Raw genomic sequence first — 56,156 nt, 5'->3', positions numbered from 1 at the left:
GGTCAGGGTGAGCACCCCATCCGACAGGCCGTCGCCGTTCGCATCGACGTAGAGGGAGGTCGTTCCTAGAAACTGGACCGCCCACATCTGCGCATGGCCGGTGTTGGACGCCACGTAGGAGTTCGTGAAGGTGCCGAGGAAGGTGGCGCCGAGAGCCGACAGGTCGATGCGGTCGGTGTGGTTCAGGTCGAAGATGGTATCGCCGGCAAGGTCGGTCACGCTTCCGAAGACGAAGCTGTCCGATCCGTTTCCGCCGAACAGGCTGTCGTTGCCAGCCCCACCAATCAGCGTGTCGTCGCCCAGATCACCGAACAGCGTGTCGTTGCCGGTCCCGCCGATCAGGCTGTCGTTGCCGTTGCCGCCGAGCAGGCTGTCGTTGCCGGCCCCACCGTCGAGCGTATCGTCGCCATCCAGGCCGTAGATCGTGTCGACGGCAACGTTGCCGACGAGGCTGTCGGCTCCCGACGTCCCCGTTTGGCTGCGGTCCAGGGCAATGAGCACGCCGGAACCGGCCGATTCCTCGACCAGGGACGTGATGTTGCCGTATAGCGTCAGGCTCGCGTCGGCCGTGCCGTCCCCGTTCACATCGACGCTGACCGTCGTCGTCCAATTGTAGTTGGACGCGGGCGTGTAACGGATCTGGGCCGTTCCGCCGGCAGTGAAGCTGCCCGTCCCGATGAATTGGGCGTTCAGGGCCGACAGGTCGAGACGGTCCCCGTAGCTGAAATCGCCGATGCGATCGCCCGTGACGTCGCCCGCGCCGCTGTAACGGAAAGTGTCGTTGCCGCTGCCGCCGTTGAGGTAATCGTTGCCGGCCCCGCCGTCGAGCGTATCGTCACCGTTGCCGCCGGACAGGCTGTCCATCCCGGCGCCGCCGATCAGCAGGTCGGCGCCCAGTCCACCGTTGATGTAATCGTTGCCGAGCCCGCCGACCAGCGTGTCGTTCCCGTCTCCACCGTCGATGGAATCGTTGCCGACGTAGCCGGTCAGGCTGTCGTCCCCCGAGGTCCCGTTGATCTGGCGGTTCGGCGTCAGCAGTACGCCGTTCCCGGTCACCTCCTCCGTCAGGGCGTGGTCTCCGGAGATGGTCAGCGACGCGTCCGCGACGCCATCGCCGTTGGAGTCGACCAAGACCGTCGTGACGTATCCACCGCCCACGTACCGGATCTCCGCCGAACCCGTGCCGGAAAAATTGCCGGTCCCGATGAAGCGGGCACCCAGTCCCGACAGGTCGAGGCGATCGCCGTGGGTCAGGTCCGCGATCGAATCGCCGGCAATGTCGGTGGCCGCGCTGTAACGGAAGGTGTCGTCGCCGCTGCCGCCGTTGAGGTAATCCTTGCCGGCGCCGCCATCGAGCGTGTCGTTGCCGTTGCCGCCGGACAGGCTGTCCATCCCGGCACCGCCGATCAGCAGATCGGCGCCCAGCCCGCCGTTGAGGTAATCGTTGCCGAGCCCGCCGACCAGCGTGTCGTTCCCGTCTTCACCGTTGAGATAATCGCTGCCGACATCGCCGGTCAGGCTGTCGTCGCCGTTGCCGCCAGTCAGTGAGAGGGACTGGGTGATGAAGATTCCCGAACCGGTCGTCTCCTCCACAAGGCCCGGCTGGTTGCTCAGGGAGAGCGTGGCGTCGATCCAACCATCGCCGTTGGCGTCGACGGCAAGGACCGTAAGGTTACCCGCCGTGTAGGTTCGGATCTGCGCCTGCCCGTTCGCCACCGTTGCGCTGTTGCCGACGTAGGTCGCATGCAGGGCCGACAGGTCGAGACGGTCGCCCACCGTGAAATCGGTGATCAAGTCGCCGGCAATGTCCCCGACGCTCGTGTAGAGGAAGGTGTCGTTGCCGAGGCCACCGCTCAGGCTGTCCATCCCGGCGCCGCCGATCAGCAGGTCGGCGCCCAGCCCGCCCTGAAGAACATCGGGTGCCCAGCCGCCTACAAGCGTGTCATCGCCGGCACCACCGTCGAGCGTGTCGGTCGCGTAGCCGCCGAGCAGCCGATCGTTACCGTCCGTACCGGCCAAGCGCTGGCTCCGCGTCAGGAAGATGCCCGAATGCGGCGCTTCCTCCACCAGCGCATGCTGGCCGACGATCATCGCGGTCGCGTCGACCATCCCGTCGCCGTTGCCGTCGACGTACAGATAGGTGTTCCCACCACTGGTGATCGAAGCAACCTGCGCTTCGCCGCCGCCGGAAAAAAACAAGGTATTGCCGATGTAGCGGGCATGAAGCGCCGACAGGTCCAGACGATCGCCAGACGCGAAGTCGAAGATCACGTCGCCGGAGAGATCGCTCGCGTTGGCGTATTGGAAGGTATCGTTGCCGGCGCCGCCGGTCAGGCTGTCCGCGCCCGCGCCGCCGATCAGCAGGTCGGCCCCCAGATCGCCGACCAGCAGGTCCATTCCACCGCCCCCCATCAGCGTGTCGCCGCTGGCACCCGCTTGCAGAGTATCCGACCCTTCGGTTCCCAGAACGACGGCCATCACACCCTCTTCAACATCATCGATTGCGAATGAGTTCCTACATCTGCAATCTTGAGAAGTCAATTTCTCGAAGTGCCTCCGATCGTCCGGTTCCTGATGAGAATTCACAACCGATCGGTTGGGCACGAGCTGATCCCGCGCGGCTTTGGCCGAGGCCGCCACACACTCGGGGAGTTCTCATGTCGATGGGAAGTGTTGCAGCGAGGGGAGACGGGCGTGTCGGGTGGCACCCTGCGCGTCGTCACTTGGCAGGAACTGATGGCTACATGGCCACCGTGTCGGAGCACGGAGTCCGGCATCTGCGTGCCACGACAACGGCAAGGGCTCCGACGAATTGCCGAAATCCTTAAAAGCTTGGTGGGCCTGGCCGGATTCGAACCGACGACAACACCGTTATGAGCGGCGCGTTCTAACCGCTGAACTACAGGCCCCCACCAAGGGATGCCGAATGTGCCCAGAAGAGGGAACTTATGCAACCCCGTTCGATGCGGGACGGAGCCCGAAATGAAAACAGGGGACCCGAAGGTCCCCCGCTTTTCATACAGCCGCAATCCGTGCGGAGCGTTCGTTCCCGGAAACCTCAGGTGTCCAGGAAGCTGCGCAGCTTGCGCGACCGCGACGGGTGCTTCAGCTTGCGCAGGGCCTTCGCCTCGATCTGGCGAATGCGCTCGCGCGTCACGTTGAACTGCTGGCCGACCTCTTCCAGCGTATGGTCGGTGTTCATGCCGATGCCGAAGCGCATGCGCAGGACACGCTCCTCGCGCGGGGTCAGCGAGGCCAGGACACGGGTCGTCGTCTCGCGCAGGTTCGCCTGGATGGCGGCGTCGAGCGGCAGCACCGCGTTCTTGTCCTCGATGAAGTCGCCGAGATGCGAATCCTCCTCGTCGCCGATCGGCGTTTCGAGGGAGATCGGCTCCTTGGCGATCTTCAGGACCTTGCGGACCTTCTCCAGCGGCATCATCAGGCGTTCCGCCAGCTCCTCCGGGGTCGGCTCGCGGCCGATCTCGTGCAGCATCTGGCGGCTGGTGCGGACCAGCTTGTTGATCGTCTCGATCATGTGGACCGGGATGCGGATGGTCCGCGCCTGGTCGGCGATCGAGCGGGTGATCGCCTGACGGATCCACCACGTCGCGTAGGTCGAGAACTTGTAGCCGCGCCGGTACTCGAACTTGTCCACCGCCTTCATCAGGCCGATGTTGCCCTCCTGGATCAGGTCCAGGAACTGCAGGCCGCGGTTCGTGTACTTCTTCGCAATGGAGATCACGAGGCGCAGGTTGGCCTCGACCATCTCCTTCTTCGCGCGGCTCGCTTCCTTCTCGCCCTTCTGGACGGTGGAGACGATGCGGCGGAACTCGCTGATCGGCAGCTTGGCCTCATCCGAGATGCTCGACACGCCGTCGCGCGTCTTGCGGATGTCGGCCTCGTACTTGTCGTAGAACTTGCCCCAGGTCTTGGGGTTCAGGCCACGGATGCGCTCCAGCCAGTTCGGGTCGAGTTCGTGCCCGAAATAGTGGTTGAGGAAGTCTTCGCGCTTCACGCGGCAGTCGGTCGCCATGCGCAGCAGCTTGCCTTCGAAGCCGGTCAGCTTGCGGTTCAGGGCGTAGAGCTGCTCGACAAGCTGCTCGATGCGCTGGTTGTTCAGGCGCACCGTGTTCATCAGCTCGACCATCTCGGTCTTGAGCTTGTCGTACTTCTTGTCCGACTGCTTGGCCACGTCCTCGCCGCGCTGGATGGCCGCGATGCGGCCCTCGTGCAGCTTGTGCAGCTTGTCGTAGGTGGTCTTGATCTTCTCGAAGGTCTCGATGACCTGCGGCTTCAGCGCGGCTTCCATGGCCGACAGGGACAGGCTGTTGTCGCCGTCCTCGTCGCCCTCTTCCTCGCTTTCGCCCTCGGGACGCGGCGGTCGCTCCTCCTCGGTCTCCTCCGGGGCGGCTTCCACCGGCTCGGCCAGACCTTCGGGGATCTCCTCACCGTCCGGGCCGCCGCCATAGGTGGCGTCCAGGTCGATGATGTCGCGCAGCAGCATCTTCCCTTCCATAAGGGCGTCGTGCCACTCGAGGATGGCGCGGATGGTCAGCGGCGATTCGCAGATCGCCCCGATCATCATCTCGCGCCCGGCCTCGATGCGCTTCGCGATGGCGATTTCGCCCTCGCGCGACAGCAGTTCGACCGAGCCCATCTCGCGCAGATACATGCGCACGGGGTCGTCGGTGCGGCCGATGTCGTCATCGTCCAGATTGCCGGCGGACCGGCCTTCGCCCTCGCCGTCGGCGTTGGCGTTGCCTTCCGAATCCTGCTCTTCCGATTCGACGATGTTGATGCCCATCTCGGAGAGCATCGCCATCGTGTCTTCGATCTGCTCGGAAGACGACGTGTCCTGCGGCAGGGCAGCGTTCAGCTCGTCATAGGTGACGTAGCCACGCTCCTTGCCGCGGGCGATCATCTTCTTGACGGCAAGACCCATGCCGTCCATGAGCGGGCCGTCGCCGGCCTCGTCCCGGGCTTCGGAAACTTCAACGCTGTTCGCAGCTTTCGTGGCCATGCGATCGATGCCCCCGCATTACCCCATTATAAAAACCCATAGCGCGCATCGCAGCGGCCCCCCGCTGTCGATCCGCACCTGCTTAAACCGGTTGTGAACCGTTCCGGACCGTGTCCGGCCAGACCCCTCCGGGTCTCATTCCCTCCGGCCCTTCCCTTCCGCACCATGCCCGGCGGCGCTGGCCGCTACGCATCGTCGAGATCCTCGTCATCCGTCATACCCATTCCGGACCTGATGACCTCCTGTTGAAGGGCCACGACCCGCGCGAAGTTCGCCTCGCTGTTGTCACGGGCCAAAGCCGCCTCCGCTTCTCTCAAATCGGCCATCACCTGCCTGTGATGCAGATGATGCCATGTCGGCCACCACCCCCGTTTCGCGTCCAAGGAGGACGCGTCCGGGCGTGCAAAGCCGGCATGGACATAGGTCGACTCGCTGAGCAGAGAGCGGACAATGGTATCATAGCCGGCGGAAGACAAGTGGCGACAAAGCGATGCGGCGTCAAGTCCCGAGTCGTTTTCCCGGCGTTCGGCAAGCAATCCAATGACCGCTTGGCGCAATTCCTCCAATTCCCGGTCGGGAAACGGCAGCATGCCCAGCGATTCGCCCAACTCATCAAACAACTCGGGATGATTGATGATCACGGCGAGCAGAACGCGCTCCCGCGCGGCGGCGAGGTTGCCGGGGTTGCGGCGGCGGTGGCCGGGCGGCGGCGCGGTGCGCAGGCCCGGCAGGCCCGGCGTGTGACGGCGCGTTTGCTGGCCGAAGCGCCCCCCGCCCTGCCCCCCGCCTTGCCAGGAACCGCCCGGAACCCAGGGACCGCGCTCGTAGCGCTGGCGCGGCGGCGGGGCGAAGGCCTCGTCAACGCGGCGGCGCATCTCGGTGCGGTAGAAGACCTGCACGTCGCGGTCGGCGATCTGCCCGACCCGCGCGTCCAGGGCGGCCTTCACCGCCGCCTTCGATTCGGGCGTGTCGGTGGGCTTGCCCTCGGTCTCCATGCGCCAGACTGCCTCGGACAGCGGGATTGCCTCGCCCAGCAGCTCCTGCATGGCGCGGGGGCCGTGCAGGCGGATCAGGCTGTCGGGGTCCTCGCCCTCCGGCAGGAAGGCGACGCGGGCGGAGTGGCCGGGGGCGAGGTGGGGCAGGATGCGCTCCACCGCCCGCCACGCCGCGCGCCGCCCGGCGTTGTCGCCGTCGAAGCAGAGGAAGGGCACCTTCTCCGCGTCGGGGATCAGCTTCCACAGCTCCTGGACCTGCGTCTCGGTCAGGGCGGTGCCGAGCGGCGCCACCGCGCCCTCGAAGCCGGCGCGGACCAGCGCGATGACGTCCATGTAGCCTTCGGCGACGATCACCGGCTTGCCGTCCGCCGCCGCCTGCCGCGCCCGCGACAGGCCGTACAACAGCGTGCCCTTGTGGAACAGCGGGGTGTCGGCGGTGTTGACGTATTTCGGACCGTCGCCCTCCAGGATGCGCCCGCCGAAGGCGACCACCCGGCCGCGCCGGTCGGTCACCGGGAAGATCACCCGGTTGCGGAAGAAGCTGTAGGGCGTGCGCCCGTCGTCCGGCCGCTTCAGCAGGCCGGCGGTCACCATGTCCTCTTCCGAGAAGCCCTGCTTCAGAAGCTGGCCGCGCAGCGCGCCGGAATCGCCGGGGGCGAAGCCCAGGCGGAAGCGCGCCATGCCCTCGGTGTCCAGCCCACGGCGCTGGAAATACTCCAGCCCGGCGCGCCCAACGGGGGCGTAAAGCTGCTGCTCGAACCAGCGGGCGGCCTGCTCCACCAGATCGTGCAGCGTCTTGCGCCGCTCGTAGCGCTGCTTGTCCTCCTCGGTGGCGCGGGGGACCGGCAGCCCCGCCTCGCCGGCCAGCGCCTCCACCGCCTCCGGGAAGGCGAGGTTGTCGTGGCGCATGACGAAGCCGATGATGTCGCCGTGCGCCCCGCAGCCGAAGCAGTGGAAGAAGCCCTTCTGGTCATTGACGTAGAAGGAGGGCGACTTCTCGTTGTGGAAGGGGCACGGCGCCTTGTACTCGCGGCCGGCGCGGATCAGGCGCAGGCGCTTGCCCACCACGTCCGACAAGGCGAGACGGGTGCGCAGCTCTTCCAGGAATTGCGGCGGGAAGGCCATGGGCGGGAGGCCCCCGTTCTAGATCGGAAACCGCACGCTCAGCAGGCCGAGAGCTGCTGCTTCACGGTGCCGCTGACCTTGGCGAAGTCCATCTGGCCGGCGTAGCGGGTCTTCAGCTCCGCCATCACCTTGCCCATGTCCTTGATGCAGGTGGCACCGATCTCGTCCACCACCGTCTTGACGGCGGCGGCCACCTCGGCCTCCGACATCTGCTTGGGCAGGAAGCCCTCGATGATGGTGATCTCCTCGCGCTCCTGCTCGGCCAGTTCCAGGCGGCCGCCCTGCTCGTACAGCTTGATCGACTCGCCGCGCTGCTTGATCATCGTCTGCAGCATGGACAGGATCTCCGCCTCGTCGATGCCGTCGGTGACACCGCGCGAGCGCGCCGCGATGTCCCGGTCCTTCAGCGCGGCCAGGATCAGGCGCACGGTCGAGACGGCGCGCTGGTTCTTGGCGAGCATCGCCTGCTTCAAGGCCTCGTTCAGGCGCGTGCGCAGCATTGCGTGTGTCCTTCGTGTTCGTCAGGTGTGTTCGTCAAACGGTCGTCCGGGGCGTTCGTCGTGTCGAAGCGATCGACGGCCGTCCGGCGGCATCCGCGCCCCCGGTCCTCCGCGGCATGGCGCGGGGGACTCGGCGCGAACCGGTAATATTCCTAAATTTGCTCCGGATTGCCACGTCAATTCCGAAGGCCCGCCCCGCACCCCCCGACAGCCCGTCGGAAGGCCCCTCCAACGGTCAAGCCCCACCGGTGAAGCACGGCGATTATGCAAACGCGCCGCTGGAAATCGGGGTACCAATCGTCATATACGGTTGACCGGCTCACCCGTCCCGACTAATCGATCCAGGCTCAGACACCCGAACCGCAAGGAGCCGGGATGGCGGGGCACGGACCGACGACGACGCGTGCGCCCAGCGGGGCGGGACGCGGCGCCGACGTTCCGCGATGCAGGAATTTGTGGCCCGCGGCGGCTCTTGATAAGGTCTGAAGGATGGCTCAATCGACTCTCCCGGCGGGCGATGCCGGCGCTTACACCGGTGTCCTGGTTCTGGCCGACGGCACCGTCTTCAAGGGCCGAGGCATCGGTGCGGTGGGGGATTCGGTGGGCGAGGTGTGCTTCAACACCTCGATGACCGGCTATCAGGAAATCCTGACCGACCCCAGCTACGCCGGCCAGATCATCACCTTCACCTTCCCCCACATCGGCAACACCGGCGCCAACCCGGAAGACATCGAGACGGTGACCCCCGCCGCGCGCGGCCTGATCCTGCGCGCCGACGTCACCGACCCGTCGAACTGGCGCGCCACCCGCCATCTCGACGACTGGCTGAAGAGCTACGGTCTGGTCGGTCTGGCCGGGGTGGACACCCGCCGCCTGACCCGGCGCATCCGCGACCTGGGCGCCCCGAACGGCGTCGTCGCCCACGCGCCGGACGGCAAGTTCGACCTCGACGCGCTGGTCGCCAAGGCCAAGGGCTGGCCGGGGCTGGAGGGCATGGACCTCGCCAAGGACGTCTCCTGCCGCCAGACCTACGGCTGGGATGAGGGCGCCTGGACGCTCGGCGCCGGCTACGCCACGCAGGAGAGCCCGCGCTTCCACGTCGTGGCGATCGATTTCGGCGCCAAGCGCAACATCCTGCGCTGCCTCGCCGCGGCCGGCTGCAAGGTGACCGTGGTTCCGGGCACCGCCACCGTCGAGGACGTGATGCGCCACAAGCCGGACGGCGTCTTCCTGTCCAACGGCCCCGGCGACCCCGCGGCCACCGGCGAGTACGCCGTGCCGACGATCAAGGGCCTGCTGGACACCGGCCTGCCGATGTTCGGCATCTGCCTGGGCCACCAGATGCTGTCGCTGGCGCTGGGCGCCAAGACGAAGAAGATGCCGCTGGGCCACCGCGGCGCCAACCATCCGGTCAAGGACCTGGCCTCGGGCCGGGTGGAGATCACCAGCCAGAACCATGGCTTCGTGGTGATGGAGGAGACCCTGCCCGCCGACGCCGAGGTGACCCACGTCAGCCTGTTCGACGGCACCAACGAGGGCATCCGGCTGAAGAACAAGCCGGTCTTCTCGGTGCAGTACCATCCGGAGGCCTCGCCCGGCCCGCAGGACAGCCATTATCTGTTCGACCGCTTCGTGGCGCTGATGGACGGCAAGCAGCCGGCCTGACGTCCCGCGGCCACACCGGCCGACGCGAAGACCGATGCGAGGAAGGGAGCCGGTTGCGGCTCCCTTTTTTCTTGTCCGGACGTGCGAAGCGTCGCACACCCGCGCCTTTTCCCCGCCGGGACCGCTCCCGGCAACGGCATCGCCCGAATGGGTGATCCGGCCGAAATTTCCACCCCCTTCGATAAAAACCCTGCTCCGTCAAAGGTGTGTCCTTTGCCGCCGGACTCTGCGATGGTTACGGACGCGTCCCCCACCATTCATACCGGAGCATGACAACTCGTGCCTGTGCACGCTCAGGATGACGACGCCACCGCCGCCAACGACGGCGTGGCGGGCGACGACCAAGCCTGGATCGGCGGCCTGTCGCTGCGCACCGGGCTGGTGCTGCTGGTCATGGCGGCGCTTCTGCCGATGCTGGGCTTCGCCGGCTGGACGGTCTTCCGCATGGCCGAGACGCAGAGCGCGGCGATCGAGCGGTCCGGCCAGGATCTGGCGCGTACCCTGGCCGTCGCGGTGGACCGCGAACTCATGGCGATGGAGACGGCGCTCCAGGTCCTGACCACCTCCCCCCATCTGGAGCGGGGCGATCTCGCCGCCTTCCACCGGCAGGCGACCGAAGTGCTCCAGCACAAGGGCGCCCGGCGCGAGGGCGTCCACATCGTCCTGAGCAACGCCCAGGGCCAGCAGTTGATCAACACGCGCCGCCCGTTCGGCGAGCCGCTTCCCCGCGCCGCGGTGACCGGTCTGGTCCGGCGGACGGCGGACAGCGGACAGACCCAGATCTCCGAAATCTTCATGGGCTCGGTCGCCCAACGCCCCCTGGTCGCCGTCGCGCTGCCGATCACCCGGAACGGACCGTCGGAGCGCGTGCTGGCCATGAGCATCCCGACCGAGATGTTCATCGAGGTGCTGCGCCAGCAGGGGCTCCCGGACGGCTGGGTCGCCGCGCTGTGGGACCGCCAGGGCGTCGTCATCACCCGCACCGCCTCGCAGGAGACCTTCACCGGCACGCCGGTTTCCGCGGAGGTGTTCCGCCGGACCGCCTCGGCCAGTTCCGGCTCCTTCGGCATCGTGGCGCGGGATGGCACGCCGCTGTTCAACGCCTTCGCGCGGTCGGAGATGTCGGGCTGGACCGTCGCCGTCGGCGTCCCGCAGGAGCTGATCACCGAGCCCATGCGCCGCTCGGTCACGCTGGTCTTATGCGGCGGCGGCATCCTGCTGCTCGTCAGTCTCGCGATGGCTTTGGTGGTCGGGCGGCGCATCGCCGATCCGGTGGCCGCGCTGGCCGGTTCCGCCCTGGCGCTGGGGCGCGACGGTCCGCACGCCGCGCTGATGATGACCGCCCCCGCGCCGATCCGCGAGGTCAACGCGGTGGCCGGCGCGCTGAACCGGGCGGCCCGCCGCCTGCGCGACAGCGAGGCCCAGCAGCGGCTGGTCATGGAGGTGGTCGGGCTGGGAGTCTGGCGCTTCGACACGCGCAGCCGCCGCTTCCACGGCTCGGACCACACCGCGGCCCTGCTGGGCGTCCCGGTGCTCGACGGGGCCTCGGTCGAATCCTGGATCCGCAACGTCGCGGCCGACCACCGCAACGCCGTCCGCGCCGCCCTCTTCCGCGACGACCCGTCGAAGGGCGAGCTGGAGGCGGAGTTCCCCGTGGGCTCGCCTGACGGACAGGTGCGTTGGCTGGCCATGCGCGGCTCCTGCCTGACCGACCCGGACGGCACCACCCGCGCCGTCGGCATCCTGGAGGACGTGACGGAGCGGCGGCGCGCCCATGAGATGCAGCTGGGCGAGCTGGTGGACCGCCACGCCTCCGACCGCCGCCTGTTCGCCGCGATCATCGAAAGCTCCACCGACCTGATCGTCGCGGTGGACCAGGAGCTTCGCTACATCCTGTTCAACGGTGCCTACCAGCGGGAGGTCGAGGCACTGTACGGCCACCGCCCGGCCATCGGCCAGCGCCTGCCCGAGATGATGGAGCATCTGCCCACCGCGCAGATCACCATGGAGTCGCTGTGGAGCCGCGCGCTCGGCGGGGAGCGTTTCACCATCGTGGAGGAGCTGGGCGACCCCACGTTGCAGCGCAAGCGCTACGAGCTGGCCTTCGGCACCATCCTGGATTCCAGCGGGCGGCGCATCGGCGCCTACCACGTCGCCCGCGACGTCGAGGAGCGGGAGCGCACCGGCCAGGCCCTGCGCGAGATCGAGGAGACGCTCCACCAGGCCCGCAAGATGGAGGCCATCGGTCAGCTCACCGGCGGCATCGCCCACGACTTCAACAACCTGCTCCAGGCCATCGGGACCTCGCTCTACCTGCTGCGCGCCGCCGGGGAAAGCGGAGGGTCCACCCACCCCCAGGCCCTCGACATGGCGGAGAAGGCGGTGGAGCGCGGCGCCACCCTGACCCAGCATCTGCTGGCCTTTTCCCGCCGGCAGCGGCTGGAGCCGAAGACGGTCGACGTCGGCGCCCTGGTCACCGGCATGGGCGGGCTGCTGGAGCGCACGCTGGGCGGCACCACGCGCATCGTGACGGAGACGGACCCCAGCCTGTGGCCGGCGCGGGTCGACCCGAACCAGCTCGAAATGGCCATCCTCAACCTCGCCATCAACGCGCGGGACGCCATGACGGCGGGCGGCACCCTGACCATCCGCACCGGCAATTGCCCGGACGACATGGAGGGACGGCCGCTCGACCTCGCGGCCGGGGACTGCGTGTCCATCGCCGTCACCGACACCGGCAGCGGCATGAGCGAGGAGACGGCGGCCCGCGCCTTCGAACCCTTCTTCACGACGAAGGGCGTCGGGCACGGCACCGGCCTGGGCCTGTCGATGGTGCACGGCTTGGCCGCGCAGTCCGGCGGGACGGTGGTCCTGACGACCCGGCTGGGCACCGGAACGACGGTCACACTCTATCTGCCGCGGGCCGACACGGAGGAGGAGGCGGGCCACGATGCCGAACCGCCCGCCGCCGTCCAGTCCCCGCCCCGCCCCGCCACCATCCTGCTGGTGGAGGACGAGGCGCTGGTCCGCATGGCGACCGCAACGGTTCTGGAGCATGCCGGTTTCCGCATCATGGAGGCGTCCAGCGGCCCCGATGCGCTGGACGCCTTCGCCCGCGACCCGGAGGTGGACCTCGTGCTGACCGATTACGCGATGCCCGGCATGACGGGGCTGGAGCTTGTGCGGGAGTTGCGGGTCCGGCGCCCCGGCCTGCCGGTCCTGATGGTCACCGGCTATGCGGAGATCCAGCGGGCCTCGGCGCTGGACGGGCTGCCCATCCTCCAGAAGCCCTATCAGGCCGACGAGCTGGTCGCGCGCATCCGCGCCGCCCTGCCCCCGGCGCCTCCGACCTGACGGCCGCCGCCCGACCAGACTCCCAACCGGACGCCCGATGCCGCCGCCCGCCCCGTTCCATCCGCCTTGCCCGCTCTGCGGGCGTCCGATGGTGCCCGGCCCCAGCCTGAACGAGCATCACCTGATCCCCCGCACCTACGGCGGACGGGACACCGTGACCATGCACCGCATCTGCCACGCCAAGATCCACACGGTGCTGAGCGAGGCGGAGTTGCGCGACCACTACCACACCATCGCCAGCCTGCGCGCCCACCCGGACATCGCCGCCTTTCTGCGCTGGGTGTCGCGCAAGCCGCCGGAATTCATCGACCGCCACGCCTCCGGACGCGGCCGCCGGCGGTGACAAAATCCCTCTCCCACCTCGGGAGAGGGTGGCCCAAAGGGCCGGGTGAGGGTCGTCCAAGGATCAGAGCGCGGATTCTTGGCAGTACCCTCACCCTCCCACCGATTCGCGGCGGGCCCCTCCCTCTCCCGGGACGGGAGAGGGGAGTCTTTACACGCGCCCGAGGTAGCGGTTGATCTCGCCGTTGCAGGACTGGCCGATGCGCTCGTACTCGGCCGGGGTGTCGATGCGGGCCTGACGCGCGTTCCGCTCGCGCCCGAACTCCTCCATCAGCTGGCGCATCGCCGCCTTGATCGGCTGCTCGATCGCCGCCATGACCTGCCGCTCGGAGCGCCCTTGGGCCGGGCCGGCGCGGCCGACCACCTCCTCCAGCCGGCGCTTCAGGACCGGCACATACTCGCGCAGAAGCTGCTCGTCCACCGTGACGTGGCGCATCTCGTGGGCCAGGACCTCGCCGTGGATGCAACTGCCCTGCGGCAGCTCGCGGGCGACATAGACGGTCCGCTCGTCATAACCGAAGGTGACGGTCAGTGTCTGCGCCGCGCCGCAGTAGCGGCCCTGCCCCAGCGACGCCGTCATGACTCCGGCCTGCCATTGCTGATTGTACTGGATGGCCGCCAACCCCAGCGTGTGGGAATTGGCGGTCCGCCCCGCGACCGGGCGCCGCCCCGGCTTCTGGGCAAGCTGCCGGATCGACTGGCTGTAGTCGGTGCGCAGCGGTGCGATCTGCAGATCAAGGACCACGCGGGCCGGCGCGAAGTCCGGACAGGCGGCGACCCCGCCTTGGGCGACCGCGGTTTGCGCGGCCGCAGGCACCGCGAAGCAAAGCCCTCCCCCACCCAGGCACAGGAGCGTCAGGAGGCCGGCGCGCAGACGCGGTCGATACAGGCGGAGGGTCATTCCGCCTATGTCGGTGCGGCCCCCGCCGAGAGCAAGGGCCGCAACGTCTCAGCGCTTGCCCGGATAGAGGTAGCGGGCCTTCAGCGTGCCTTCGATGGCGCGCAGGTCGCTCGCCACCTCGCTCTCATCCACGTCGCCGTCGACATCCACCACGACGTAGCCCAGCTCCGGGTCGGTCTGGAGATACTGCGCGGCGATGTTCAGGTTGCGGCCCGAGAAGACCTCGTTGATCTTGCGCAGCACGCCCGGACGGTTCTCGTGGACGTGCAGGAAGCGGGTGCTGCCGGCGTGGACGACCGGCAGGCCGACCTGCGGGAAGTTCACGGCGCCCATGGTCGAACCGTTGTCCGAATACTCGATCAGCTTCTGCGACACCTCGGTGCCGATGTTGGCCTGGGCTTCCATCGTCGAGCCGCCGATGTGCGGGGTCAGGATGACGTTGTCGAGCCCGCGCAGCGCGCTCTCGAACACCTCCTTGTCGCCGCCCGGCTCCTTCGGGAACACGTCGATGGCGGCACCCAGCAGATGCTTGTCCTTCAGGGCGGCGGCCAGCGCCTCGATCACCACGACCTTGCCGCGGGCGGCGTTGATCAGGTGGGCGCCCTTCTTCATGGCGCGGATCTGCGCCTCGCCGATCATGTCGCGGGTCTGCGCGGTGTCGGGGACGTGCAGGGTCACCACGTCGGACACCGCCAGCAGCTCCTCCAGCGAGTGGCAGGGCTGCGCGTTGCCGAGCGCCAGCTTGTTCACGACGTCGTAGTAGCGGACCTTCATGCCCATCGATTCGGCCATGATCGACACCTGGGTGCCGATGTGGCCGTAGCCGACGATGCCCAGCGTCTTGCCGCGGATCTCGTACGAGTCCTTGGCCGACTTCATCCAGCCGCCGCCGTGCACGAGGTTCGACTTCGAGAAGATGCCGCGCATCAGCATGATGACCTCGCCGATCACCAGCTCCGCCACCGACCGGGTGTTCGAATAGGGCGCGTTGAAGACCGGGATGCCGAGTCGGCGCGCGGCCTTCAAATCGACCTGATTCGTGCCGATGCAGAAGCAGCCGACGCTGAACAGGCGGGTCGCGGCCTCAAGAACCTTGGCGGTCAGATGGGTGCGCGAGCGGATGCCCAGCATGTGGACGGACCCGATGCGCTCCAGCAGCTCCGATTCGTCCAGCGCGTGCGGCAGGCGCTCCACGGTGGCGTAACCGCCATGCGCCAGCTCGTTGATGGCGTTGTCGTGAACGCCTTCGAGCAGCAGGATGTTGATCTTGTCCTTGGAGAGCGAGAGCTTCGTCACGGCCGGCATCCGTCGAAATGAATGGCCCCGCACGCGGCGGGCCGCCAATAATGCGAGCGCGCAAGGTAATGCCAAGCGCCGGCCTTGTCACGCGAGGGATGTTGCGTTGCCGCCGCCATTCCGCATGGCGGGTTGGCGCCGCACGCGGGGCGGGTGTATTCCTGGCGAAGGCAATCACTGGGCCGGCAAGAGCGAGGGAAAAACCAGGATGAGCGACATCACCATCTACCACAACCCGCGCTGCACCAAGTCGCGCCAGACGCTGGAGCTTCTGAGGTCCCGGGGCGTCGAGCCCACCGTCGTTGAGTATCTGAAGACCCCGCCCACCCCCGCCGAGCTGAAGGCCATCCTGGGCAAGCTGGGCAAGGGCCCGCGCGACATCCTGCGCGCCAAGGAGGCGGCGGAGGCCGGGATCGCCAAGGATCTCGACGGCGACGCCCTGATCGACGCATTGTCCGCCAACCCGGCCGCCATCGAGCGGCCCATCGTCGTCACGGGCGACAAGGCCCGCGTGGGCCGTCCGCCGGAAAGCGTTCTGGAGATCCTGTAAGTGACCAAGCCCTCCCTGGACCTCACCCCCGCCGACGCGGCGACCGAGCTGCGCACCGTCCGCGACCTGATCCGCTACGGCGTCAGCCGCTTCACCGAGGCCGATCTGGACTACGGCCACGGCACCACCAACGCCCATGACGAGGCGGTGTTCATGGTGCTGGAAGGGCTGAGCCTGCCCATCGACCAGCTCGACCCCTATGTGGACGCCCGGCTGACCCTGGCGGAGCGCCGCAAGGTCGCCGACCTGCTGCACGCCCGCGTGGAGACGCGCAAGCCGGCCTCCTACCTGCTGAACAAGGCCTACATCCAGGGCATCCCCTTCTATGTGGACGAGCGGGTGATCGTCCCGCGCTCCTACATCGGGGAAATCCTGTTCTCCGACCTGATCGGCGGCGACGACTTCACGCTGGTGGAGGACCCGACGGAGGTGGAGCGGGTGCTTGACCTGTGCACCGGCTCCGGCTGCCTCGCCATCCTGGCCGCGCAGATCTTCCCGGAGGCCCAGGTGGACGCGGTGGACCTGTCCGCCGACGCGCTGGAGGTGGCCAAGCGCAACGTCGCCGACAGCGGGTTCGAGGACCGCATCGCCCTGCACCACGGCGACCTGTTCGCGCCGCTGAAGAACCGCAAGTACGATGTCATCATCACCAACCCGCCCTATGTGGACGCCGAGGCGATGGCCAACCTGCCGCCGGAGTTCCGCCACGAGCCGCAGATGGCCCTGGCGTCGGGCGACGACGGGCTGGACATCGTGCGCCGCATCCTCAAGGAGGCGCCCAAGCACCTGACTCCGGAGGGCGGTCTGCTCTGCGAGTTCGGCACGGGCCGCGAGATCCTGGAAGCCGAGTATCCGGACCTCGATTTCTTCTGGGTGGAGACCGCGAACAGCTTCGGCGAGGTCTTCTGGCTGACCCGCGACCAGCTGAAGCCGGGCAAGTAACCGGACCGCCGATCAGGCCGGGCTCAGACCGGACGCCGGAGCAGCACGCTTCCCCCCTGGTGCGGCAACCGCTCGTGCCAGGGGATCTCGGCGCGGCCGATCTCGGCGAAGCCTTCCTTGGCGTAGAGTTGGCGGGCGTCGGCGTTGTCGGCCCAGACATGCAGGGTCACCCGGTCGAACCGGCCGCGGCGCGCCCGCTCGTAGACCCAGGCAAGGAGTTGGGAGGCGATGCCGCGGCGGCGCCATGCCGGGTCGACGGCCAGCGCCGACAGGAAATAGCTGCCCCAGTCGTGCACCCGGTTGAAGTCCTCCATGTGGGCCAGCCGGTCGACGGGCAGCCCGCTGTAATCCTGGGTCTTGATCCAATCCACCGGGTAGGCGTGGGCGACCCCGACAATCCGCCCCGCCACCTCCGCGACGCCCGAATGGCGGTGGGAAAAGGATCCCGATGTGCCCGCCAGACCCGGCACCAGCATTTCCGCCGCCGTCTGGCCGGGCACCAGCCCGTCGAGCAGGAACTCGTAGACGCCGCCGCCGGCCATGTCGATGAGCCGCGCCAAGTCCGGCGCGTCGTCCGGCTCGGCCGGACGGATGTGGATGCCGTTGTCGTTCATGGCTTCGCGTGTCCTGTCGGATGGAATTTATTGGTTGCCGCCGCCTATGTCCCCTCTCCCCGGAGGGGAGAGGGTTAATGAGCTTCACTCCCCGACTCCATTGACCATGGCCGCCCATCGCCCTATCCTGGTGGTCATGATGGATCACCACCTTACCCTGGGTCTGCGAATTAGCAGCCCGGTTCTCGTGTGAGAGCCGGGGTTTTCGCGCGTCTGCAGGTCTGACCCTGCACTCATCGATTAAAGACCAAGGTAAGAGCGACCCATGCCCACCGTCACATTGTCCGCCGTCACGCTGGCGGCGCCCGCCGCCGAATCCCGTCCGACCGATCCGAACCGTCTCGTCCGCTTCGCCGTGCAGGCCGACGCCGATCCCGGCACCCTGCCCCGCGTGCTGGAGCTGTTCGCCAAGCGCGGCCTCGTTCCGCTGTCGCTGAACAGCCGCCTGCTGGGCGACGAGCTGACGGTGGAGGTCGAGATGACCGGCATGGTGGCCGCGGAGTCGAACCATGTCGGCAACTGCCTGCGCCAGATCCCGATGGTGCTCGCGGTCGCGGTGACCGAACGGACCCTGCCGCTGGACCTGCCCGCCGCCGCCGAATGACGGCGAGGGCGGGCGTCCGGCGTCAGTCGGACGAGGGCGTCCTGGTCTTTTCAGACACCACCTCAGGCGACGAAGGCGGCGTTTCCGGGGCGGCGGCCACCGCCTCCTCCGCCGGGGCCTCCTCCGTCTCCTTCATCAGTTGGGCGGCCTGCTGCAGCTTGCGGAACTGCGCCACCGAAAAGGGCAGGCTCGCCAGATAGGCCAGCCCGAGGAAGGCCAGCGTCCACCAGGGCTGGCTGACCAGCGAGGCGGCGAGCAGGCCGACGCCGACCAGACCCGGCACCACATACTGGGTCGGCACCCGCATCCCCTTGAAGGAGAAGGTGGGCAGCGTGCTGACCATCAGCCCGCCCATCGCCAGCGTCCAGGGCACGACGACGGCCGGGTGGCCGGCGATGTCCGGCCCGGCCTCGAAGCCGATGACCATGGGAAGAACGGCCAGACCGGCACCCGCCGGCGCGGGAACGCCGGTGAAGTAGTTGAAGGCCCAGGGCGGCAGGTCGACGTCCAGGCGCGAGTTGAAGCGGGCCAACCGCAGCGCCGCGCAGACCGCGTAGGCCATGGCGGCGATCCAGCCCAGACTGCCGGCGCCGTTCAGCGCCCACAGATACATCAGGAAAGCGGGGGCCACGCCGAAGCTGATGACGTCGGACAGGCTGTCCAGCTCCGCGCCGAACTTGCTCTGCCCGTTCAGCAGGCGGGCGATCCGCCCGTCCAGCGCGTCGAGGATCGCGGCGATGACGATGCAGACGACCGCCTGCTCCCAGCGCTCGTGCATGGCGAAGCGGATGGCCGTCAGGCCGGAGCACAGCGCCAGCACCGTCAGCACGTTGGGCAGAAGATGGTTGATCGACAACCCCTTCAGCCGCGGATGCGGGCGGCGCGCCCGGCGCTTGCGGAACACTGCCGGCTTGAAGACCGGTCGCTTCATCGGCGGACATCCCCCTGCCGTTGCGGTTCGGTGGCGGTCAGGTCGGCCAGCACGGTCTCGCCGCCGATCGCCGTCTGCCCGACGCAGACCAGCGGGACGACGCCGTCCGGCAGATAGACGTCGGTGCGGCTGCCGAATCGGATCAGGCCGAACCGCTCGCCCGCCTTGACCTCCTGGCCGGCCTTCACCCAGTAGAGGATGCGGCGGGCGACGAGGCCGGCGATCTGCACATAGGCAATCTCACGCCCGTCGGGAAGACGGTGGCGGAAGGCGGCGCGCTCGTTCTCCTCGCTGGCCTTGTCCAGCGCGGCGTTCACGAAGGTGCCCTTGTGATACTCCGCCGCGACCACCGTGCCGTCCGCCGGCACGCGGTTGACGTGCACGTTGAAGACGTTGAGGAAGATGCTCACGCGGGTCAGCGGCGTGTCGCCCATGCCCAGTTCCGGCGGCGGAACCGCGGGAACGATCATGGTCACGCGCCCATCGGCGGGGCTGACCAGCAGGCCGGGCCGCGTCGGCGTCACGCGATCGGGATCACGGAAGAAATACACGCACCACAGGGTGAGGACGAGACCCAGCCAGCCCAGCGGTTTCGCCACGGCAAGCCCGAGGATCAGGGAGACCACGGCGAAGGCGGCGATGAACGGCCAGCCGGCGCGGTGGATCGGAACGACTACGGTGTTGAGGGCGGACATCGCCGGTTACTTCAGCCTCGGATCGTTGGAGCGGCGCATTCTAGACAGCATCCCCCGCCCTTTACAGAATTTTAGCAGGGAAGGAGCAGAGTGACGCCACCGACACCACAGGAATGAGCGAGCCCCCGTGTCCGTTCCCGCCGCCCGCCTTCAGGCCATGCCGTCGCTCGCGCAGGTCTCGCAGACCGCCCTGCCCTTCAGCCCCGACACCTTCGTGATGACTCCCGAGGGCGTGCTGGGCATCGCCCAGCCGCCGCGCCCGGCGCGGCTGCACTTCATGGCCGACGGGCTGCCCTTCAGCATCGCTGTCGGCTTCGACGGGGAAACGTCGCGGTCGCAGGTGTGGGCGGAGATCGGCCACATCCCTTACACCGCCCAGTCGCCGGAGCGGCGGCGCCAGCTCCTGGCGATCCTGCGCGGCATCCAGGACCGTCGGGGCACCCGCTTCCTCATCCAGGAAGGCCAAAAGATCCTGCTGTTCTCCGAAGCCGAGTTCGAGGGGCAGGCAACGCCGGAGGATCTCATCCACCAGACGGTGGTCGCGCTCCAGCAGGCGCGCCCCTTCCTGCGCCTGCTTGCTCCCTATCTGTAAGCCCGGATCGAAAACGCTCAGTTCGAGACCGGCAGCGCGAAGATCTGGCCGGGGTAGATCAGGTCCGGGTCGCGGATCTGGCCGCGGTTGGCCTCGTAGATCATCGTGTACTGCACGCCGCGCCCGTAGGTGGAGCGGGCGATCCGCCACAGGCTGTTGCCGGGCTGGACGACCATCGACCGGCCGTCCGGCAGGTTGGCCGGAACCTCCGACACCTGCACCGGCAGCTCGACGCGGGCGGTGACCTTGCCCGAGTCGGTGACCTGATCGGCGCGCAGCGTGTAGACGCCCGGCGCCACGGCACGCTCCGGGCGCAGCCGCCATTGACCGTTCGGGTCGGTGTGGGCGCTCCCGACCAGCAGATTGTCGAGATAGAGCTGCACGGCGCTGCCCGGCTGCGCCCGGCCGCCCATGGCGACCTGCCCGGCGGCGTCGTAATCCATGCTTTCCAGAGACACGCCCCCCGGCGGCGGCGGGGCCGCCACGCCGCGGGTCGCCGGCGCGGCCGGCCCCTTGGGCGCCTGGAGGACGGTGCTGCCCCCCTGCCCGTCGCCCAGCCCGCCGCGCGGCATGGCGACGGCCAGCGGACCGGTTGGCGCGTCCGAAGAGGCCCCGCCGGTGGCGGGCGGCGGGTCGGGCACCACGACGACCACGACGCGCTCCGACGGGGTCGGTTCGGCGGCGGGCGTCGCCTTTTCCGACAGGCTCAGTTCGCGGGCTCCGGGAGCCAGGGGCTGGTCGGGAAGAAGGACCCATTCGCCGCGCGCGTCGGCGTTGACGGAGCCCAGCGCGCGCTCCCCGTCATGGACGGTCACCGACGAGCCCGGCGTGGCGCGCCCGGCCATCACGGTGGCGCCGTCCGGGGCGACGCGCACGATGTCGAAGCGCGGACCGGCGGGCTCCTCCGCGGCTTTCGCCGGGGCGGGCGCGCTGGCCGGCGGCTTGGCCGGGGTCACGCTGCCCAGCGCGACGGTTGTTCCGGACCCGGCCGTGCCGGCGCGGGTGCCCGGCGCGGACGCCGGATCGAAGGCCAGATACGCGACAACGGCGGCCGCAGCGACCGTCGCCGCACCGCCGAACAGGAGAGCTTGCTTCACCGGAGCACCGCCGCATCATTGCCGGCGGACACGCCGGCTTGCGACAGGATAGCAGATTGCGGCGGCGGAACTGAACACCGCCGATGGAGCAGACGCATAGCCGCATCGGGACCGGCCCACCGCCTTCGCGCCGCCGGGCGGCACGGTCCCACCGCCCGCGTCGGCGGGCTCACTTGTCCAGCTTGGCGACCGTCTCGGAATGGCGGCCGGAGGACAGGTCGCCCGAGGACAGATCGGCCGCGGAGACGCTGGTCTCCGTGGCGCGAGCCGCCGTGGCGCCGCCAGCGTTCGCCTTGCCCCCGCCGGTCAGAAAGCCGATCCCGCCGCCGAAGCCCCCGCCAAAGCCGAGGAACAGGAACGTGGCCACCGAAATGGCGGCCAGGGCATTGACGACGCGCGAATCCATAATATTCCCTCCCGATGGGCTGAAGTCCGATGTCCGGGTAGACGCCGCCCCGGCTTTGCTATTCCCTTGCTTTAGGTGACCCCGCCGGGCGCGCCGGAACAGTCACCGGAACGTGTACCCATTCGGCGAGAAAGGGTGAGCGATGAAAGCCCCGAATTCCGTCTGCGTCTATTGCGGCTCATCCAGCCGCGTCGCCGCTGTCCACAAGGAGGCCGCCCATATGTTGGGCGACGGACTCGCCCGGCGGGGCATCCAGCTCATCTACGGCGGCGGGCGCGTCGGGCTTATGGGAATCGCCGCCGACGCGGCGCTGGCCGCCGGGGGGCAGGTCATCGGCATCATACCGGAGCACATCCAGTCCGCCGAGATCGAGCACACCGGCCTGACCGAACTGCACGTCGTCGACAGCATGCACACCCGCAAGCGGATGATGGTGGACCGCGCCGACGCCTTCGTGGTGCTGCCGGGTGGTCTCGGCACGCTCGACGAGGCGTTCGAGATTCTGACCTGGAAGCAGCTGGGTCTGCATGACAAGCCGGTGGTGATCGCCGATGTGGACGGCTACTGGCGCCCCTTGCTCGGCCTGATCGACCATACGGTGGCGCAGGGTTTCACCCAGCCGGCGCACCGCGCGCTGTACACCGTCGTCGATGACGTGGACGACGTGTTTTCCGCGCTGGCCTATGAACCGGAGCCCGCGCTGAAGATTCCCACACAAAAGCTCTGAAAAGACCAAGTGGTAGGACCAGATCGCGCAAATCGCGCCGTTTTCAGCGCGATATCGTCTGTTTTGGTGCCCCGCGGTCCTTTCTTTCGGCGGTGCCCCGGTGCTATATAACCGCCATCCGTTTCCGTCCGGGGAACCGGGGCCCGTCTTCGGATGGAGGTCCCGGCCCGTGCCCTCGCACAGCGCGCCCGGCGTCCAAGCATAAGACAACCCCTACCCGTTCGGGGAGAACTCGCACCCATGACGAAGATCAAGGTAGCCAATCCGGTCGTCGAACTCGACGGCGACGAGATGACGCGCATCATCTGGCAGTTCATCAAGGACAAGCTGATCCTGCCGTACCTCGACATCGACCTGAAATACTACGATCTCAGCGTCGAGAACCGCGACAAGACGGACGACCGGGTGACGGTCGAATCGGCCAACGCGATCAAGCAGTACGGCGTCGGCGTCAAGTGCGCGACCATCACCCCGGACGAGGCGCGGGTGACGGAGTTCAATCTCAAGAAGATGTGGAAGTCGCCGAACGGCACGATCCGCAACATCCTGGGCGGCACCGTCTTCCGCGAGCCGATCGTCTGCTCCAACGTTCCGCGCTACGTTCCGGGCTGGACCAAGCCGATCATCATCGGCCGCCACGCCTTCGGCGACCAGTACAAGGCCACCGACTTCGTCGTCCCCGGCAAGGGCAAGCTGAGCATCCGGTGGGTGCCGGAAGGCGGCGGCGAGCCGATCGAGCACGAGGTGTACGACTTCCCCGCCTCCGGCGTCGCCATGGGCATGTACAACCTGGACGAGTCGATCGAGGGCTTCGCCCACTCCAGCTTCATGTACGGCCTGGAGCGCGGCTACCCGGTCTACCTGTCGACCAAGAACACGATCCTCAAGGCCTATGACGGGCGCTTCAAGGACATCTTCCAGAAGGTGTTCGACGAGCATTACGCCGCCCAGTTCAAGGCCAAGGGCCTCGTCTACGAGCACCGCCTGATTGACGACATGGTCGCCTCGGCCCTGAAGTGGGAAGGCGGCTTCGTGTGGGCCTGCAAGAACTACGACGGCGACGTGCAGTCGGACATCGTGGCGCAGGGCTTCGGCTCGCTGGGCCTGATGACCTCGGTGCTGATCACGCCGGACGGCAAGACCGTCGAGGCGGAGGCCGCCCACGGCACGGTGACCCGCCACTACCGCGAGCACCAGAAGGGCAAGGAGACCTCCACCAACCCGATCGCCTCGATCTACGCCTGGACGCAGGGCCTCGCCTACCGCGGCAAGTTCGACAACACGCCGGACGTGGTGAAGTTCGCCGAGACGCTGGAGCGCGTCTGCGTCGAGACCGTCGAGTCGGGCTTCATGACCAAGGATCTCGCGATCCTCATCGGTCCGGATCAGCCCTGGCTGACCACCAAGCAGTTCCTCGACAAGCTCGACGAGAACCTGCAGAAGAAGATGGCCGCCTCGGCGTAACGCGCATTCCGCGTCAGGTGCGACGACGCGTCCCGGTCAAACGGGACGCCGGGTCGAGGTAAGGTTGTGGCGGGGAGTTTCGGCTCCCCGCTTTTTTCTTGCCCGCGCGGCACGATGCCGGCGCGGACCTGACGAACCGGAATTCGAGACTTTCCCATGGCCAAGGACATCTTCCGCATCGCCGTGATCGGCGCCGGCGAAACCGGAACGCCGCTGCTGACGCGGCTTCTGGACGCTCCCTTCGTCGAGATTCTCGGCGTCGCCGACCTCGACGCCGAGGCGCCCGGCATGCGGCTCGCACGCGACCGCGGCGTCGCCACCACGACCGATTTCATGGACCTCGCCCGGCTCGGCGCGGCGGTGGACGTGCTGATCGACGTGACCGGCGTTCCGGCGGTGCGCGAGGCGCTGCGCCAGCACATGCAGGACAGCGGCAACACGCACACGCTGATCGTGCACGAGATGGTGGTGCAGCTCATGCTGTCGCTGCTGAGCGGCCGCCTCGTGCAGTTGAAGCACGAGGTCGAGGAGTACTGACTCCCGCCCGTGCCCTGCGCCCCCCCTTTCCGGTGAGCCGCCGCGCCACCACATCCACGCGGCAACCATGGAACAGGGATTTGGAACAGGACATGGACATGAAGGACCCGGCTCGGGCGTCCGCGCTGCTCAAACGGCTGCACGGGCGCATGACCGGCGACAAGCCATCATTGGGCGAGGTGCTGGGCCATCTCGGCGATCGTGCGCCGGGCTTCCTGCTGCTGGCGCTGGCGATCCCCGCCGTGGTTCCAACGCCGGGGCTGCCGGCGGGACTGATTTTCGGCACGGTGCTGGCGCTGGTGGCGGTCCAGATGATCGTCGGCCGCGACCGGCTGGAGGTGCCGGGCTGGCTTGGTCGCCGCCGCGTCGCGCGCGGCACGCTTGAAAAGATCGTGGAGAAGGGAACGCCGCTGATCGAGCGGTTGGAGGCCCGGCTGCGCACGCGCTGGCCATCGCTGACCCATCAGGGGGTGCAGCGTCCCTTGGGCCTCTTCGTGCTGGTGATGGGAATTCTGATCGCCCTGCCCATCCCGTTCGGCAACACCCTGCCCGGTCTGGCGGTGCTGGTGATCGCGCTGGGGCTGATTGTGAAGGACGGTCTGGCGGTCGCCGCCGGTCTCGGTCTGGGCGTGGCCGCGGCAGGCGTGTCGGCAATGCTGATCGCCGGAAGCTGGTGGGCGATCACTTCGGCGCCGATCTGACCGGCGCTCCTCTTACGGCTGCCGATCCGGTCACCGCGTCGGGCGGGCGCCCGCGTGAAGAGCGCCCGAAATCCGGAAATCCGGCGGAGGGATCCGGCGGAGAAATCCGACAGAGTCTAAGCGGCGCCGACGGTGCGGTCGCCGGTGTTGCGGTCCTCGTCGCGCTTCTTGCCGGAGGACGCCGGCTGGTAGGCCACCGCCGCGTGCTCGGCGCAGTACGGCAGTCCGGGCAGCGAGGGCTTGCCGCAGAAATGGAAGTCCTGGTGCTTCGGATCGCCGACCGGCCATTTGCACATGCGCTCGGTCAAGGCGAGGATCGTCGCCCCGCGGGTCGGCTTCTTCTTGATCGGCGACGGGCGTCCCGACAAGCCGAGGCGGTGCGCCTTCCCGATCACCGCGTTGCGGGTGATGTCGCCCAGGATGTCCGCGATTTCACTCGCGCTCAGCCCCTGGGCCCAGAGGTCCTTAAGCTGCTGAACCCGTTCGTCCGTCCAACTCATCCCCTGTCTCCCGTGGTCCGGTAACCGGTGACTTGGTTAACCACTATACCTTCCGACCAGACGGCCGTTTTCCATAAGGCGCAATATTTTGTGCCCAACGCCGGCCAAGCTACCAGATGGCCGGATAGAGGGATAGGGGGCTTGAGCAACATTCCTGTGCATAAGTCTGTGGGTGTTATGAGTTCAACGCGCCGTACACCTCCTCGGCTATGGCCGAAAGGGTCACTCGGTCGAGGTCACCCGTTACCGCCCACGCCAAACCGTTGTCCCGCCAGTAGAAAGCCTGAACGCTGCCGTCCTGGGCAAAACGGAAGGACGTGTCCGGCGCGCCGGAGGCCGGACGGATGTACAGGGTGATGCGGCGACCGGCCGCATCCTGGTACATGAGTTGGGCCGCCGGCCCCCGCGCGTCGGAGAGCAGCCGCCCACCCACCAGATCATAGCCCTTCGCGGCCAGCCGCGGCGCCTGCAGGGGCTTGCCCAGGCGCTTGGACAGCCAGCCCACGAGATGCGCCTCCTGGTCGGCGCCAACCTCCACGGGGTGGCGGACCTCCACCGCGAAAACCCGATGCGCCGCCACCGCGTCGGCGACGAAGGCCGCGCCACTGCCGCCCGTCCCGCCCGACCAGCCGCGCAGCCACCAGCCCCCCGCCCCGCCGGCCACGAAGACCAGCAGCACCGCCGCGGCGGCCAGCGCCGGAAGCCAGCGCCGCGGGCGCGCCGCCGGCCGGCCGGCCGTGCGGGCGTAGGGCGGCACCAGGGCCGCCGGCAAGGGACGGTCGACCAGCGGGCCGTAGGTGTCCTGAAGCATCGCCCGCTGGGCGCGGTAGCGCTCGAAGCGGCGGGCCAGATCGGGATTGCCGGCCAGATGGCGCTCGACCTCGCCGCGCCGGTCCTCCGGCAGTTCTCCATCCATCCAGGCGTGCAGGTCGGCCTCGGTCACCGGGGCGTCCGGTTCGGTGTCCATCACTTGATCCTCCTCACCGCCTGCTCCGTCCCGCCGTCCAGCAGGACGCGCAGCTTTTCCCGGGCGCGGGCCAGCCGCGACATGACGGTTCCCACCGGAACCCCCAGCACCTCCGCCGCCTCGCGGTAGGACAGCCCCTCCAGCCCGGTCAGCAGAAGCACGGCCCGGTGCTCCTCCGACAGTTGGTTGAAGGCCCGCACGAAATCCCGCACCTCGGCCCGGTCGGCGGGGGCGGCGCTGAGCGCGAGATCGTTGGCGAGGTCCTCCACCGGCACCTCCGGCCCGCGGCGGCGGCGCCAGCGCAGGCCGGAGACGTGCAGGTTGTGCAGGATCGACAGCAGCCAGCCGCCAAGCCGGGTGACGTCCCGCAGCGTGTGCCGGTTGGCCAGCGCCTTCTCGATACAGTCCTGCACAAGGTCGTCGGCGTCGGACAGGTTGCCGGCCAGTGCTGCGGCGTAGCGGCGCAGCCGCGGCACCTGCGCGGCGATGGCCCGCTCGTCCACCGGACCATTGGCCGAAGGGCCATTGGCTGGCGGGCCGCCCGTTGGAGGAGGGTCGGGAGGCGGCATTGGCAGAGGCATGCGGCGGCGCTCCCCTTGGAAGGATGTCCTGCCCGTCTGGACGCCCGGCGGCGGCGGATTATTCCACCGCTTCGCGCGTCACGTGGCCGAGAAGCCGGACTTGCCGTCGAAGTTGCACAGGTTCTCGGTCTGGGTGAAGTCCAGCCCGGCGCGGGCGAGGCCCGACAGCAGCTCGACGATGTCGGCGTGGCCGACCGCCACGCCCTCCGGCGCCAGGAAGCGGCAGCGCCAATGGTCGGTGCAGAAGACGCCGATGTTGCCCTCCGGCCAGACCTTCTGCGAGCGGTTGGAGATGCTGGACAGGCGCAGCGCCGGGGTGGCCACCGGCAGGACCAGCCCGGCCAACTCGTCCGGGTTGCCGCCCGGCCAGTGCAGGAACACGTCCACCCCGACCAGCTCCTTCACCGCCTTGCGGCGCGGCGACAGCCGCACCCCGGACTCATAGGCGGGCCGCGCGGTGACGGCGTAGCCGACGGTGGGCAGGGTCACCGGCATCTGGCCCAGCCGCTCCACCACCGCGTTCGTGAAGGCGTGGGTGCCGACGCGCTGGCGGCTGACCCCGCGGTTGAAGATGTCCACGGTGTGGACGCCATCCTCGATGGTCTTGAGCCAGGCGTTGTGGATGCGCGCCGCCACGTCGCCCTGCCCGATGTGGACCAGCATCATCACCGCGGCCATCAGCAGGCCCGACGGGTTGGCGATCCCCTGCCCCGCGATCATCGGCGCCGAGCCGTGGATCGCCTCGAACATGGCGCAGGCGTCGCCGATGTTGGCGGACCCGGCCAGCCCGACCGAGCCGGTGATCTGGGCGGCGATGTCCGACACGATGTCGCCGTACAGGTTCAGCGTCACGATCACATCGAAGCGCTCCGGCTGGTCGGCCAGACGGGCGGCGCCGATGTCGACGATCAGGTGGTCGGCCTTGATCTCCGGATATTCGGCGGCGATCTCGTTGAAGATCTTCAGGAACAGCCCGTCCGTCATCTTCATGACGTTGTCCTTGACGAAGGCCGTCACCTTGCGCCGATGGTTGGCGCGGGCGTAGTCGAAGGCGTAGCGCACGATGCGCTCAGACCCCGGCCGGGAGATCAGCTTGACCGACTGGATCACATCGTCGGTCTGGCGGTGCTCGATCCCGGCGTAGAGGTCCTCCTCGTTCTCGCGGATGATCACCACGTCCATGCGCGGGTGCCGCGTGCGGACATAGGGATGGTGCGACACGCAGGGCCGCACGTTGGCGAACAACCCCAGCGTGGTCCGCGCGGTGACGTTCAGCGACTTGTTGCCGTAGCCCTGCGGCGTGGTGATCGGCCCCTTCAGGAAGACGCGGGTGCGGCGGATCGACCCCCAGCCGGCGGCGTCCAGCCCGCCCAGATGGCCGCGGCGGTAGACCTGCTCGCCCGCCGGCACCTCCTCCACCTTCAGGCGGGCGCCGGCGGCCTCCATCACGTGAAGCACCGCGTCGGTGATCTCCGGACCGATGCCGTCGCCGCGGGCGACCGTGATGGGGGTGGTTTCGCGCATCCATTCACTCCTGGGGGAGCCCTCGAAGGAACGACGCCGGAGGGACCGCGGCGACCCTAGACGAAATCAGGCCCGGAGTTCAATGGGCGGTGATTTTCTCCACCTGCAAAGCCGGGACCATTGATGCGGCGACTTGACGCTGATCTGCAATGCTTGCGTTTTCCCCATGGCGGCAATGGCAAAACGGCGGGGGCGTCCGCCGGGTTGGGCTTCTATCTTCCCGCACCCTTCGACCTTGCGACACGCCACGATGCTGCAATCGCTTCCCCGCACCGCGCCCAACTCCCTTCTCGAACAGGGCCTGATCCGCGCCCTGAAGTCCTTCAACGGGCTGCTGCACGTCGTCCTGGCAATCGCCCTGGTCGCGGCGAGCGCCATGGTGGTCTGGGAATTCTTCATCGAAGCCTGGGCGGCCTTCCAGAAGGACCAGCTCGCGCACGGCTTCCTGCACGCGCTCGGCGTGCTGTTCATCGTCTGGACGCTGTCCGCGCTGATCTCCGCGGAGGTCGACTATGTGCGGACCAACCGCTTCCACCTGCGGGTCTTCCTGGAGGTGGCGATGATCACGCTGCTGCGGCAATTGATCGTGCGCCCGGTCCAGGCGGTGGCGGGCGACGTGCAGACGGGCGACTGGTCCAGCCTATGGCAGTACGGCCTTCTGCTCGCCGGCCTCATCACCGTCGCCATCGCCCACCGCCTGATCGGCGACGAGGACGCGCTGAAGCGCTGACCGCGCGCGCGGCGGTGCCGCTTCAGCCCTCGCGCCCCACGGTCTGGATCACCTCGAAGCCTTCGAACTGCGGCGGGCCGAGATAGAGCGGCTTGCGGTCGCCCGCCCCGCGATGGGCGGCACGGAACGCCTCCGAGCGGGTCCAGGCCTGGAAATCCGCCTCCGACTCCCAAACGGTGTGGGATGAGTAGAGGCGATGGTCCTCGTAACGAGGGCCGCGCAGCATGTGGAACTCCACGAAGCCCGGAACCGTGTTCAGATGGACCTCGCGGTTCAGCCAGACCTCCTCGAAGTCCTGTTCCGCGTCCGGACGCACGCGGAAACGGTTCATGGCGATGTACATGGCGGAGCCTCCCGATGCCGTCCCTGAAAGCGGACCCTTCGACCCGAGCCTTCAAGGTGACGACGGAGGCCCGCCCCGTCAACCGCCCGCCGGCCGTCAGACCTCGCCCTTGGCGAGATCGCTGTGCAGCCGCCCGATGGTGTCGGCCAGATTGATGCCCAGATCGAACAAGACGTCATCCCACGGGATAGCCTTCCACTTGCCCTGATCGGCGGCCTGCTTGCACGCGTTGCGAGTTGCCGACTTGATGTTCACTTCCTTGGGCGCCTTGCTGTCGACGTATTCCTTATAGGCCTTTTCCGACGCGTCCTCCTTCGAAAGCTTGCGCTTCAGGATCAAGTCGTACAGCTCGATGTTCTCCATCGAGAATTCCTTCTTGGCCTGCTTCTGCAGCAGCTTGAACCAGTAAGGCGACTTGAAGTACCCGTCGATGTCCTTGGGCAGATCGTCGAACCGCTCCAGATCCGTCACGACGTTGGCGGCGATCTTGCTCAGCGACGCCACCATGGCGGCGCAGGCCTCGGCGTAGACCGTGTCGCCGTCCTGCTTGGCGGCCTTGCCGGCCGCATCGAGCGTCGGGATGTAGTTGCCCGCCGCGCTCTGGAAGGCGCGGGCGTGCTTCTGCGCGTCCTTGATCGTCGTGGCGGCGTCGTAGCTCTTCAGCGCGCTCTCCAAGCCGGTCGAGCTGATCTTGCTGAACAGCTTGCCGAAGCGGCTCTTGGGGTCGGGCTTCTTCTTGCCCGTTGCCTTTTCGAAGCGGTCCTTCGCCTTTTTCCACGACTCCAGATAGGATTTCGCCACGGCCTTCTCCCTTCGAACGCTGGTTGGCCGTGACGATAGAAACGGGAATTCGGTCCGGCAAACGCCGTTCGGTCCGTTCAGGAGGAAATGGGCGGGAGGCGACCGGCGCCCTCCGCCCGCTCCCCCCTGCCCCTTACGCGGCGCGAATGCCGGCCAGGAAGCGCTCAACCTCGGACCGCAGGACCTCCGACTGGCGGGACAACTCGCCGGCGGCGCCCAGCACCTGGGTGGCGGCGGAGCCGGTCTGGGTGGCGCCGTCGCTGACTTCGGTGATGTTGGTGGTCACCAGATGGGTGCCCTGCGCGGCCTGCTGCACGTTGCGGGCGATCTCGCCGGTCGCCGACCCCTGCTCTTCGACCGCCGAGGCGATGATCGTGGCGATCTCGCTGATGGTGCCGATGGTGTCGCCGATCCCGTTGATGGCCGCCGCCGCCCCGCCGGTGGCCTCCTGCATGGAGGCGATCTGGGAGGCGATCTCCTCGGTCGCCTTGGCGGTCTGGTTGGCGAGGTTCTTCACTTCCGACGCCACGACGGCGAAGCCCTTGCCGGCCTCGCCGGCGCGGGCCGCCTCGATCGTCGCGTTCAGCGCCAGCAGGTTGGTCTGGCTGGCGATGTCGGTGATCAGCTTCACCACGTCGCCGATCCGCTGCGCCTGCGCGACGAGGCCCTGGACGCGCTCGTTGGTCTGCTGCGCCTCGCCCACCGCGTGGCTGGCGATGTTGGTCGAGCGCGTCACCTGACCGCTGATCTCATTGATCGACGCGCTCAGCTCGTTGGTCGCCGCGGCGACGGTCTGCACGTTGACCGACGCCTGCTCGGCCGCGGCCGCCGTGCTGGCCGCCTGCCCCTTGGTCTGGTCGGCGGTCGTCAGCATGCTCTGCGCCGTGGCCTCCAGCTCCGTGGCGGCGGAGGCGACGGTGCGCAGGATGCCGGAGACGTTGCGGTCGAAGGACTGGACCAGTTCCTCGACGGCGTGGGTGCGCCGCTCCTTGGCGAAGCGCTCCGCCTCCTCGGCGACCCGCATGCGCTCGCGGTCCACGGCGTTGTCCTTGAAGACCGCCACCGCCTTGGCCATGCCGCCGATCTCGTCGCCACGGCCGAGGCCCGGAACGGTCACCGAGGTATCGCCCGTTGCCAGCCGCTCCATGACGCCGGTGATTCCGGCGATCGGGCGGGAAATCCCGACGCGAGCGACCAGGACGCTCAACGCCAGCGCGCCGAGTCCGCCGCCGATGCCGACCACCATCATGAGCGTCGTCATCAGGCTGTTCACAGCGGTCAGCTCATCGTTGGCCTTGTCGATGCCCTGCATATTGCGTTCGGAGGCCTTCTCCAAGAACTGGCCCAGCTTGCTGCGCAGCGCGCGGGCCTCGGGGGTGTCGCCGTGCTCGCGCGCCTTGTCCGGGCCGACCTCCATGCCGAGACGGGCAACCTCGTTGCGGTGCAGGACGAAGGCGCGGGCCGTCTGCTGCGTCTCGCCGAAAGCGGCCTTGCTTTCCGGAGGCAGCAGAGATTCGAGCTTGCCCACGAGCTTTTCCAGTTCGCTGGTGGCGCCGACAATGTTCTTGGCGTAGGGCGTCGCGTCCGCCGTCCCATCCGCGGCATAGATGCCGCGGCTGTCCATGACGACCTTGTAAATCAGGCTGTTGATCTGCTCGTTGATCAGGGCGCGCCGGGACCAGTTCTGAATCTGGTCGAACTTGTCGTCATACGCCTGCATTCCGAACGAGCCGACGCCACCAATGATAGCGGCCACCACACCCAGAATCGCGACAACGCTGTAGATTTTGCCGCTGATGCTGATGCGCGCAAGAACACCCTCCATTTTCCCTGACCCTCATCGACTGCATGCTGTGAACGGGAAGCTTCATGCTTCGTAGTGCAATCGTATGCGTTCAAGGCAGAACGATTCTCAGCAATGCTTTGCCCACGAATGTTGCCGAGAAGTCGCAGAAATGACGATCAATGTTTAAAACGAAGGAAAGCCCGACCCCGATTGTATCATATAGTAATACAATTTCGAGTAATGTTCAGATACTTAACTTTACGACTCGGATTTCTTGATCTATGAAAACCGCAAACTCGTTCCGTTTCCGAAGCAAATCAGTTCGAGTAATCAAACATTGGCGAGCTCTTCTCAGCCAGTGATTGATAATCCACCCCGTCCGGAATCATCAACGCACATCTTCCATTTCGGCGTACGCCGATGGATTGAAAACCCGCGGCTTTGGATTGGATTTTTGAAGGGACGCGGTTGTCGGGAGCTGCTTAGCGCACCAGCTCACGCATCGCTGCGTCCAGACCCTGCAATGTTAACGGGTACATGCGGCCGCCCAGAAGCCGCTGCAGCATGCGCGTGCTCTCCGTGTAGCCCCAGCGCGATTCCGGCGTGGGGTTGAGCCAGACGGCGCGGCTGTAAACGGACAGCATCCGCTGCAGCCAGACCTGCCCCGATTCCTCGTTCCAATGCTCGACGCTGCCGCCGGCATAGGCGATCTCGTAGGGGCTCATCGCCGCGTCGCCGACGAAGACCAGCTTGTAGTCGGCGGGATAGGTGTGCAGCACGTCCCAGGTCGGGGTGCGCTCGTCGTGGCGGCGCTTGTTGTCGCGCCACACGCTCTCGTAGACGCAGTTGTGGAAGTAGAAGTGCTCCAGATGCTTGAACTCGCCCCGCGCCGCCGAGAACAACTCCTCGACCAGCCGGATGTGGTCGTCCATCGAGCCCCCGATGTCGAGGAACAGCAGCACCTTCACCGTGTTGTGCCGCTCCGGCACCATCTTCAGGTCCAGCCAGCCGGCGTTGCTGGCGGTGGCGCGGATGGTGCCCGGCAGGTCGAGCTCGCTGGCCGCCCCGGTGCGGGCGAACTTGCGCAGGCGGCGCAGCGCCACCTTGATGTTGCGGGTGCCGATCTCGACCTGATCGTCCAGATTCTTGAACTCCCGCTTGTCCCACACCTTCACGGCGCGGCGGTGGCGGGATTCGTGCTGACCGATGCGCACGCCCTCCGGGTTGTAGCCGTAGGCGCCGAAGGGCGAGGTGCCGGCGGTGCCGATCCATTTGGAGCCGCCCTGATGCCGCCCCTTCTGCTCGGCCAGCCGCTCGGCCAGCGTCTCCATCAGCTTTTCCCAGCCGCCCAGCGCCTGGATCTGCGCCTTCTCCTCCTCGGTCAGGAAGCGTTCGGCCAGCTTGCGCAGCCACTCCTCCGGCAGATCGACCACGGGAATTTCGTCGCCCCCGGCGCCCTCCGCCCCCTCCAGCCCCTTGAAGACCTGCCCGAACACGCGGTCGAAGCGGTCGAGATTGCGCTCGTCCTTCACCAGACAGGCCCGGCTGAGGTAATAGAAGTCTTCGACGCGGAAGTCGGCGACGCCGCGCTTCATGGCCTCCATGAGCGTCAGGTACTCGTTCAGCGAGACCGGCACGCCCGCCTTGCGCAGTTCGAAGAAGAAACCCGTGAACATGCCGCTTCCCCCCGTGGGGTTTCGTCCCCATCCGCCCTCATCGTAGCGCCGACCCGCCAGGAACGCCATGACAGCCCTTCTCGACTTCGCCCGCGCGCTGGAGTTCGCCGCGCACAAGCACATCGATCAGCGCCGCAAGGGCGTGCGCGCCGAGCCCTACCTCAACCATCTCTCGGAGGTGGCGTTCCTGTGCGCCGAGGCGACGGCCGGCAATGACCCGGTGGTGGTCATCGCCGCGCTGCTGCACGACACGCTGGAGGACACCGACGCCTCCTATGAGGAGATCGAGCAGCATTTCGGGGCGGAGGTCGCCGGCGTCGTCGCCGAGACCACCGACGACAAGCGCCTGCGCAAGGCGGAGCGCAAGCAGCGGCAGATCGACGCCGCCCCCACCGCCTCCGCCCGCGCCAAGCTGGTGAAGCTGGCCGACAAGGTGTCCAACCTGCGCTCCATGGCGCACAGTCCGCCCGCCGACTGGCCGCTGGAGCGCAAGGTTGAGTATTTCGAGTGGGCGCACGCGGTCGTCGCCGGCCTGCGCGGCACCGACGCCCGGCTGGAATCGCTGTTCGACCGCGCCTATGAGGACGGGCTGGCCGAGCTGCGCGGCGAGGCGGTCTGACCCATTTTGCCGCTGCGGCGGCTGATTTACCGCAGTGTGACTACATCACGGAAGGCTTATAAAAGAGGGACTAGGTTGGCCGCCGCGTCAAAGCAAGGTCGCACGCCATGTCCCTCACCTCCCCCGCCGCCCAAACCCCCGCCGCCCGTGATGCCGACCAGCCACGCGAGCGCTGGTTCGTGCAACGCCCCAAGGTCTACGCCGCCGACGTCCATGGCCGTTTCCGCCGCCTGAAATGGCTGGCGCTGGCGGTCCTGCTCGGCATCTACTACGTCACGCCCTGGCTGCGCTGGGAGCGCGGGCCGGGCATTCCCGATCAGGCGGTGCTGGTCGACATGGTGGGCCGGCGCGCCTACTTCCTGTGGATCGAGATCTGGCCGCAGGAGGTCTATTACCTGACCGGCCTGCTCATCATCGGCGCCTTCGGCATCTTCTTCGCCACCACCCTGCTCGGCCGCATCTGGTGCGGCTACGCCTGCCCGCAGACGGTCTGGACCGACCTGTTCATGTGGGTGGAGCGCAAGCTGGAAGGACCGCGCACCGAGCGCATCCGGCTGGACAAGGCGCCGATGTCGGCGCGCAAGCTGGGGCTGAAGGCGTCGAAGCACGTCATCTGGCTGGTGATTTCCCTGGTCACCGGCGGCGCCTGGATCTTCTACTTCAACGACGCCCCGACCCTGCTGCGCGAGATCGTGACCGGCGAGGTGTCGTGGAAGGTCCTGGCCTTCGCCGGGCTGTTCTCCGCCACCACCTATTTCTTCGCCGGCTGGGCGCGCGAGCAGATCTGCATCTATGTCTGCCCCTGGCGCAGCTTCCAGGCGGCGATGGTGGACGAGGACACCTACGTCGTCACCTACCAGGACTGGCGCGGCGAAGGGCGCGCGCCGCTGCGCAAGTCGCAGAGCTGGGAGGAGCGGACGGCGGAGGGGCTGGGCGACTGCGTCGATTGCAAGCTGTGCGTCCATGTCTGCCCGACCGGCACCGACATCCGCAAGGGCCAGCAGATTTCCTGCATCGGCTGCGGCCTGTGCGTGGACGCCTGCAACGACGTGATGGCCCAGGTCGGACGCCCCGGCGACCTGATCCTGTTCGACACCCGCTCCAACCAGGTCGCCAAGGCCGAAGGCCAGGCCGCCCCGGTGCGGCTGCTGCGCCCGCGCACGGTGATCTACGCCCTCATCATCCTGGTGGTGGCCGGCGCCATGGCGATCTCGCTGGCCATGCGCCCGACGCTGGACGTCAGCGTGCTGCGCGACCGCGCCCCGCTCTACGTGCAGCAGTCGAACGGCGACGTGCAGAACGCCTACACCATCAAGATCCTCAACAAGACCCACGAGGCGCGGACCTACCGCCTGTCGGTGGAGGGTTTGGCAAAGGCCGACCTCTCGGTCGCCAGCGTCGATGCCCAGTCCGGAAGTTCGCTGACCCTGGGCGCGGAAGCGGACTCGGTGGCGACCTACCGCATCTTCGTCCGCGTCCCGCAGGGCGCCGCGGCGCCGGGCTCCACCGATGTGACGGTGCTGGCGCGCGACCTGACCAGCGGCGAGATCGGCCGGCACCGCAGCGTGTTCATGGCGCCCTGAAGAGTCCCTCTCCCGGGGCGGGAGAGGGACAGTCCGCATCCGTTCAGTGCATAGCGTGCCCGCCGGCCGCGGCGGCACCGGTGAGCAGCGTCGGGTCCAGCATGCCGAAGATCATGGCGATGTGGGCGACGATCAGGAACAGCCCGACCAGGGCCGCGTGGATCGCCATGCGGCCATGCTCGCCGCGGCCCCGGCCGATCAGCCCGAGGTCCAGCAGCGCGATGCCGCCGAGCGGGACGATGCCGGCGAGGTAGAAGCCCACCGCCAGCACGTCCGCCGGCCCGCGCCAACCGCCCGACGCGGTCAGCGGAACGACCGCGTTCTGCATCAGGTGGACGAAGACGCCCGTGAAATAGACGCCGACGGTGATGCCGGCCCAGCGGTTCAGCCGCCGCACCGGGCCGTCGTAGTCACGGGTGTAGAGCAGGTACAGTTCGCTGATCGCCACCGTCTCGGCCAGGATGACGGGGACCGCCATGAAAATCAGCAGGTTCCAGGGCTGGTTGACGGCCAGCAGTTCCATGTAGTGGGTCATGGTCATGGGGTGACTCGCGCGTGTTCGGCGGGCGCGCCGGTGCCTTGTAAAGCACAAGTCCTGGCACGGGTCGTGGCGCGTCCGCGGGTCGGGAAAAAGGCGACGGCAGAACGGGAGTCAGGCGCGCGGCGGGGGCAGCGGCGGCGCGTGGGCGGTGGCGGTGGGCTCGGCGTCCGCGCCGGGAAGCAGGGTCGCGAGGCGATGACCGAAGGGCACCCCGATGCGCGCCGGCAGGCCGGCCAGATCACAGGCCCCGCTCAGGCAGAGACACCCGGCGGTGCCGTGCGCGTGGGGCCTTTCCGGAGCCGGGCTGTCCGTCGGGTGGTGGATGTCGCAGTCCGCGGCATCCTGCACCACGGTGGACTCGCAGTGCGGTGCCGGGAGGTCCGGCGCGCGCATGGGCACGGCACCGCCGAGAAGCCCGACGGCGAGAACCACAAACGCGAGGAGGGACGCCAGACGAGTCACGGAAACAGCCGGCCTTTGCCTGCGTGGCCACCGCCCTTCCGACGGTGCGCCCGCAGGTCGATCCTTGTCCCGTGCCGGCCCACGGTCATTGATGCCGATCAAGCGGCGGCGAGCGTCCGCACCAGAGTGTCGGAATCCACGTTGCGACCGGACAGCACGGCGACGGTCCGCCCCTCCTTCGGCAGCTTCCCGGCCAGCAGCGCCGCCACGGCCGCCGCCCCGGCACCTTCCGCCACCATGCCGAAGGCGCCGTGCAGGGTGCGCATCGCCGCCGCGACTTCCCCCTCCTCCACCTCGACCAGGGCGTCCACGAAGCCGACCAGCAGCGCCTGCGGGAGCTTGCCCAGCGCGTCCACGGCGATGCCGTCCGCGAGGGTCGGCCCCCGCCGGCGCGCCAGCCGCACCCCGACCACGGCGACGGAGGGCTTGCGCGCCTTCACCGCCGCCGCCATCCCGGCCAGCAGACCGCCGCCGCCCACCGGCACCACCAGCGTGTCGAGGTCCGGGCGGTCGGCCAGCACCTCCAGCCCCACCGTCCCCTGCCCCGCAATCACGTCCGGGTCGTCGTAGGGATGCACGAAGGTCAGTCGCCGCTCCGCCGCCAATTGCAGCGCGCGGGCCTTCGCCTCGCCCACGTTGGCCCCGGACAGCACGACCTCGGCGCCCAGAGCCTCCGTCCGCTCCACCTTGCAGCGCGGCGCGGTGACCGGCATGACGATGGTCGCCGCCACCCCCAGCCGTTGCGCGTGCAGCGCCAGTCCGGCGGCGTGGTTTCCCGCCGACATCGCGACGACGCCCGCCGCGCGCTCCAGCGCCGTCAGACGCAGCAGGCGGTTCAGGGCACCGCGCTCCTTGAAGGCACCGGTCGCCTGGAAGGTCTCGGCCTTCAGCCAGACGTCCCGCCCCAGCGCCGAGGCGTGCAGCAGCGGCGTGCGGACGATTCGCCCGCGCAGACGCTCGGCGGCGTCCTCGATGGCGGAGAAGGGAAGCCAGGGCGGCAGACGGTCTTTGGTTTGGCGGTCTTCGGTGTCGCGGCGACAGGAAACGGCAGGCAGACAGGTGGCGTGCGCGGACGGCATCGCGGGAGTCCTCGGGCGGAGGGAATGAACGGGGGGCGGAAAAGGAAGGCGCGAAACCCGGCCCGCGTCAGCGGACCGGGACGATAATTCGCGCGGAGCCCCGCATTCGCTCCGCCAGGGGGCGCAACGGACGCGTGAAGCAACGGATCATGGGATCGTGATGGACCGGATTAGGGGTTCCGGAAGACCCAGGGCGCACGGACACGCCACACTCCACACCAGATTGCGAAAACGAACGCTCGCGGTCCGGCGCCCTCTGTCAGAGCGCCGGGGCGGTAATTCGCATTCGGTTCAGGTGCGGGATCGACTGCATGGGTTCAGGCTGCCCCAGAAGCACGGACCGGGTCAAGCCCTTCCAACCGCCCTTCCCGCCTGATGGAAGCGATCAGGAAGCGCTGGGTTCTTTCCCAAAAGCGGTTTTTCAGCGCCGCATCGACAATTTTCACGTTTGCCAAAGCATGATTGCAACACCGATGATTTGCATATCCCGCAAAAAATCATCCGAGACGGGACGCCCAGGAGATTTGCGCACAAAAGCAATGTGGAGGCAGAGGATGAGCATTCTCTCGGTTCAGACGGCGCTTCAGGCCAAAGGGTTCGACCCCGGACCGTTGGACGGGGTTTGGGGACGAAAGACCATCGCTGCGGTCATCGCGTTCCAACAGGCGCACGAACTTATCCCCACTGGAGCGCTCGACGCCCATACGGAGCGCGCGCTCTTCATGGGCGCGTCCCCACCCGGTGTCGCCGACACGCTGGTCTGGATGGACGAAGCCAAGCGGCTGATGGGCACCAGGGAAGTGTCGGGTCACGGATCGAACGAGATAATTCTGCAATGGGCCGACGACCTCGACCTTCATTACCCGGACGATGACATTCCCTGGTGCGGCCTGTTCGTCGCGCATTGCATTGGCGCCACCCTTCCGTCGGAGGCACTCCCCAGCAACCCGCTCGGCGCCCGCAGCTGGCTCAAGGCTGGAAAGGCCTGCGCCCCGTCCTGGGGGGCGATCTTGGTGTTCTGGCGCGGCTCGATGGCCGGATGGGAGGGTCATGTGGGCTTCTGCGCCGGCATGGACGAGGACGCCTTTCACGTTCTCGGCGGAAACCAGTCGAACAGTGTCAGCATCGCCAGGATCGCCAGAGACCGCCTTCTGGACGCCCGCTGGCCGGTGACATCGCCCATCCCCCCCCAAGGCACGCTGGTGGCCTCCGCCCCGGCCGAGGCCGCGCTGTCGGAGAATGAGGTGTAACATTTGGAGGAGGGCGACAGGCCGGAACGTTGGCGGAACGGGATGATGCGGGCCGGAAAAACCCGGTCCGCCGTCCTCAGCGCCCTTCCCGTTTGGCGAGAAAAGCCAGCCGTTCCAGCAGATGCACATCCTGCTCGTTCTTCAGAAGCGCGCCGCACAGCGGCGGGATCAGGCTGCGGGCGTCCTTGGCGCGCAGGGTCTCGGGGTCCACATCCTCGACCATCAGCAGCTTGATCCAGTCGAGAAGCTCCGACGTGGATGGCTTCTTCTTCAGCCCCGGAACCTCGCGCAGGCTGTAGAACAGCGACATCGCCTCGCGCAGCAGGTCCTGCTTCAGGCCGGGATAGTGGACATCGACGATCCGCTCCATGGTGTCGCGGTCGGGGAAGCGGATGTAATGGAAGAAGCAGCGGCGCAGGAAGGCGTCCGGCAGTTCCTTCTCGTTGTTCGACGTGATGATGACGAGGGGGCGCCGCGCCGCCTTGACCGTCTGCCGCGTCTCGTAGACGTGGAACTCCATGCGATCGAGTTCGAGCAGCAGGTCGTTGGGAAACTCGATGTCGGCTTTGTCGATCTCGTCGATCAGCAGCACGGGGGGCTCGGGCGCCTCGAACGCTTCCCACAGCTTGCCGCGCACGATGTAGTTGCCGATGTCGTGCACCCGCTCCTCGCCGAGCTGGCTGTCGCGCAGGCGGCTGACCGCGTCGTACTCGTAGAGGCCCTGCTGCGCCTTGGTGGTGGACTTGATGTGCCAGGCGAGCAGCGGCTTGTTCAGGGCGCGGGCGACTTCCTGGGCCAGCACGGTCTTGCCGGTCCCCGGCTCCCCCTTCACCAGCAGCGGGCGCTCAAGCGTGATGGCGGCGTTGACAGCCACCATCAGGTCGTCGGTGGCGACGTAGGAATCGGTGCCGGTGAAGCGCATGCCAGTCGGTTCCACGGTATCGTTCGTTGACCCGCGCATCCTTCCAGCACGGCGGGCGTCATGCAAGACGGAACCGCCGCGGGCCACCCGGCGTTCCCCCGCGGAAGGAGAGCGCAATGGCGACCGATCCCAATTTCTGGCCCGATTATCTGGAACAGCACCGCAACCCGACGAACCGGGCGCTGCACGTCGCCGGCACGCTGTCGGCGGCCGCCCTGCTGGGGGTGGGGCTGGCCCGCCGTGACTGGCGGGCGCTCGTGGCGGCGCCGCTGGTCGGCTACGGCGCGGCGTGGCTGGGGCATTTCCTGGTGGAGCGCAATCGGCCCAAGACGCTGGACGCGCCGCTGGCCTCGCTGGCCGCGGACGTGCGCATGGCCGGGCTGGCCATGACCGGCCAGCTGGCGCGGGAATACCGGCGCTACGGCATTCCCGACCGCCCCGGCCTCGTTATTCGCCAGCGTCCCCCGAGCGCACCCGCGTTGGAGCCGGTGCGCTCGGACGATAGGCGCGGTTAGGAGGCGGCCTTCGCCGGTGCTGGTTAGGAGGCGGCCTTCGCCGCCACCGCCTTCTCGATGGCCTCGACGGCGGCGGGCGCCAGCGCGGCGTCCGGACCACCGGCCTGGGCCATGTCCGGACGGCCGCCGCCACCCTTCCCACCCAGAGCCTCCGCACCGACGCGCACCAGATCGACGGCGCTGATCTTGCCGGTCAGGTCGTCGGTGACGCCGACGACGATGGACGCCTTGCCTTCGTTCGAGGCGATCAGGACGACCACGCCGGAGCCGACCTGCTTCTTCAGCTCGTCGGCCATCGGCTTCAGATCCTTGGCCGGCAGGCCCTCGACCACGCGGGCGGCGAACTTCACGCCCGCGACGTCCTTGGCCTCGCTGCCGCCCTCGGCCTTGGCGCCACCGCCCATGGCCACTTGGCGACGGAGTTCGGCCAGCTCGCGCTCCATCTTCTTGCGCTCGTCGACCAGAGCGGCGAGGCGCGAGGGGACGTCCTCCGGACGGACCTTCAGGACGGACGCGGCCTCGGTCAGCAGATGGTCGCGCTCCGACAGCCACGCCTTGGCGCCGGTGCCGGTCAGCGCCTCGATGCGGCGGACGCCGGCGGCGACGGCGCCCTCGGCGACGATGGTGAACAGGCCGATGTCGCCGGTGCGGCGGACGTGGGTGCCGCCGCACAGCTCGATGGAGTAGTCGCGGTCCAGCTCGCCGTGCGGACCGCCCATGGAGACGACGCGCACCTCGTCGCCGTACTTCTCGCCGAACAGGGCCATGGCGCCCGACGCGCGGGCCTCGTCCGGGGACATCAGCCGGGTGACGACCTCGCTGTTGCCGAGGATGCGGCGGTTCACCTCGTCCTCGACCGCGGCGATGTCCGCCGGAGTCAGGCCGGTTGGCTGGCTGATGTCGAAGCGCAGGCGCTCCTGGGCGACCAGCGAGCCCTTCTGGGTGACATGCTCGCCCAGGCGGCGGCGCAGCGCCTCGTGCAGCAGGTGGGTGGCCGAGTGGTTGGCGCGGATGGCCGAGCGGCGCTCCGTATCGACGCGCAGTTCCACCACGTCGCCGACCTTCAGCGTGCCCTTGGTGACCGTGCCGACATGGGCCCAGACGGCGCCCAGCTTCTTCTGGGTGTCGGAGACGGCGACCTCGGTGCCCTCGGCGGAGAAGATCACGCCGGCGTCGCCGACCTGACCGCCCGACTCACCGTAGAAGGGCGTCTGGTTCACGATGACCAGCACCTCGTCCCCGGCGGCGGCCTGCTCGACGCGGGCGTCGCCCTTGACGATGGCGGTCACCTTGCCCTCGGCGACCTCGGTGTCGTAGCCGAAGAACTCCGTGGCGCCCAGCTCGTCCTTCAGCTCGTACCACAGCTTCTCGGTCGTCGCCTCGCCCGAGCCGGCCCAGGACTCGCGGGCCTTGCGGCGCTGCTCGTCCATGGCGGCCTTGAAGCCGCTTTCGTCGACCGGGCGGCCCTGGGTGCGCAGCACGTCCTGGGTCAGGTCGAGCGGGAAGCCGTAGGTGTCGTACAGCTTGAAGGCGACGTCGCCGGGCAGCGGCTGCCCCTCGCCCAGACGGCCGACCTCGTCCTCCAGCAGGCGCAGGCCGCGCTCCAGCGTCTGCTTGAAGCGGGTCTCCTCCAGCTTCAGCGTCTCGACGATCAGGGCGCGGGCGCGGTTCAGCTCCGGATAGGCGTCGCCCATCTGCTGGATCAGCGCCGGGACGAGGCGGTGCATCAGCGGTTCGCGGGCGCCGATCATGTGGGCGTGACGCATGGCGCGGCGCATGATGCGGCGCAGCACATAACCGCGCCCCTCGTTCGACGGCAGCACGCCGTCGGCGATCAGGAAGCAGCAGGAGCGCAGATGGTCGGCGATGACGCGGTGCGAGACGGCGTGTGGGCCGTCCGGCGCGGTCTTCGTCGCCTCGGCGGACGCCACGATCAGCGCCCGCATCAGGTCGATGTCGTAGTTGTCGTGCTTGCCCTGAAGCACGGCGGCCAGACGCTCCAGCCCCATGCCGGTGTCGATGGACGGCTTGGGCAGGGCGATCAGGTCGTCGGGACCGCGCTGCTCATACTGCATGAACACGAGGTTCCAGATCTCGATGAAGCGGTCGCCGTCCTGGTCGGGCGAGCCCGGAGGACCGCCGGCGATGTGCGGACCGTGGTCGAAGAAGATCTCCGAGCACGGACCGCAGGGACCCGTATCGCCCATGCGCCAGAAATTGTCGTCGGTCGGGATGCGGATGATGCGGTCGTCCGACAGGCCGGCGACCTTGCGCCAGATGCCTGCCGCGTCCTCGTCGGAGCTGTGGACGGTGACCAGCAGCTTGTCCGCCGGCAGCCCGAACTCCTTCGTCACGAGGTTCCAGGCGAAGGCGATCGCGTCGTCCTTGAAATAGTCGCCGAACGAGAAGTTGCCCAGCATCTCGAAGAAGGTGTGGTGCCGCGCCGTGTAGCCGACGTTGTCCAGGTCGTTGTGCTTGCCGCCCGCGCGCACGCACTTCTGCGAGGTGGTCGCGCGCGAATAAGGCCGCTGCTCCGCCCCGGTGAAGACGTTCTTGAACTGCACCATGCCGGCGTTCGTGAACATCAGCGTCGGGTCGTTGCGCGGAACCAGCGGCGACGACTCCACGATCTGGTGGCCGTTCTTCGCGAAAAAGTCCAGGAACGTGCGGCGGATGTCGTTGGCGGTCTTCATAAGCTGTCCAGGCTCCGGCTACGGTCGGCTACAATCGGCGGCGCGGCCTTGTTCGCGGCCGAACCGTGCTTTTAACGTGACTTGCGGTGGCTGTCCACAGAGTGCCCGCGACGGGCACCCGCGCGGCGACAGGCCGCGTGGACGGAGCGCCACACATTTGCATGATCGTCAGCGCGGACGGGCGGTGGAACTGGCCACCGCCCCGCCGCCAGTAAGGAGGCTCGACGGATGAGAAAGATCCTCGAACTCCTGATCCTGCTGTTGCGGGCGCTCAAGCTGCTGCTTGAGATCCTGAACCGCTAGGACCGGGCCGGCGGACGGGTGCTGGAACACCCGTCCGCCCAGCCTGAATGTAAGGTCTTTCCAGCCGCCCGGCAAGACGGCGAAAAGCCCCTCCCCGGCGGACCGGAGAGGGGCTTTCACACAGAGAAACCGGCTTGCCGCCCGGGATCACTCCGGCGTGGCGGCCTCGCCGTCGGCCTCCGGGGTGCCCATCATGGCGTCGGCGACGAGGCCGGCGTTGCCGCGGATTTTCGCCTCGATGGCGTCGGCCGTGGCCGGGTTGTTGCGCAGATAGTTCTTGGCGTTCTCGCGGCCCTGGCCGATGCGGGTGCCGTCGTAGCTGAACCACGCGCCCGACTTCTCCACCACGCCGGCCTGGATGCCGAGGTCGAGAAGCTCGCCCACCTTCGACACGCCCTCGCCGTACATGATGTCGAACTCGACCACGCGGAACGGCGGGGCCATCTTGTTCTTCACCACCTTCACGCGGGTCTGGTTGCCCACCACCGTCTCGCGGTCCTTGATCGCGCCGATGCGGCGGATGTCCAGACGGACGGAGGCGTAGAACTTCAGCGCGTTGCCGCCCGTCGTCGTCTCCGGGTTGCCGAACATCACGCCGATCTTCAGGCGGATCTGGTTGATGAAGATCACCAGGCAGTTCGACTTGGCGATGGAGCCGGTCAGCTTGCGCAGCGCCTGGCTCATCAGGCGGGCGTGCAGGCCGACGTGGCTGTCGCCCATCTCGCCTTCCAGCTCGGCGCGCGGCACCAGGGCGGCCACCGAGTCGACCACCAGCACGTCGACGGCGCCGGAGCGCACCAGCGTGTCGGCGATCTCCAGCGCCTGCTCACCGGCGTCGGGCTGGGAGATCAGCAACTCGTCCACGTTGACGCCCAGCTTGCGGGCATAGGACGGGTCCAGGGCGTGCTCCGCGTCCACGAAGGCGCAGGTGCCGCCGCCCTTCTGGGCCTGGGCGATGGCGTGCAGAGCCAGCGTCGTCTTGCCCGAGCTTTCCGGGCCGTAAATCTCGATGATGCGGCCGCGCGGCAGGCCGCCGATGCCCAGCGCGATGTCGAGGCCGAGAGAGCCGGTGGAAACGACCTCCGTCTCGACCGTGTTCTCGCGGGCGCCGAGCTTCATGATCGAGCCCTTGCCAAAGGCGCGCTCGATCTGCGCCAGAGCGGCATCCAGGGCCTTCTGCTTATCCATGGAATCCTTCTCGACCAAACGAAGCTGTGCGGACGACATGCCCGTCTCCCCTTGTTAGATCACATCCGCGGCCGCAGGGCCAACGATCTCACCAACGGTCATTCGGTGAGAGGGAATGTACCAGCTTTGTTCCCCCACGCAAAGCCCTAAGTTCCGCGAATGTTCTCATTGCAAGTTAGGAACGATCCGTCGCCATGCAACGGAATTCCAACTGCGGCGTTCAACAGGAGCTGTCCCTCCAACGACACTTCGAAAAGCCACGCATGACGACCGCCCACTCCACGCTCGACCGCATGATCGACCGCCTCACCACCCAGCGCGTCGCGCTCGGCTGGGCCGCCGGCTGGGTCGCGGGAACACCCGGTCTGGTGATGGAGATCGGTCTGGGGAAGGGCCGCACCTACGACCATCTGCGCAGCCTGTTCCCGCCGCGCGACATCCTGGTCTTCGACATGTGGGCGCGCGTTCCCGCGTCCCTGCGCCCGGACGAGGACCGGCTGTTCCTCGGCGATTTCCGGGACACGCTGCCCGCCGTGGCGGAGCGCTTCCGCGGCGGCGTGCGGCTGGCCCACGCCGACATCGGCAGCGCGCGGGAGGACGAGGAGGACGGCATACGCCGCTGGATCGGCGACCTGATCGAGCCGTTCCTGGCACCGGGCGCGCTCGTCCTGTCGGACCGCCCGATCGGCGCCGGTCGTCGCGGGTGGGAGGCTCTCGACGTGCCGGGAACGGACCGCTGGGCCTATCACGGCTGGCGGGTCGGGTAAGGCCCCGCCCTATTCCGCCAACCGCGTCACTTCCCGTCCCGGATGACCTCCTTCACCTTGGAGGCGAGCTGCTTGAGCGAGAAGGGCTTGGGCAGGAAGTGGGCGACCTCGACCCCGTCGATCTCGCCCAGCCGGTCCTCGGCGTAGCCGGAGATGAAGATCACCCGCATGTCGGGCCGCATCCGCCGGACATGGCGAGCCAGGGTCGGGCCGTCCATCTGCGGCATCACCACGTCGGTGATCAGCAGGTCGATGCGGCTGCCGTCCGTGCCGATCTGCTGCAACGCCGCCTCGCCGTTCTTGGCCTCCAGCACCTGATAGCCCTTGTTGCGCAGCGCGCGGGCTGAGAAGACGCGCACGGCGTCCTCGTCCTCGACCAGCATGATGGTGCCGGAGCCGGTCAGGTCGCTGCCGCGCCGCTCGCGCGGCTCGCCCTGGTCGGGACGGGCCTCGCCCTTGTGGCGGGGCAGCAGGATGGTGAAGGTCGTTCCCTCCCCCTTTTCCGATTCGACCAGCACGAATCCGCCGGTCTGGCGGACGATGCCGTAAACGGTGGACAGTCCCAGCCCGGTGCCCGACCCGACGCCCTTGGTGGTGAAAAAGGGCTCGAAGATGCGCTGGAGATTCTCCTTGGGGATGCCGCAGCCGGTGTCGATCACCTCGATGGACACATAGTCGCCGGCCGGAATGGTCTCGTGCTCGCGGCGCTGCGCCTGCTCCACCACATGGTTGGAGGTGACGATGGTCAACCGCCCGCCCCCGGCCATGGCGTCACGCGCGTTGACCACGAGGTTGATGATGACCTGCTCCAGCTGGTTCTGGTCGACCTTCACATAGCCGATGTCCCGGCCGTGGAGCATCTTCAGCTCGATGTTCTCGCCGATCAGCCGGCGCATCAGGTTGCCAAGCTCGGCCAGGACATCGGTCACGCTGAGGATGCGCGGCTGCAGCGTCTGCTGGCGCGAGAAGGCCAGAAGCTGGCGCACGAGGTTGGCGGCGCGGTTGGCGTTCTGCTTGATCTGCATGATGTCGCTGAAGGACTGGTCGCCCGGCTTGTGACGCAGCAGCAGCAGATCGCAGAAGCCGATCATCGCGGTCAGCAGGTTGTTGAAGTCGTGGGCGACGCCGCCGGCCAGCTGGCCGACCGCCTGCATCTTCTGCGACTGGGCGAACTGGGCCTCCAGCCCCTTGCGCTCGGTCATGTCGATGAAATGCAGGATCAACCCCGCCGCCCCTTCCGGCCCCACCCCGCCAAGCCGCCGCGCGTAGAGCTGGGCCACCAGCTCGCGCCCGCCGGTCAGCCGCACCTCCAGCGGGGCGGCGGGGTCGGCGCCGCCCTGCACGGCGGTCAGCCGCTCGGTCACCATGGCGCGCTCGGCCGGGACGATCAGGTCGGCCATGGCCCGGCCGAGGATGTTGCCGGCCTCGCTGCCGATCAGCGCCAGGAAGGCCTGGTTGCACTCGGCCAGCCGCCCGCCCTCGTCCACCAGCGCGATGCCGATGGGCGCGTCCTCGAAGAAGCGCTGGAAGCGCTGCTCGGACAGCCGCAGGGCCTCCTGCCACTCGCGCTCCGGCGTCAGGTCGCGCACGACGGAGCGGGTGTGCGAAATCCGCCCGTCCTCCCCCCTCACCACGCTCTGGGCGACATAGGCCTGAAAGCGACGGCCCTGGAGCCCGTCCATGGCAATCTCGCCACGCTGCTCCAGCCCGCCACCCTCCAGGAAGTCGTAGGGAGCGGAAACGGCGGGCGGATGGGCCAGAACGTCGTGAAGGCGGCGTCCGCCCTCGACCAGATCCTCCGGCGAGCAGCCCAGCCACTTCGCCAGGGTCGCGTTGACGAACTGGAAGTGCCCGTCCTGGTCCACCGAGAAGAAGCCGATCGGCGCGTGGTCCATGAAGTCGACGAGCTGGGTCTGCTCGCGCCGCGTCACCTGCTCCAGCTCGCGCCGCGCGGTGATGTCCTCGACGCGCCACATCACCGCCCCGGCGTGCCCGTCGATGGGCTGGCCCTGGATGCGGCGCCATTCGGCGGCGCGCCCCTGCTGGCGGACCGCCAGCTCGATGGAGCCGGAATAGCCGCCCTTGACCCGTTCGCACAGGCGGCGGAAGGCGTCGGCGCTGTCCGGATCGTCGGCGAACTGGCGTTCGAGCGCGCGCAACGGCGGCTCCCCCTCGCTCCACCCGGTCAGGGACCGGAAGGTGCTGTTGACGAAGACCACATGCCCGGCCCCGTCGCAGACGAGCTGGCCGGAGGGAAGCCCCTCCAGCGCGCTGCCCAGCAGGGAGCCGACGCGGGCCACCCGCCGCCGCGCGCGGACCATGCGGAGCGCCAGCGCCAGCGCCCCCGCCCCCGCGGTGGTCAGGCCGACCCAGGCCAGCGGGTCGCGGTCCAGAAGCACCCCGGCCCCCGCCGCGACCAGCCCGGCCAGAAGAAGGACCGCCAGAACCCCGGTGGCGACGGCGCCGCCGGGCCGTTCCCCCACCCCAGCACCACCATCGCTGCGATGGCCCGCGGGAGCGCTGTCGGCAAAGGAAGAGGTCGTGTCGTCCACCGGAACTCCAGGTCAGCCGTTCGCCGCAAGGAAAGGTCCGGGAACGGTCCTCAGTTCCGCACCGCGCGTCCTTTCAGCTTGAAGACATAGGTAATGACTTCCGCCACGGCGCGATAGTGCTCGGACGGAACCTCCTCGTCGATATCGCATGCGGCATAGAGCGCACGGGCGAGGGGCGGATTCTCCATCACCGGCACGCCGTTCTCCTCGGCGATCTCGCGGATCTTGAAGGCGACGGCGTCGGCGCCCTTCGCCACCACCATCGGAGCGCCCATGGTGGTGGAGTCGTATTTCAGCGCGACGGCGAAGTGGGTCGGGTTGGTCACCACCACGTCGGCGCTGGGCACCGCCGCCATCATGCGCTTGCGCGCCCGCTCGAAACGCAGCTGGCGGATGCGGCCCTTGACGTGCGGGTCGCCTTCGGCCTGCTTGTGCTCGTCCTTCACCTCCTGCTTGGTCATGCGCATCTTCTTGTCGAAGCTGTGGCGCTGCCAGAACAGGTCGGCCCCGGCGATCAGGGTCAGGATGGCCAGAACGCCGGCCAGCAGCCGGAAGGTCAGTCCGTCCATCTCACGCAGCAGCATCATCATGTCGATGCCGATGAAATGGCCGATGGTGAGCATCATCGGCTGGAGCGCGATGTAGGCGACGACGCCGACCACCGCGACCTTGGCCAGGCTCTTCAGCAGGTCAACGCCCTTCTGGGCGCTGAACAGGTTGGCGATGCCGGAGATCGGGTTCAGCTTGCTGAATTTCGGCGCGATCAACTCCCAGGAGACGTTGAAGCCCTTCTGCCCGATGGTGCCGATCACCCCGGCGAACAGAAGAAACAGGATGGGCAGCCACAGCGCCCACAGGATGTCCTTCATCACCCGCATCAGGACCGCGCCGACCCCGCCCTGGTCCATGGGGATCTGGTCCAGGTTCTCGAAGAAGAAGTTCAGGCGGGGCACCATGCCCTTCAGCGTTCCGGGCAGGATCGTGATCAGGATCACCAGCGCCGCGGCGATCATCAGCCAATTGCCGATTTCCTGCGTCATCGCGTACTGGCCCTGCTTGTGGGCCTCTTCAAGCTTCTTTTGCGTAGGGTCTTCTGTTTTGGATGATTCATCCGCGTCTTCGGACACCGGTTCTCTCCCCGCTCAGCCCGGTCTCAGGAAATCGACGAAGGCGGCCTCGAAGTGGGTCAGCCAGAACATCATCATCGCCGCCAGCGTCAGGGCGAACATGAACAGCCCCAGCGCGACCTGGAGCGAGGTGAACAGGAAGAACACCTGGATCTGCGGCGCCAGCTTGTTCAGCAGCCCCAGCGCCAGCGCGAACAGCATGCCCGAAATCAGGAACGGCGCCGCCATCTGCACGCCCAGCACGAAGGACTTGCCGACCAGCTGCCCGACCACGTTCGCCATGTCGTCGATGGGGATCGCCGCCCCCGGCGCGAAGGTCGAATAGCTGTCCACCACCGCCATGATCAGCAGATGGTGCAGGTTGGTGATGAAGATCAGCAGCAGCCCCAGCCACCCCAGGAGGGCGCCGGGCAGCGACCCCTGCGACGCCATGGCCGGGTTGAACATCTGGGCGTTCGACAGGCCGGACTGCAGCGCGATGATCGTCCCGGCCACCTCCAGGGCGCCCATCAGCAGGCGCGCGACGGTGCCCATGAAGATGCCGACGGTCACCTCCCCGGCGATCAGGACGAACAGGCGAAAGATGTTGTCGGGCATCGGCGGCATGCGGTCGCCCAGCACCGGCGCCACCAGAACGCTGACCGCGACGGAAAAGAGAAGGCGCGTGCGGGCGGAGACGAAGGCGTCGCCGATGGTCGGCATGATGCTGAAGGCCGTCCCGACGCGCGCGAACACCAGCAACCAGAGGAAGATCTGGTCGCCCAGAAACTGCTGGAGCAGGTTCATCCGCCGCCGCCGGGCAGGTTTCCGGCGTTGGGGACGCTGTTGGCGCCGGTGCCGATGGCGACGATGCGGTCGGCGACCTCATGCTCGAAGAAGGAGCGCAGTTCACCCAGCATGAAGGGCATCAGCAGGATCGACAGGCCGAAGACCAGCAGGACCTTTGGCACCATGGCCAGAGTCTGCTCGCTGATCTGGGTGACCGCCTGGAACACCGAGATCACCGTGCCGACGACCATCATGGCGACCAGCACCGGCGCCACCACGAACACCAGCGTGACGATGGAGGTCCGGCAGATCTCGATGACGTCGGTTTCGCTCATGATGCTTCGCTCAGGGCACGTGTGCTCAGGGTCCGTCGGCCGCCGTCAGATCGGCATGCGCAGGATTTCCTGATAGGCCGTCAGCACCTTGTCGCGCACGGCGGTGACGGTCTGCAGCGTCACCTCGGCGTTGGTGACGGCCTGGACCACGTCGGTCAGGTCGGCCTGCCCGACGGCGGCCTTGGCGGTCATCGTCTCGCCCTGCTTCAGGTCGCCGATGACCTCCTTGGCGGTCTGCTCCAGCACGTCGCCGAAGCTGACGCCGTTGCGCGGGGCCATGCCCGGCCCGGTCGTGGAGGCGGCGGTGTTCGCGTAGGCCGCGGCGGCGTTGATCGGGTTGACCATGGGACGGGCGTCCTTCCTTCAAAAAAGCGTCGCGGCGTCAGGCGCGGAGGATGTCGATGGTGCGGGTCAGCATCTGGCGGGCGCTGTCCACCGCCGACAGGTTGGCCTCGTAAGAGCGCTGCGCCTCGCGCATGTCCATCGCCTCGACCACCGAGTTGACGTTGGGCAGCAGCACGTAGCCGTCGGCGTCCGCGGACGGATGCGAGGGGTCGTAGCGCCGCTCGAAGTCCTTCTTGTCGACGTCGATCTTGGCGACGCGGACGAGATCGATCCCCATCTGGCGGTCCAGGGCGTTCTGGAACATCACGACCTTGCGCCGGTAGGGCAGATCGCCCGGCGTTTCCGCCGTCGTGTTGGCGTTGGCCAGATTTTCCGCGATGGTCTTCAGGCGCGTGCCCTGCGCCTTCATGCCGGACGCGGACACCGCCATCGACGTGTAGAGATCCATGTTCCGCCTCCTTCTGCCCGACCCCCGCCGTTCCTTAACCGCCGCTGCGGATGGAGGAGCGGATCAGGTTGACCTGCTTCTTGTAGAGGTTCGTGATCGTCTGGAAGTCCATGCCGGTCTGGCCCTGCTTCAGCATCTGCTCTTCCAGGACCACGGTGTTGCCGTCCGGCGACGTCTCGTAGGGGTTGCGCTGGCGCTGCTCCTGGTTCAGCCCGCCCGCGCCGCGCGTCCCCTGGAGATGCGAGGCGTTGGTCGCGCTGGGCTGGAGGCGGCGGCTGTCGGACAGGGCGTCGCGGAAGGTGAAGGGCTTCAGGTCCCGGCCCTTGTAATCCGGCGTGTCGGCGTTCGCGATGTTCGCCGCGATCACGTTCTGGCGTTCGGTCAGCCAGCCCATCTTGCGCGACATCAGCTTGAAGAGGCCGAGGTTTTCGAGATTCATCGCCGGGTTCCGGTCTGAGGGCCTGCCGCCCGGGCGCGCAAAGGCGCGCACCAGGGCGGGCGGGATGCATCACAGCATTCCGATCTTCCGCCGTTTCAGTTAATCAAAGATGAATCCCACCCATCACGCCGGCCACGGGCACCGCATTGCCCTCCGCTGTCACGCTTGAGCTTCATGCTTCGTTAAGCATGTTCCGCCAGGATACGCCCATCGATACAGGCCATCCGGCAGGAGCCCCTTGTCCGAGCCGACTCCGAACCACCGCCCCCTCCCCAACCGGCCCGTCGCGGTCGCGTTGAAGTATGAGCTGGGCGACCAGTCCCTGCCCCGCGTGGTCGCCACCGGCAAGGGCCATGTGGCCGAGCAGATCCTGGAACTGGCCTTCGCCAACGGCGTGAAGGTGCGCGAGGACGCCGACCTCGTGCAGATCCTGTCGGCGGTGGACATCGACTCGGAAATCCCCATCGAGGCCATCGCCGCCGTGGCCGAGATCCTCGCCTACGTCTACCGCGCCAACGGCACGCTGCCGCCCTCGGCCGAACCGGCCGCCGGAGAGGTCCCATGACCGGCACCGCCACCCTCCTCCATGACATCCAGGCGCTGGCCGCCGCGCTCGAGGACACCCGCGACCAGATGGAGGCCGGGCTGGCCGCGGACCTCACCGGGCTCGACACCCGCGTCGCCGCCCTGTGCGCCGAGGCGCAGTCGGCCCGCGGCGACGCCGAACTGGCCGCCGCCCTGGAGCGCCTGCTGCCGACCCTGGACGCCGTCGCGTCCGCGCTGACCCGCCAGAGGGAGACGCTGGCCGCCGCGACCGAGGGACGCCACGACCCCCACACCGCGCGCCAGCGCGCCAGCGCCGCCTATGGCCGCGGCACCACCGCCGCGCCCGGCGACCTTCCGCCCGACCCGCCGGCCACGCCGTCCCGACAGAGCTGACCTGATCCATGGGCCTCGACCAGTACATCCAATTCGTTCTCGCCCTCGCCTTCGTCATCGCGCTGATCGTGCTGGTGGCCTGGGTGATGCGCCGCATCGGCTTCGGCGGCATGACCGCCACGTCCGGGCGCCAGCGCCGGCTGGGCGTGGTCGAGGTGCTGCCGCTCGACGGCAAGCGCCGGCTGGTGCTGGTCCGCCGCGACGACCGCGAGCATCTGCTGCTGCTGAGCGCCTTCGGCGACCAGGTGGTCGACCAGACGCCGCGCGGCGGCTTCCAGGGCGCGCTGGCCGAGGCTTCCGCCCCGCCGCCGGCCCCGCCCCGCCCGACGGGCCCCGCTCCCCTGCCGTCGGCGGGAGACCGGTCATGACGACCGGCACCGGCGCGACGAGGCGGCTGGCGGTCGCCGGTCTGCTGGCGCTGGCGGTCGGCATCGCCGGCGCGCTGGCCGCCGGGCCGGCGCTGGCGCAGAGCATGACCTTCGACCTGGGCGACGCCGGGGGATCGACCACCGGACGCATCGTCCAGATGGTCGCGCTGATCACCGTGCTGTCGCTGGCGCCGTCGATCCTGATCATGATGACGGCCTTCACGCGCATTGTGATCGTCCTGTCCTTCCTGCGCTCGGCGCTGGGCATCCAGCAGGTGCCGCCGAACACGGTGCTGATGTCGCTGGCGGTCTTCCTGACCTTCTTCGTGATGGCCCCGGTGTTCGAGCGGTCCTACAACCAGGGCATCCAGCCGCTGATCAACCAGGACATCGACGAGACGGAGGCGTTCCGCCGCACGGTCGCCCCGCTGCGCGAGTTCATGCTGAAGCACACCAGCGAGAAGGACCTGCGCCTGTTCATGGACATGGCGCGCATCGAGAACGTGACCGACGCCGAGCAGACCCCGCTGCACGTCCTGGTCCCCGCCTTCATGATCTCGGAGATCAAGCGGGCCTTCGAGATCGGCTTCCTGCTGTTCCTGCCCTTCCTGATCATCGACATGGTGGTGTCGTCCATCCTGATGTCGATGGGCATGATGATGCTGCCGCCGACCATGGTGGCGATCCCGTTCAAGATCATCTTCTTCGTGCTGGTCGATGGCTGGTACCTGATCGCCGGGTCGCTGGCCCGCAGCTTCGGCACGCTGTAGGGGCCGGAGTTCGGATTGCCGATGGCCCAGATCGTCGCAGGTGAAACGGCCTGCGGACGGGCGCATCGGCTTGCGCTAGTATCGGATCCGGGAAGAGCGTAAGAGGATCGGCCTGCGCGAGCGCACCGACCGCCGCCGTACCCGCAGCTTGTGGCTTTCTCGTCCCCCGCTCGGACTCCCAACGGACCTCCTCGACGTCCCACATGTCAGACACCACCCTGAAAGCCGCGGCACCCGACAAGGGCAGGCTGGCCGCGCTCACCCTCGGTGCGCTTGGCGTCGTTTACGGCGACATCGGCACCAGCCCGCTCTACACGCTGCGCGAATGCTTCTCGCCGGAGCATGGACTCGCCCTGACGCCGCAGAACATCCTCGGCATCATGTCCATGGTCTTCTGGGCGTTGGTGCTCGTGGTCACGGTGAAATACGTGCTGTTCGTCATGCGCGCCGACAACAAGGGCGAAGGCGGCATCCTGGCCCTGCTGGCGCTGGCGACCAACAGCCGGCCCGATTCCACCGGGCGGCTGTCCGGCCTGATGGCGATGGGGCTGTTCGGCGCCGCCCTGTTCTATGGCGACGGCATGATCACCCCGGCCATTTCCGTCCTCTCCGCGGTGGAGGGGCTGGAGGTGGCGCAGCCGGCGCTGGAGCGGGTCGTGGTGCCGGTGACCGTCGGCATCCTGATCGCCCTGTTCGGAATCCAGAGCCACGGCACCGAGAAGGTCGGCCGGCTGTTCGGTCCGATCATGGTCGCGTGGTTCGCCACGCTGGGCCTGCTCGGACTGATCGAGCTGGTCAAGGAGCCCCAGGTCCTGGCCGCGCTCGACCCGCGCCACGCCGTCCGTTTCTTCGCCTCGAACGGCTGGATCGGCTTCCTGGTGCTGGGCGCCGTCGTTCTGGCGGTCACCGGGGGCGAGGCGCTCTACGCCGACATGGGCCATTTCGGCCGCCGCCCCATCAAGGTGGCGTGGCTGGCCGTGGTGCTGCCCGCGCTGCTGCTGAACTACCTCGGCCAGTGCGCCCTGCTGCTGAGCGACCCCACGGCGGTGCGCAGCCCCTTCTACCTGCTGGTGCCGGAATGGGGCCTCTACCCGATGATCCTGCTGTCGACCTGCGCGGCGGTGATCGCCAGCCAGGCGGTGATCTCCGGCGTCTTCTCGCTGACCCGGCAGGCGGTGCAGCTCGGCCTGTGCCCGCGGCTGGACATCCGCCACACCTCGCAGGAGGAAGGCGGGCAGATCTACATCCCGCGCGCCAACTGGGGCCTGCTGTTCGCGGTGATCGGGCTGGTCCTGTGGTTCGAGTCCTCCAGCCGGCTGGCGACCGCCTACGGCATCGCGGTGACCGGCGACATGGTCATCACCACCATCCTGGCGCTGGTCGTGGCGCACCGCCGCTGGGGCTGGAGCCTGCCGGCCTGTCTGGCGCTGGGCGCGCTGTTCCTCAGCGTCGATCTGGCGCTGTTCCTCGCCAACGCGGTGAAGATCCCGCACGGCGGCTGGGTGCCGCTGGTCATCGCCGCGGTGACTCTGGGCCTGATGTCCACCTGGCGCCGCGGCCGCGCCGTGCTGAACCGCCGGCTGGCCGAGGATTCCCTGCCGCTGGACGGCTTCGTCAAGCGACACGCCAAGTCCTCCGACATCCAGCGGGTGAAGGGCACGGCGATCTTCCTGACCTCCAGCGCCGACACGGTGCCGATCGCCCTGCTGCACAACCTGAAGCACAATCAGGTGATGCACGAGCGCATCGTCTTCCTGACCGTGATGGTCGAGGACGTGCCCCGCGTTCCGGCCAAGGAGCGCGTCGTCCTGGAGGGGCTGGCCGACGGCTTCTACCGCCTGACGGTGCGCTACGGCTTCTCGCAGGAACCGAACATCCCCAAGGCGCTGCGGCTGTGCAAGGCGTTCGGGCTGGAGTTCGACGTGATGACGACCTCCTTCTTCCTCGGCCGCGAGACGCTGATCCCCCGCATCAACCCGCAGATGGCCCAATGGCGGGAGAAGCTGTTCGTCGTGATGTCGCGCACCGCGGTCAGCGCCACCGACTTCTTCAAGATCCCGCCGAACCGCGTGGTCGAACTGGGCACCCAGGTCCAGCTCTGAAAGGTCCAGCTCTGACACCCGCCGTCGTATTCATGGAAAAAGCCCCTTCCCAACGGAAGGGGCTTTTTCGTGATT

At 68.1% G+C, this 56,156-nt stretch carries 54 protein-coding genes and 1 tRNA gene (1 of these 55 running past the window's edge); 22 read left to right on the top strand and 33 right to left on the bottom strand.

Annotated elements, in window-relative coordinates; all coding sequences use genetic code 11:
- The 5 genes from FBZ83_RS32045 to FBZ83_RS21965 form a co-directional block, all read right to left on the bottom strand.
- On the bottom strand, positions 1-2,478 hold the 5' portion of the coding sequence (locus tag FBZ83_RS32045; protein ID WP_282186911.1) for a beta strand repeat-containing protein. It extends 1,812 nt beyond the left edge of the window; the window shows 2,478 of its 4,290 coding nt (coding positions 1-2,478); the start codon lies at positions 2,476-2,478; its stop codon lies beyond the left edge, outside the window.
- Positions 2,479-2,833: 355 nt separating this feature from the next.
- Positions 2,834-2,909 (bottom strand) — tRNA-Ile (locus FBZ83_RS21980).
- A 149-nt stretch (positions 2,910-3,058) separates the two neighbouring features.
- Complete coding sequence (rpoD, locus tag FBZ83_RS21975; protein WP_145678444.1) at positions 3,059-5,020, bottom strand: RNA polymerase sigma factor RpoD; 1,962 nt, start codon at positions 5,018-5,020, stop codon at positions 3,059-3,061.
- A 185-nt stretch (positions 5,021-5,205) separates the two neighbouring features.
- Positions 5,206-7,140 carry a DNA primase gene (gene dnaG / locus FBZ83_RS21970; RefSeq protein WP_145688745.1) on the bottom strand — a complete coding sequence of 645 codons (1,935 nt, stop codon included), beginning with the start codon at positions 7,138-7,140 and terminating at the stop codon, positions 5,206-5,208.
- Between the two features lie 38 nt (positions 7,141-7,178).
- Complete coding sequence (locus FBZ83_RS21965) at positions 7,179-7,640, bottom strand: GatB/YqeY domain-containing protein (protein ID WP_145688743.1); 462 nt, start codon at positions 7,638-7,640, stop codon at positions 7,179-7,181.
- A 489-nt stretch (positions 7,641-8,129) separates the two neighbouring features.
- Between FBZ83_RS21965 and carA the strand changes: the two genes are divergently transcribed.
- The 3 genes from carA (at position 8,130) to FBZ83_RS21950 (ending at position 13,002) form a co-directional block, all read left to right on the top strand.
- Complete coding sequence (carA, locus tag FBZ83_RS21960; protein ID WP_014240921.1) at positions 8,130-9,305, top strand: glutamine-hydrolyzing carbamoyl-phosphate synthase small subunit; 1,176 nt, start codon at positions 8,130-8,132, stop codon at positions 9,303-9,305.
- 279 nt (positions 9,306-9,584) lie between these two features.
- Entirely contained in the window at positions 9,585-12,659 is a 3,075-nt protein-coding gene (locus tag FBZ83_RS21955) for a response regulator (RefSeq protein WP_145688741.1), read from the top strand.
- Between the two features lie 37 nt (positions 12,660-12,696).
- Positions 12,697-13,002: an HNH endonuclease gene (locus FBZ83_RS21950; protein WP_186466160.1), complete on the top strand. Its 306-nt coding sequence runs from the start codon at positions 12,697-12,699 to the stop codon at positions 13,000-13,002.
- A gap of 150 nt (positions 13,003-13,152) precedes the next feature.
- Here FBZ83_RS21950 and FBZ83_RS21945 read toward each other — a convergent pair whose 3' ends face one another.
- Entirely contained in the window at positions 13,153-13,818 is a 666-nt protein-coding gene (locus tag FBZ83_RS21945; protein ID WP_145688739.1) for a hypothetical protein, read from the bottom strand.
- A gap of 132 nt (positions 13,819-13,950) precedes the next feature.
- Positions 13,951-15,198 carry a phosphoglycerate dehydrogenase gene (gene serA / locus FBZ83_RS21940; RefSeq protein ID WP_145688737.1) on the bottom strand — a complete coding sequence of 416 codons (1,248 nt, stop codon included), beginning with the start codon at positions 15,196-15,198 and terminating at the stop codon, positions 13,951-13,953.
- Positions 15,199-15,406: 208 nt separating this feature from the next.
- Here serA and arsC point away from each other — a divergent pair, with 208 nt between their 5' ends.
- Both arsC and prmB read left to right on the top strand, forming a co-directional pair.
- Entirely contained in the window at positions 15,407-15,748 is a 342-nt protein-coding gene (arsC, locus tag FBZ83_RS21935) for an arsenate reductase (glutaredoxin) (RefSeq protein WP_145688735.1), read from the top strand.
- On the top strand, positions 15,749-16,690 hold the full coding sequence (prmB, locus tag FBZ83_RS21930; RefSeq protein ID WP_145688733.1) for a 50S ribosomal protein L3 N(5)-glutamine methyltransferase: 942 nt from the start codon (positions 15,749-15,751) through the stop codon (positions 16,688-16,690). It begins immediately after the preceding gene.
- Between the two features lie 23 nt (positions 16,691-16,713).
- Here prmB and FBZ83_RS21925 read toward each other — a convergent pair whose 3' ends face one another.
- Positions 16,714-17,304 carry a GNAT family N-acetyltransferase gene (locus tag FBZ83_RS21925; RefSeq protein ID WP_145688731.1) on the bottom strand — a complete coding sequence of 197 codons (591 nt, stop codon included), beginning with the start codon at positions 17,302-17,304 and terminating at the stop codon, positions 16,714-16,716.
- Between the two features lie 265 nt (positions 17,305-17,569).
- Between FBZ83_RS21925 and FBZ83_RS21920 the strand changes: the two genes are divergently transcribed.
- Positions 17,570-17,908, top strand: a complete 339-nt coding sequence (locus FBZ83_RS21920; protein ID WP_145688729.1) for a hypothetical protein — start codon at positions 17,570-17,572, stop codon at positions 17,906-17,908.
- 22 nt (positions 17,909-17,930) lie between these two features.
- Here FBZ83_RS21920 and pssA read toward each other — a convergent pair whose 3' ends face one another.
- Positions 17,931-18,839 (bottom strand): CDP-diacylglycerol--serine O-phosphatidyltransferase, encoded by a 909-nt coding sequence (pssA, locus tag FBZ83_RS21915; protein WP_145688725.1) that lies wholly within the window; start codon positions 18,837-18,839, stop codon positions 17,931-17,933.
- Complete coding sequence (locus tag FBZ83_RS21910; protein WP_114857496.1) at positions 18,836-19,534, bottom strand: phosphatidylserine decarboxylase; 699 nt, start codon at positions 19,532-19,534, stop codon at positions 18,836-18,838. The genes pssA and FBZ83_RS21910 overlap by 4 nt, the downstream gene beginning before the upstream one ends.
- Positions 19,535-19,661: 127 nt before the next feature.
- On the opposite strand from FBZ83_RS21910, the gene FBZ83_RS21905 reads away from it, so the two are divergent.
- Positions 19,662-20,126, top strand: coding sequence for a hypothetical protein (locus tag FBZ83_RS21905; protein WP_145688717.1), 465 nt, complete (start codon positions 19,662-19,664; stop codon positions 20,124-20,126).
- Positions 20,127-20,143: 17 nt separating this feature from the next.
- On the opposite strand, the gene FBZ83_RS21900 is transcribed toward FBZ83_RS21905, so the two are convergent.
- Positions 20,144-21,223, bottom strand: a complete 1,080-nt coding sequence (locus FBZ83_RS21900) for a LysM peptidoglycan-binding domain-containing protein (RefSeq protein ID WP_145688715.1) — start codon at positions 21,221-21,223, stop codon at positions 20,144-20,146.
- A gap of 169 nt (positions 21,224-21,392) precedes the next feature.
- Positions 21,393-21,629, bottom strand: a complete 237-nt coding sequence (locus FBZ83_RS21895; RefSeq protein ID WP_145688713.1) for a hypothetical protein — start codon at positions 21,627-21,629, stop codon at positions 21,393-21,395.
- Positions 21,630-21,771: 142 nt separating this feature from the next.
- Here FBZ83_RS21895 and FBZ83_RS21890 point away from each other — a divergent pair, with 142 nt between their 5' ends.
- From FBZ83_RS21890 to FBZ83_RS21875, 4 genes are all read left to right on the top strand, one after another.
- On the top strand, positions 21,772-22,356 hold the full coding sequence (locus FBZ83_RS21890) for a TIGR00730 family Rossman fold protein (RefSeq protein ID WP_145688707.1): 585 nt from the start codon (positions 21,772-21,774) through the stop codon (positions 22,354-22,356).
- A gap of 240 nt (positions 22,357-22,596) precedes the next feature.
- Positions 22,597-23,820 (top strand): NADP-dependent isocitrate dehydrogenase, encoded by a 1,224-nt coding sequence (locus FBZ83_RS21885; protein ID WP_145688697.1) that lies wholly within the window; start codon positions 22,597-22,599, stop codon positions 23,818-23,820.
- A gap of 156 nt (positions 23,821-23,976) precedes the next feature.
- Positions 23,977-24,357 (top strand): oxidoreductase, encoded by a 381-nt coding sequence (locus FBZ83_RS21880; RefSeq protein ID WP_145688694.1) that lies wholly within the window; start codon positions 23,977-23,979, stop codon positions 24,355-24,357.
- Positions 24,358-24,455: 98 nt separating this feature from the next.
- On the top strand, positions 24,456-25,058 hold the full coding sequence (locus FBZ83_RS21875) for an exopolysaccharide biosynthesis protein (RefSeq protein ID WP_186466159.1): 603 nt from the start codon (positions 24,456-24,458) through the stop codon (positions 25,056-25,058).
- A gap of 116 nt (positions 25,059-25,174) precedes the next feature.
- Here the strand turns inward: FBZ83_RS21875 and FBZ83_RS21870 are convergent, their stop codons facing one another.
- The 4 genes from FBZ83_RS21870 to FBZ83_RS21855 all read right to left on the bottom strand — a co-directional run bounded on the left by FBZ83_RS21870 (position 25,175) and on the right by FBZ83_RS21855 (position 28,630).
- Complete coding sequence (locus FBZ83_RS21870) at positions 25,175-25,558, bottom strand: GcrA family cell cycle regulator (RefSeq protein WP_114857504.1); 384 nt, start codon at positions 25,556-25,558, stop codon at positions 25,175-25,177.
- Positions 25,559-25,733: 175 nt separating this feature from the next.
- Complete coding sequence (locus FBZ83_RS21865; protein ID WP_145688690.1) at positions 25,734-26,525, bottom strand: anti-sigma factor family protein; 792 nt, start codon at positions 26,523-26,525, stop codon at positions 25,734-25,736.
- Positions 26,525-27,106: an RNA polymerase sigma factor gene (locus FBZ83_RS21860; protein ID WP_348982515.1), complete on the bottom strand. Its 582-nt coding sequence runs from the start codon at positions 27,104-27,106 to the stop codon at positions 26,525-26,527. The genes FBZ83_RS21865 and FBZ83_RS21860 overlap by 1 nt, the downstream gene beginning before the upstream one ends.
- A 78-nt stretch (positions 27,107-27,184) precedes the next feature.
- Positions 27,185-28,630, bottom strand: a complete 1,446-nt coding sequence (locus tag FBZ83_RS21855) for an NADP-dependent isocitrate dehydrogenase (protein WP_145688688.1) — start codon at positions 28,628-28,630, stop codon at positions 27,185-27,187.
- A gap of 250 nt (positions 28,631-28,880) precedes the next feature.
- On the opposite strand from FBZ83_RS21855, the gene FBZ83_RS21850 reads away from it, so the two are divergent.
- Complete coding sequence (locus FBZ83_RS21850; RefSeq protein ID WP_145688686.1) at positions 28,881-29,360, top strand: phosphate-starvation-inducible PsiE family protein; 480 nt, start codon at positions 28,881-28,883, stop codon at positions 29,358-29,360.
- Positions 29,361-29,382: 22 nt separating this feature from the next.
- Here FBZ83_RS21850 and FBZ83_RS21845 read toward each other — a convergent pair whose 3' ends face one another.
- From FBZ83_RS21845 to FBZ83_RS21830, 4 genes are all read right to left on the bottom strand, one after another.
- Positions 29,383-29,703, bottom strand: coding sequence for an antibiotic biosynthesis monooxygenase family protein (locus FBZ83_RS21845; RefSeq protein ID WP_145688684.1), 321 nt, complete (start codon positions 29,701-29,703; stop codon positions 29,383-29,385).
- 96 nt (positions 29,704-29,799) lie between these two features.
- Positions 29,800-30,504, bottom strand: coding sequence for a hypothetical protein (locus tag FBZ83_RS21840; RefSeq protein ID WP_145688682.1), 705 nt, complete (start codon positions 30,502-30,504; stop codon positions 29,800-29,802).
- Between the two features lie 133 nt (positions 30,505-30,637).
- Positions 30,638-32,329 carry a methyl-accepting chemotaxis protein gene (locus FBZ83_RS21835; RefSeq protein WP_145688680.1) on the bottom strand — a complete coding sequence of 564 codons (1,692 nt, stop codon included), beginning with the start codon at positions 32,327-32,329 and terminating at the stop codon, positions 30,638-30,640.
- 443 nt (positions 32,330-32,772) lie between these two features.
- A complete protein-coding gene (locus FBZ83_RS21830) occupies positions 32,773-33,966 on the bottom strand; it encodes a vWA domain-containing protein (protein WP_145688677.1) in 1,194 nt (397 codons plus the stop codon).
- Positions 33,967-34,033: 67 nt separating this feature from the next.
- Between FBZ83_RS21830 and FBZ83_RS21825 the strand changes: the two genes are divergently transcribed.
- Positions 34,034-34,585 carry an HD domain-containing protein gene (locus FBZ83_RS21825; protein WP_145688675.1) on the top strand — a complete coding sequence of 184 codons (552 nt, stop codon included), beginning with the start codon at positions 34,034-34,036 and terminating at the stop codon, positions 34,583-34,585.
- 107 nt (positions 34,586-34,692) lie between these two features.
- A complete protein-coding gene (ccoG, locus tag FBZ83_RS21820) occupies positions 34,693-36,168 on the top strand; it encodes a cytochrome c oxidase accessory protein CcoG (RefSeq protein ID WP_145688673.1) in 1,476 nt (491 codons plus the stop codon).
- A 43-nt stretch (positions 36,169-36,211) separates the two neighbouring features.
- Here ccoG and FBZ83_RS21815 read toward each other — a convergent pair whose 3' ends face one another.
- From FBZ83_RS21815 to FBZ83_RS21805, 3 genes are all read right to left on the bottom strand, one after another.
- Positions 36,212-36,709 carry a DUF6803 family protein gene (locus FBZ83_RS21815; RefSeq protein ID WP_145688671.1) on the bottom strand — a complete coding sequence of 166 codons (498 nt, stop codon included), beginning with the start codon at positions 36,707-36,709 and terminating at the stop codon, positions 36,212-36,214.
- A 111-nt stretch (positions 36,710-36,820) separates the two neighbouring features.
- Positions 36,821-37,102, bottom strand: coding sequence for a hypothetical protein (locus FBZ83_RS21810; RefSeq protein WP_186466158.1), 282 nt, complete (start codon positions 37,100-37,102; stop codon positions 36,821-36,823).
- 167 nt (positions 37,103-37,269) lie between these two features.
- Entirely contained in the window at positions 37,270-38,250 is a 981-nt protein-coding gene (locus FBZ83_RS21805; protein WP_145688666.1) for a threonine ammonia-lyase, read from the bottom strand.
- 554 nt (positions 38,251-38,804) lie between these two features.
- On the opposite strand from FBZ83_RS21805, the gene FBZ83_RS21800 reads away from it, so the two are divergent.
- Positions 38,805-39,500, top strand: coding sequence for a TIGR02594 family protein (locus FBZ83_RS21800; protein ID WP_145688665.1), 696 nt, complete (start codon positions 38,805-38,807; stop codon positions 39,498-39,500).
- 76 nt (positions 39,501-39,576) lie between these two features.
- Here the strand turns inward: FBZ83_RS21800 and FBZ83_RS21795 are convergent, their stop codons facing one another.
- Positions 39,577-40,422, bottom strand: coding sequence for an AAA family ATPase (locus FBZ83_RS21795; protein WP_014240958.1), 846 nt, complete (start codon positions 40,420-40,422; stop codon positions 39,577-39,579).
- Positions 40,423-40,538: 116 nt separating this feature from the next.
- On the opposite strand from FBZ83_RS21795, the gene FBZ83_RS21790 reads away from it, so the two are divergent.
- On the top strand, positions 40,539-40,937 hold the full coding sequence (locus tag FBZ83_RS21790; protein ID WP_145688663.1) for a DUF962 domain-containing protein: 399 nt from the start codon (positions 40,539-40,541) through the stop codon (positions 40,935-40,937).
- Between the two features lie 23 nt (positions 40,938-40,960).
- On the opposite strand, the gene alaS is transcribed toward FBZ83_RS21790, so the two are convergent.
- Entirely contained in the window at positions 40,961-43,630 is a 2,670-nt protein-coding gene (gene alaS / locus FBZ83_RS21785) for an alanine--tRNA ligase (protein WP_145688661.1), read from the bottom strand.
- A 450-nt stretch (positions 43,631-44,080) separates the two neighbouring features.
- The gene (gene recA, locus FBZ83_RS21780; protein ID WP_014240962.1) at positions 44,081-45,160 is read right to left on the bottom strand and encodes a recombinase RecA; all 1,080 of its coding nucleotides are present in this window, start codon (positions 45,158-45,160) and stop codon (positions 44,081-44,083) included.
- Between the two features lie 224 nt (positions 45,161-45,384).
- Between recA and FBZ83_RS21775 the strand changes: the two genes are divergently transcribed.
- Complete coding sequence (locus tag FBZ83_RS21775; protein ID WP_145688659.1) at positions 45,385-45,888, top strand: class I SAM-dependent methyltransferase; 504 nt, start codon at positions 45,385-45,387, stop codon at positions 45,886-45,888.
- A 26-nt stretch (positions 45,889-45,914) separates the two neighbouring features.
- Here FBZ83_RS21775 and FBZ83_RS21770 read toward each other — a convergent pair whose 3' ends face one another.
- The 7 genes from FBZ83_RS21770 to flgB are packed head-to-tail and all read right to left on the bottom strand — an operon-like array spanning position 45,915 to position 51,902.
- The gene (locus tag FBZ83_RS21770; RefSeq protein ID WP_145688657.1) at positions 45,915-48,440 is read right to left on the bottom strand and encodes a hybrid sensor histidine kinase/response regulator; all 2,526 of its coding nucleotides are present in this window, start codon (positions 48,438-48,440) and stop codon (positions 45,915-45,917) included.
- A 50-nt stretch (positions 48,441-48,490) separates the two neighbouring features.
- Positions 48,491-49,567 carry a flagellar biosynthesis protein FlhB gene (flhB, locus tag FBZ83_RS21765; protein ID WP_145688649.1) on the bottom strand — a complete coding sequence of 359 codons (1,077 nt, stop codon included), beginning with the start codon at positions 49,565-49,567 and terminating at the stop codon, positions 48,491-48,493.
- A gap of 15 nt (positions 49,568-49,582) precedes the next feature.
- Positions 49,583-50,353, bottom strand: coding sequence for a flagellar biosynthetic protein FliR (fliR, locus tag FBZ83_RS21760; protein ID WP_145688641.1), 771 nt, complete (start codon positions 50,351-50,353; stop codon positions 49,583-49,585).
- Positions 50,350-50,670 carry a flagellar biosynthetic protein FliQ gene (locus FBZ83_RS21755; RefSeq protein WP_109070594.1) on the bottom strand — a complete coding sequence of 107 codons (321 nt, stop codon included), beginning with the start codon at positions 50,668-50,670 and terminating at the stop codon, positions 50,350-50,352. Before FBZ83_RS21755 ends, fliR begins: the two co-directional genes overlap by 4 nt.
- Before the next feature lie 45 nt (positions 50,671-50,715).
- Entirely contained in the window at positions 50,716-51,015 is a 300-nt protein-coding gene (gene fliE / locus FBZ83_RS21750) for a flagellar hook-basal body complex protein FliE (protein WP_145678409.1), read from the bottom strand.
- Positions 51,016-51,052: 37 nt separating this feature from the next.
- On the bottom strand, positions 51,053-51,463 hold the full coding sequence (flgC, locus tag FBZ83_RS21745) for a flagellar basal body rod protein FlgC (protein ID WP_145688639.1): 411 nt from the start codon (positions 51,461-51,463) through the stop codon (positions 51,053-51,055).
- A gap of 34 nt (positions 51,464-51,497) precedes the next feature.
- On the bottom strand, positions 51,498-51,902 hold the full coding sequence (gene flgB, locus FBZ83_RS21740) for a flagellar basal body rod protein FlgB (RefSeq protein WP_145678408.1): 405 nt from the start codon (positions 51,900-51,902) through the stop codon (positions 51,498-51,500).
- A 238-nt stretch (positions 51,903-52,140) separates the two neighbouring features.
- Between flgB and FBZ83_RS21735 the strand changes: the two genes are divergently transcribed.
- From FBZ83_RS21735 to FBZ83_RS21715, 5 genes are all read left to right on the top strand, one after another.
- The gene (locus tag FBZ83_RS21735; RefSeq protein ID WP_145688637.1) at positions 52,141-52,467 is read left to right on the top strand and encodes an EscU/YscU/HrcU family type III secretion system export apparatus switch protein; all 327 of its coding nucleotides are present in this window, start codon (positions 52,141-52,143) and stop codon (positions 52,465-52,467) included.
- Entirely contained in the window at positions 52,464-52,841 is a 378-nt protein-coding gene (locus FBZ83_RS21730; protein ID WP_145688635.1) for a hypothetical protein, read from the top strand. Before FBZ83_RS21735 ends, FBZ83_RS21730 begins: the two co-directional genes overlap by 4 nt.
- A gap of 8 nt (positions 52,842-52,849) precedes the next feature.
- Positions 52,850-53,209, top strand: coding sequence for a FliO/MopB family protein (locus FBZ83_RS21725; RefSeq protein WP_145688633.1), 360 nt, complete (start codon positions 52,850-52,852; stop codon positions 53,207-53,209).
- The gene (gene fliP / locus FBZ83_RS21720; RefSeq protein ID WP_186466157.1) at positions 53,206-53,979 is read left to right on the top strand and encodes a flagellar type III secretion system pore protein FliP; all 774 of its coding nucleotides are present in this window, start codon (positions 53,206-53,208) and stop codon (positions 53,977-53,979) included. Before FBZ83_RS21725 ends, fliP begins: the two co-directional genes overlap by 4 nt.
- 203 nt (positions 53,980-54,182) lie before the next feature.
- Complete coding sequence (locus FBZ83_RS21715) at positions 54,183-56,081, top strand: potassium transporter Kup (RefSeq protein ID WP_145688624.1); 1,899 nt, start codon at positions 54,183-54,185, stop codon at positions 56,079-56,081.
- Positions 56,082-56,156 lie beyond the last annotated feature (75 nt).

Origin of the sequence: Azospirillum brasilense, from assembly GCF_007827815.1 — a bacterium.
Lineage (GTDB): Bacteria > Pseudomonadota > Alphaproteobacteria > Azospirillales > Azospirillaceae > Azospirillum > Azospirillum brasilense_C.
Note: the sequence above shows the minus strand (reverse complement) of the source record. Positions and strands in the feature narration are given on the sequence as shown.

Coding starts and splice junctions, on each gene's coding strand:
- FBZ83_RS21815 (WP_145688671.1), bottom strand. CDS start 36,709: ATGACCATGACCCACTACATGGAACTGCTGGCCGTCAACCAGCCCTGG.
- FBZ83_RS21950 (WP_186466160.1), top strand. CDS start 12,697: ATGCCGCCGCCCGCCCCGTTCCATCCGCCTTGCCCGCTCTGCGGGCGT.
- FBZ83_RS21790 (WP_145688663.1), top strand. CDS start 40,539: ATGGCGACCGATCCCAATTTCTGGCCCGATTATCTGGAACAGCACCGC.
- FBZ83_RS21730 (WP_145688635.1), top strand. CDS start 52,464: ATGACCGGCACCGCCACCCTCCTCCATGACATCCAGGCGCTGGCCGCC.
- fliP (WP_186466157.1), top strand. CDS start 53,206: ATGACGACCGGCACCGGCGCGACGAGGCGGCTGGCGGTCGCCGGTCTG.
- FBZ83_RS21895 (WP_145688713.1), bottom strand. CDS start 21,629: ATGGATTCGCGCGTCGTCAATGCCCTGGCCGCCATTTCGGTGGCCACG.
- FBZ83_RS21835 (WP_145688680.1), bottom strand. CDS start 32,329: ATGGAGGGTGTTCTTGCGCGCATCAGCATCAGCGGCAAAATCTACAGC.
- pssA (WP_145688725.1), bottom strand. CDS start 18,839: ATGAAGCGACCGGTCTTCAAGCCGGCAGTGTTCCGCAAGCGCCGGGCG.
- FBZ83_RS21825 (WP_145688675.1), top strand. CDS start 34,034: ATGACAGCCCTTCTCGACTTCGCCCGCGCGCTGGAGTTCGCCGCGCAC.
- flgC (WP_145688639.1), bottom strand. CDS start 51,463: ATGGATCTCTACACGTCGATGGCGGTGTCCGCGTCCGGCATGAAGGCG.
- FBZ83_RS21800 (WP_145688665.1), top strand. CDS start 38,805: ATGAGCATTCTCTCGGTTCAGACGGCGCTTCAGGCCAAAGGGTTCGAC.
- FBZ83_RS21810 (WP_186466158.1), bottom strand. CDS start 37,102: ATGCGCGCGCCGGACCTCCCGGCACCGCACTGCGAGTCCACCGTGGTG.
- alaS (WP_145688661.1), bottom strand. CDS start 43,630: ATGAAGACCGCCAACGACATCCGCCGCACGTTCCTGGACTTTTTCGCG.
- dnaG (WP_145688745.1), bottom strand. CDS start 7,140: ATGGCCTTCCCGCCGCAATTCCTGGAAGAGCTGCGCACCCGTCTCGCC.
- rpoD (WP_145678444.1), bottom strand. CDS start 5,020: ATGGCCACGAAAGCTGCGAACAGCGTTGAAGTTTCCGAAGCCCGGGAC.
- FBZ83_RS21965 (WP_145688743.1), bottom strand. CDS start 7,640: ATGCTGCGCACGCGCCTGAACGAGGCCTTGAAGCAGGCGATGCTCGCC.
- FBZ83_RS21755 (WP_109070594.1), bottom strand. CDS start 50,670: ATGAGCGAAACCGACGTCATCGAGATCTGCCGGACCTCCATCGTCACG.
- FBZ83_RS21890 (WP_145688707.1), top strand. CDS start 21,772: ATGAAAGCCCCGAATTCCGTCTGCGTCTATTGCGGCTCATCCAGCCGC.
- FBZ83_RS21855 (WP_145688688.1), bottom strand. CDS start 28,630: ATGCGCGAAACCACCCCCATCACGGTCGCCCGCGGCGACGGCATCGGT.
- carA (WP_014240921.1), top strand. CDS start 8,130: ATGGCTCAATCGACTCTCCCGGCGGGCGATGCCGGCGCTTACACCGGT.
- FBZ83_RS21925 (WP_145688731.1), bottom strand. CDS start 17,304: ATGAACGACAACGGCATCCACATCCGTCCGGCCGAGCCGGACGACGCG.
- FBZ83_RS21880 (WP_145688694.1), top strand. CDS start 23,977: ATGGCCAAGGACATCTTCCGCATCGCCGTGATCGGCGCCGGCGAAACC.
- flgB (WP_145678408.1), bottom strand. CDS start 51,902: ATGAATCTCGAAAACCTCGGCCTCTTCAAGCTGATGTCGCGCAAGATG.
- FBZ83_RS21715 (WP_145688624.1), top strand. CDS start 54,183: ATGTCAGACACCACCCTGAAAGCCGCGGCACCCGACAAGGGCAGGCTG.
- recA (WP_014240962.1), bottom strand. CDS start 45,160: ATGTCGTCCGCACAGCTTCGTTTGGTCGAGAAGGATTCCATGGATAAG.
- FBZ83_RS21910 (WP_114857496.1), bottom strand. CDS start 19,534: ATGTCCGCCCTCAACACCGTAGTCGTTCCGATCCACCGCGCCGGCTGG.
- FBZ83_RS21885 (WP_145688697.1), top strand. CDS start 22,597: ATGACGAAGATCAAGGTAGCCAATCCGGTCGTCGAACTCGACGGCGAC.
- FBZ83_RS21860 (WP_348982515.1), bottom strand. CDS start 27,106: ATGCCTCTGCCAATGCCGCCTCCCGACCCTCCTCCAACGGGCGGCCCG.
- FBZ83_RS21795 (WP_014240958.1), bottom strand. CDS start 40,422: ATGCGCTTCACCGGCACCGATTCCTACGTCGCCACCGACGACCTGATG.
- fliE (WP_145678409.1), bottom strand. CDS start 51,015: ATGGTCAACCCGATCAACGCCGCCGCGGCCTACGCGAACACCGCCGCC.
- FBZ83_RS21920 (WP_145688729.1), top strand. CDS start 17,570: ATGCCCACCGTCACATTGTCCGCCGTCACGCTGGCGGCGCCCGCCGCC.
- FBZ83_RS21775 (WP_145688659.1), top strand. CDS start 45,385: ATGACGACCGCCCACTCCACGCTCGACCGCATGATCGACCGCCTCACC.
- arsC (WP_145688735.1), top strand. CDS start 15,407: ATGAGCGACATCACCATCTACCACAACCCGCGCTGCACCAAGTCGCGC.
- FBZ83_RS21870 (WP_114857504.1), bottom strand. CDS start 25,558: ATGAGTTGGACGGACGAACGGGTTCAGCAGCTTAAGGACCTCTGGGCC.
- FBZ83_RS21845 (WP_145688684.1), bottom strand. CDS start 29,703: ATGTACATCGCCATGAACCGTTTCCGCGTGCGTCCGGACGCGGAACAG.
- FBZ83_RS21850 (WP_145688686.1), top strand. CDS start 28,881: ATGCTGCAATCGCTTCCCCGCACCGCGCCCAACTCCCTTCTCGAACAG.
- FBZ83_RS21805 (WP_145688666.1), bottom strand. CDS start 38,250: ATGCCGTCCGCGCACGCCACCTGTCTGCCTGCCGTTTCCTGTCGCCGC.
- FBZ83_RS21830 (WP_145688677.1), bottom strand. CDS start 33,966: ATGTTCACGGGTTTCTTCTTCGAACTGCGCAAGGCGGGCGTGCCGGTC.
- ccoG (WP_145688673.1), top strand. CDS start 34,693: ATGTCCCTCACCTCCCCCGCCGCCCAAACCCCCGCCGCCCGTGATGCC.
- FBZ83_RS21865 (WP_145688690.1), bottom strand. CDS start 26,525: ATGGACACCGAACCGGACGCCCCGGTGACCGAGGCCGACCTGCACGCC.
- FBZ83_RS21725 (WP_145688633.1), top strand. CDS start 52,850: ATGGGCCTCGACCAGTACATCCAATTCGTTCTCGCCCTCGCCTTCGTC.
- fliR (WP_145688641.1), bottom strand. CDS start 50,353: ATGAACCTGCTCCAGCAGTTTCTGGGCGACCAGATCTTCCTCTGGTTG.
- FBZ83_RS21875 (WP_186466159.1), top strand. CDS start 24,456: ATGAAGGACCCGGCTCGGGCGTCCGCGCTGCTCAAACGGCTGCACGGG.